We start from the raw sequence: 56,206 nt of genomic DNA, 5'->3' as shown, positions 1-56,206 counted from the left end.
GACCGCGAGGGCGTCCGCCCCGCCCCGGTCCGGCGCATAGCCGATGAGGTAGCTCATTGCGCGCTCCCGCTCTTATTGAGGAGAGAATTGCGGAACGAGTAGCCGAAATAGATCATCAGCGCGATGGCGATCCACACCGCGAACAGGGCGTAGGTGTCCCAGGGCAGCTGCGTGATCAGGTAGATGCAGAAGCACACGCTGGCGATCGGAACGAAGGGGAACAGCGGCACGGTGTAGCCGCGCGGCAGGTCCGGACGGGTGCGGCGCAGGATGATGACGCCCGCCGACACCACGCCGAAGGCGATGAGCGTGCCCATGGAGGTGAGGTTGGCGAGCACGTCCAGCGGGATCAGCGCCGCGAGGAAAGCGATGAAGACGGCGACGATGTAGGTGTTCGTCACCGGCGTCATGGTCTGCGGATCGACCTTCTGGAACATCTTCGGCAGCAGGCCGTCGCGGCTCATGGCGAACAGGATGCGGGTCTGGCCGTACATCACCACCAGCGTCACCGAGAAGATGGAGATGATGGCGCCGATGCAGAGCAGGACCGAAGGCCAGGTGGAGCCGGTGATGTTCTGGAGGATGACGGCAAGGCCCGCATCCTGGCCGGCGAACTCGGTCCACCTCTGGGCGCCCACCGCCGAGAAGGCCACCAGCACATAGGCCAGGGTGACCAGAACCAGCGAGAGGATGATGCCGAGCGGCAGCGTCTTGCGGGGGTTCTTCACCTCTTCACCGGCGGTGGAGACCGCGTCGATGCCGATATAGGAGAAGAAGATGGTGCCCGCCGCGGCGCCCACGCCGAGCCAGCCCTTGGGGGTGAAGGGCTCAAGGTTCTCCACATGGAAGGCGGAGAAGGCGATCACCACGAACAGGGCCAGCACGCCCAGCTTCACCACAACGAGGATGGCGTTGATGGTGGTGGATTCGCGCGCGCCCTTGATGAGGAGCGAGGCGCACATGGCCACCAGCACGATGGCCGGCAGGTTAAAATAGCCGCCCGCGCCGGGAGGCTGGCTGATGGCGTCGGGCATCTGCCAGCCCGTGAGGTTGCCCATGAGCTGGTTCAGATACTGGCCCCAGCCCACCGCGATGGCGGAGGCGGACACCGCATATTCCAGCAACAGGCAGGCGCCCACGATATAGGCGACCAGTTCGCCCATGGTGGCGTAGGCATAGGAATAGGACGAGCCCGACACGGGAATGGTCGAGGCGATCTCGGCGTAGCACAGGGCCGTCAGGCCGGCGGTGATGCCGGCAATGACGAATGAAACGATCACGGCGGGGCCGGCTTCCGGAACCGCCGCCGTGAGGGCGACGAAGATACCGGTGCCGATGGTCGCGCCCACGCCCAGCATGGTGAGCTGAAACAATCCGATCGAACGTGAAAGGTGCCCCTTTCCGCCATGCTCATCGATCATGGCGGAAACCGGCTTACAGCGCAGCAACGCGCGCCCAAGTGAATTCGAACTCATGGAAAGCCCCGTCCTTCCGGTTTCGTAATTTGACCGCGCCCCGAACCATTTCAGGCGCCCGGCCCTGTGCCCACCCTGTCCGGAAATCCGCCGGACCCGATCACTCCAGCAATCAGCGTGCCATAAAAATGTCGCGAAGCGAGAGGGGCTTCCTCATTCGGTTAAAAGGAGGCCCGTTCGCTCCGGCAGCGGCACCGCCCCGGCGATTTTTCCGATGACTTTACCGGCCCAGGCATATTTCTGGCTGTGCCGGGCGAACAACACCCCGTCCGTGGTGGCGAGCACCGGCGTCACGTCGCCCAGCGGGTCGATGATCTCGGCCACCACCTCCCCGCTATGCACCATGTCGCCCAGGCGCGCCCGGTAATTGACCAGCCCGTCCACGGGCGCCCGCATCTGCTGCATGGCATCGAGGGGCGTCGCCTCGCATAGAAGGCGCGGCAGCGTGCCGGCCTCGCCCTTCACCACGCCGCGCCGCTGCAGGAAGCGCAGGAGCGCGGCGGCATCGCCCCGCGCCAGCCCGTCATCCACATCGTCATTGGAGCGCAGCTCCACCGTGGCCGACAGGCAGGCGGGCGGGATGGCCGCGTCGGGGAAGCGCTTGGCCAGCTCCCACCACGGCCCGCCGCAGGCTTCGTCGAACGGATTGCCACCGGACACCTCGGCCAGCAACACCGCCCGCGCATCGACCTCCGCCGCAAGGTCCGCGGCGCCGGGCCAGAGCGGCGTGCCGAGATAGAGATGCAGCAGCGCCTCATTGTCCGCATGCAGGTCCAGCACGATGTCCGCGTCATAGGCGAGGCCCATCAAGGTCTTGCGCAGGGCGGCCAGCTCGTCGGGCGGATCGATCCGCTCCAGGGCCGCGCCCATGGCGGCGCGGATGACGGCGACGTTTGCCTCCGCGTCCGGCCCGAGCTGCCCGTCCAGGGCGCCGGCCGCCTGGGCGGCGAGATCGGGATAGTCGCGATTGAAGTTTCGCCCGCTCGCCGTCTCGAATCGGCCCAGGAGAAAACCGCTCTCATGCTGTGTCAGGCCGATGGGATTGGCCTGCGGCACCACCACCACCTCACCCAGAATGTCGCCGCGCGCGGCCGCTTCGGCCAAATGTGCGGCAAGGTGGCGCAGAACCAGCATGCCCGGAAATTCATCGGCATGAAGACCGGCCTGGAGATAGGCTTTCGGCCGAGCTCCAGGCTGGCCGAAGTGCAAAACCGTGACTCCCCGCGGCGGCGCGCCCGCCGCCTGGGACGGAAGGGCATGAAAAGTCCGCCCCGCGCCCGGTGCCTCAAATTGCGCCATTTATTTTCCCCCGCGCTCTTTCGCAATGCAGCAAAAAGCAGCCGGCACAAGGCTCTCTGCGATCCCCGTCACCGTCTTTCCGACGACATATTGCTTGGGGTGCCGGATTGGGTCTAGGCTCAAATCGGCTCGGGATTTTTTTCGGGGGGTGAGACGTCCCGCCTTCGGTTCTTGATGACGTGCAGCGAACAGAGGCGCTGAACGGGGCAAGGTGGCCGGGGGATTTGGAAGGTGTATTTTGTGCGTTGCAACATAGCGTTTCGCGCTCCTTCCCGGACGATGCTTTCTTCCCGAAAAGGCTCCAGGTCCACATAACAGCCTTCAAGACGCGGGGACCGGCACAGCCGGATCGCTTGGGGAAGACCAGATGGACATCATTTCGACCGCCGCCTATGTCGGCCCGAACGCCTATGCCAAGGTTCCGCTGATCCGGCTCACCATCGATCTGAGAAGCCGATCCACCGCATCCGTTGCGAGCTACGGACCTGAGCTGCTCGAGACGCTGGTGAAGTATCTGCCGACGCTCGCGGGCGAGAAGCGCCCCGACGGCTCCTCCTGGCTGGAGTGGGCGGGCTCTTCCGATGAATGCGGCCTCGGCGAGTTGATCGCCTATGTGGCCCTCAACCTGCAGCGCCTCGCCGGCGCGCCGACCCCGTTCGCCAGCGCCATCCCGGTTCCGGACACGGACGAGGTGGAGGTGCTCTACGGCTATGAATCCGACGAGATCGGCATCGAAGCCGGTGATCTCGCCTGCGACATCCTCATCGAGCTGATCGCGCCGCGCCGCGACGACGACGAGCCCTACGACCTGGAAGACGAGCTGGACCGCTTCATGCGCTTCGCCCAGAAGCGCTCGCTCGGCCCGTCCGCGCTGGCCCTGGTGCATGCCGCCGAAGCCCGCGACATCCCCTGGGTGCGCCTCAACGACCAGAGCCTGATCCAGGTGGGCCAGGGCAAGTTCCAGAAGCGCATCGAAGCCGCGCTCACCTCCATGACCTCGCACATCGCCGTCGAGATCGCCTCCGACAAGGGCGTGTGCAACAAGATCCTCGGCGATCTCGGCCTTCCGGTGCCGCAGCAGCGCCAGGTCTATGACGCGGACGAGGCGGTCTCCGCCGCCCGCCGCATCGGCTATCCCGTGGTCATCAAGCCGCTGGACGGCAACCACGGCCGCGGCGTCACCGTCAACATCATGTCCGACGAAGAGGCCGAGGCCGCCTTCGCCATCGCCGATGCGGAAGGCAGCGCCGTCATCGTCGAGAGCATGATCGTGGGCGACGACCATCGCCTGCTGGTGGTCAACGGCAAGCTGGTGGCGGCCGCCAAGCGCGTGCCCGGCCATGTGGTGGGCGACGGCTCCAGCACCATCACCCAGCTGATGGAGATCGTGAACCAGGATCCGCGCCGCGGCGTGGGCCACGACAACGTCCTCACCAAGCTGGAGATGGACGAGCAGGCGCTGCGCCTGCTGGGCGAGAAGACCTACACGCCCGAGAGCATCCCGCCCGAGGGCGAGGTGGTGTATCTGCGCAAGACCGCGAACATCTCCACCGGCGGCACCGCCGTGGACGTGACCGACGTGATCCACCCCGACAACAAGGCCATGGCGGAGCGCTCCATCCTGGCGGTGGGCCTCGACCTCGGCGCGGTGGACTTCCTCACCTCCGACATCACCCAGTCCTATCGCGACACGGGTGGCGCCATCTGCGAGATCAATGCCGGCCCGGGCCTGCGCATGCATATCGCCCCCTCCGAGGGCAAGTCGCGCGACGTGGGCGGGGCGGTGATGGACATGCTGTTCCCGCCGGGAACGCAGAGCCGCATCCCGGTGGCCGCCCTCACCGGCACCAACGGCAAGACCACCTGCTCGCGCATGCTCTCCCACATCCTCAAGATGGCGGGCCATGTGGTGGGGCAGACCTCCACGGACGCGGTCTATATCGACGGCAACGTGACCGTGAAGGGCGACATGACCGGCCCGGTCTCGGCCAAGATGGTGCTGCGTGATCCCACCGTGGACATGGCGGTGCTGGAAACCGCGCGCGGCGGCATCGTGCGCTCGGGTCTCGGCTACATGTATTGCGACGTGGGCGCGGTTCTGAACGTCACCTCGGACCATCTGGGCCTGGGCGGCGTGGACACGGTGGACGAGCTGGCCCGCGTGAAGCGCGTGGTGGTGGAAGTCGCCCGCGGCACCGCGGTGCTCAACGCCGACAACGAATACACGCTGAAGATGGCCTCCTACACCACGGCCAAGAACCTCTTCTACGTGACCCGCAATCCCCATCACGAGCTGGTGCGCGAGCATATCCGCCTCGGCAAGCAGGCCATCGTGCTGGAAGAGGGCCTGAACGGCGACCAGATCGTCATCTATGACAACGGCACCCAGATCCCGCTGATCTGGAGCCACCTGATCCCCGCCACCATCGAGGGCAAGGCGCTCCACAATGTGGAGAACGCCATGTTCGCGGCGGCCATGGCCTATGCGCTCGGCAAGAGCCTGGACCAGATCCGCAACGGCCTGCGCACCTTCGACAACACCTTCTTCCAGTCCCCCGGCCGCATGAACGTGTTCGACGAGCACGGCTTCCGGGTGATCCTGGATTACGGCCACAACGAAGCCGCCGTGGGCGCCATGGTGGACCTCGTGGAGCGCCTGAAGCCGCGCGGCGACCGCATTGTCTGCGTCACCTGCCCGGGCGACCGGCGCAATGAGGACATCGTCGCCATCGCGGAGAAGGTGGCGGGCAAGTTCGACACCTATATCTGCCACCGCGACAACAATCTGCGCGGTCGCGGCCCCACCGAGATTCCGGACCTGATGCGCGAAGCGCTCCTGTCGTTCGGCGTCTCGGACGACCAGATCAAGATTATCCCCGAGGAAATGGAGGCGCTGGACACGGCCCTCTCCATGGCGCGGCGCGACGATCTGGTGCTCATCTTCTGCGAGGCCATCACGGCGTGCTGGAAGAAGATCATCTATTTCAAGCCCGAAGACGGCGGTGCGGTGACCGAGGCGGCGACGCCCCGTTCCCTGCAGATTGCCTTCGACGTGCCGGAGGGCTTTAAGCTCGTCACCAACGAACGCGGCGTGATGATCGCGCCGGTCGAGTAAGCGGACCATACATGTCCTTCTACGACTGGTTCTCGCTGCGCGACGAGCCTTCGCGGCGCTTGGCCGTGATCGGGGGACGGCTGGAAGACGGGAATGCCGATATCTATGGCGAGATGCATCGTCTCGCCCGGGGTCGGATTCTCGTTTTTCCCACCGCCTCCGGTGAGCCTCAGGAAGTGGGAGTGGAGACCGTCCAGGTCTTCCAGGCCTACGGCTTCGAGGCTGAGCTGTCCCCGGTCTACGGACCGGAGGCGGCAGCGGCGGCGTGCAACCCGGCCAATGCCGAGCAGGTGATGCGCCTCGGCAGCGTCTACTTCACCGGCGGAAACCAGGCGACCATCGTGGACACCCTGGCGCCCGGCGGCGTGGAGACGCCGGTGCTCGCGGCCATCCGCGCGGCCAATGCGGCCGGCGGACTGGTGGCGGGCTCCAGCGCGGGCGCGGCCATGATGTCCAAGGTGATGATCGTCGGCGGCACGTCCCTCGACGCCATCGTCAACGGCGTCACGGAAGACCCCGAAAAGCCCGGCATGCTGCTGAGCGAGGGGTTGGACTTCTTCCCCTTTGGCGTGGTGGACCAGCATTTCATCAAGCGCGGCAGGCTCGGCCGGCTGATCGTCGCCATGGCCAATACCGGCGTCCAGAAGGGCTTCGGCATCGACGAGAACACCGCTTTGTTCGTGGACGGGCGGCGGGGCCGCGTGGTCGGCGAATATGGCGCCTTCATCCTCGATATGGCGGACGCCCAGTTCGACGAGCGCGGGCGGACCTTCCAGGACATCCGCTTTTCCTATCTGGACAATGGCGACGAGATCGATCTCGTGCGCATGAAGGTCACCCCCGGCCCCGGCAAGCGGCGGGTCCGGCTGGCGGAGATCGCTTATCGCGCGCCTGCCCGCTCGCAGCGCAATGTGTTCGGCGCCTATACGCTGTACGACCTGCTCGGCCGCCTCGTGCTGGGCGATCCCCTCGTCTATTCCGTGGATCACGCCAGCACGGTCGAGCTGAAGACATCCATGGCGGTGACCGTGGAGCTGGAACGGGTGCGCGGCCAGTCCCGCAATCTCGTGGCGCTCACCGAGAACGGCTTCCGCATGACGGCGGTGAATTACCGCGCCAGCGTCATGAGCGAGAAGCTGAGCGCGGCGCGGCTTGCCAACCGGGCCACCAAGCTCCAGCGCGACTATGGGGTGAAGCCCGGGCCGGACTCGCGCCTGCTTCTGCTGGGATCGTCCCCGCTCTCGGGCAGCGGCGCCATGCTGAAGGAGATGCTGTCGCACTGCCAGGGCGACGTGGGCATCCTCGCCGCCGCCTCCTCCGAGCCCCGCGAAACGGCGCGCTCCATCATCGATGCGCTGCGCGTCCATGGCCGCACCGGTATCGATCTGGGCGTCACCATCGACAATGTGGAGCATTGCAGCCTCGACAAGGCGCTGGTGGAGCAGATCTCCTCGCTGAAGACCATCTTCCTGCCGGGCGGCAACCAGGTGCGCCTCGTGGAAAGCCTGCTCTATCGCGGCGAAGAGACCCCCATCCTGCTGGCCATCGCCAAGGCCCATGCCAACGGCGCCGCCATCATCGGCGCGTCCGGCTCCGCCTCGGCCCTCTCGCGCTTCATGATCGCGGGCGGCTCGTCCCACGAGGCGTTCCGCTTCGGCGTCTCCACCGATTCCGGCCATCACGGCCTCGTGCTCCAGGAAGGCATCGGCTTCTTCGGCGGCGGTATCGTGGACCAGAACCTGTTCTCGTCCCGCCGGCTCGGCCGCCTCATCGTGGCCTGCGCCGAGGAAGGCGTGCGCTACGGCTTCGGCGTGTGCGAAGAGAGCATCATGAGCGTGCGCGGCGATGGATCGCTCATCGACGTGTTCGGCCGCTATGGCGTGGTGCTGGTGGAGGTGGACCCCAACCAGCTCGTGCTCCAGAGCGATACCTTCGCGGCCCAGGGCGTGAAGCTGTCCTTCGCCTTGCCGGGGGACCAGATCGACGTGGTCAACGGCACCGTGCTGCGCAACTCGCCGCCTGAGCAGGCCACCGCCGCTTTGGTGCGCCTCGTGAACGAACTGGTGACCGAATGCGGCGCCCTTCCGCTGGGCACGCCGCTCACCGAGGTCCTCCATCGCAAGGCCATGGTCATGGGCATCACGGCGCTGGGCGACGGCATGGTGAGCCTCGACATCGACAGCCCGCGCGACGACCGGACCTGATCCCGCCGCGCGGGACTGCGTGAAAAGCCACATCCCTCCCGGCGCCTTGAAAAACAGGCTGCGATTTCACGGCTGCGCTAACGTCACCTTTACCTGATGCGCCCCACACTGCTTCCCGTCGTAAGCGTTGCGTACGGGTTGCGTCTCATGAATGTGGTGCGTAAGGGGGCGCCCGCCCGGGCGCCCCGCCGCTCCGGCCCCGATGCCGGACTTTCCTTCCCCTCCGTGGAACTCGACCGCATTCATGTGGGCGACTGCATCGCGGCGCTGAACGCGCTGCCGCCCGCCTGCGTGGATCTCGTCTTCGCGGACCCGCCCTACAATCTCCAGCTCCAGGGGGAGCTGAAGCGACCCGACGAGAGCAGGGTGGATGCGGTGGACGACGCCTGGGACCAGTTCGAGAGCTTCGCCGCCTATGATGCCTTCACCCGCGACTGGCTGAAGGCGGTGCAGCGGGTGATGAAGCCCAATGCCACGCTCTGGGTGATCGGCTCCTACCACAACATCTTCCGCGTGGGCTCGGCGCTGCAGGATCTCGGCTTCTGGATCCTCAATGACGTGATCTGGCGCAAGTCGAACCCCATGCCCAATTTCCGGGGCCGCCGCTTCACCAATGCCCATGAAACCCTGATCTGGGCCGCCCGTGAGCCGGGCACCAAGGGCTATGTGTTCAATTACGAGGCGATGAAGGGCGGGAACGAGGACGTCCAGGTCCGCTCGGACTGGCTGATCCCGCTCTGCACCGGCCAGGAACGCCTGAAGGACGAGGACGGGCGCAAGACCCATCCCACCCAGAAGCCCGAAGCCCTGCTCGCCCGCGTCCTGCTCTCCGCTTCCCGGCCGGGCGATGTGGTGCTCGATCCCTTCTTCGGATCCGGCACCACCGGCGCCGTGGCCAAGCGGCTGCGCCGCCATTTCATCGGCCTTGAGCGCGATCCCGGCTATGCCCGCGCGGCCCAGGCGCGCATCGATGCGGTGGAGCCCCTGCCGGAATCGGCCCTCGCCGCCCCGCCCAGCGCCCGCGAGGCGCCCCGCGTCGCCTTTTCCGCCCTGGTGGAGCGGGGCCTCGTGACGCCCGGCGCGGAACTCACCGACGCCAAGGGCCATGTGCGGGCCGTGGTGCGGGCCGACGGCACCATCGCCATCGTCAACAACAATGCCCCCGCCGTGGGCTCCATCCACCGCATGGGCGCCCTCGCCCAGGGGGCGGAAGCCTGCAACGGCTGGACCTTCTGGCATGTGGAGCAGGAGGGGCGTCGCCACCCCATCGATATCCTGCGCGCCCGGCTGCGGGCCGAAATGGGCATCCGCTCCGAATAAACACGCTCAGCCCACGTGACCGTGGGCGAGCACCTTGCGCATGACGCTGGGCAGCGCCTCGGCGTCGAAACCGCGCGGGTGCACGAAGCGCATGCCTTCGGGCGCGGACGCATGGGCGGGCAGGTCCGTCCGCCAGACCGCCAGTTCCAGCGTGAAATGGGTGAAGACGTGCACCACCTGGCCGGGCAAGGCCCGCCAGGAGGCCGCGAGCGGCGCATGGCCGGGCGCGGGCACGCTCTCAGTGCTCCAGGGCGTGGACGGAACCTCCGTCATTCCGCCCAGCAGCCCTTTCGGCGGCCGGGTGCGCAGCAGCACGGCCCCGTCCGCCCGCACGGCGAGGAAGGCCGTTCCCTGTCGCACCGGCTTCTCGGCCTTGGGCGCCTTCACCGGATAGCGGGCGGGCTCGCCCTCCGCACGGGCAAGGCAGGGATCGGTGAAGGGGCAGATGGGGCAGGCCGGGCTGCGCGGCGTGCAGATGGTGGCCCCCAGATCCATCATCGCCTGCGCAAAATCGCCGGGGCGCCGCTCCGGCGTCAGAGCGGCGGCGCGGGCCTTGATCTCCACCTTGCCCTTGGGCAAGGGCGTTCCGATGGAATATAGCCGACTTACCACTCGCTCGATATTGCCATCCACGGGGCTCGCCTTGCGGTCGAAGGCGATGGCGGCGATGGCCGCCGCCGTATAGGGGCCGATGCCCGGCAGATCGAGCAGCGCCGCCTCGTCGTCGGGGAACACCCCGCCATGGCGCGCCACCACGGCCTTGGCGCAGGCGTGCAGATTGCGGGCGCGGGCGTAATAGCCGAGCCCTGCCCACGCGGAGAGCACGCTCTCCAGGGGCGCGGCGGCGAGGTCCGCCACCGTGGGCCAACGGCGCAGGAAGTCGGCGAAATAGGGCCCCACGGCCTTCACCGTGGTCTGCTGGAGCATGATTTCCGAGAGGAAGACGTGATAGGGATCGGCCCTGCGCCCCGGCTCCGCGCGCCAGGGCAGGCGGCGACGGTGCCGGTCGTACCAGGCGAGCAGCGCGCCGGCTTCGGGCGCCTCCGGCTTGCGGGTTCGGGTAGGGGAGAGGATCATGCTGTCCATGGTCGCACCCTGCAATTCCCGTCTTCGCCCCGCAAGGGGACATGAGCGGCGCAGAGCGTGGCCCGCATGAGGGAACAGGTCCCGTGAAGAAGCCGTATTTCGCCCAGCCCCTCGCCGATCTGGTCGGCCCCACCATCGCGCAGCTCTGCGGCAAGGCGGGCTTCTCCGTGGTGGAGGTGGTGACCCATTGGGATGAGATCGTCGGGCCGGACCTCGCCCCCCGCTCCCAGCCGCAGCGCCTGCAATGGCCGCGCGAGGAGAACGGGGAGGCCGCCACCCTGTTCGTGCGGGTGGAGGGCGCCTATGCCATCGAGTTCCAATATGCCGCGCCGATCGTGATGGAGCGCATCAACGCCTATTTCGGCTGGCGCTGCGTAGGGCGGATCGCGCTGCGACAGGGGCCGGTGCCCCGGCGTTCCGTGCCCGCCCCCTTCATTCCCCCCGCGCCGGAGACCGTTGCACGGGTGCGCGGGGAGATCGGCGCCTTCGAGGACGAGGCTCTGGCGGCGTCCCTCGCCCGGCTTGGTGCCCTGGTGCGGCAGTCGCGCCGGAAATCTTGATCGCGCCGGGCCTTTCGGCCACATCCCTGCCGTGATAGCCCGCTCCAGTCCGCGCCATCGCACCAGTGGAGAGTTTCATGCCGTTTTCCCGTCGCCGCTTCCTCGTGGGGGCCGGCCAGCTGGCCCTCTTCGCCGCCGTTGCGGGACCCATGCTCAAGCTCGCCGGCCTCGATGGCGCGCTGATCAGCCCCGCCGCCGCCCAGACCGTGGACGCGGCCAAGCTGTTCGCGCCCGCCGCCAGCGCCCTCACCGAGGAATCGCTGGGCGCCAAGGACGCGCCGGTGACCATCGTGGAATACGCCTCCCTCACCTGCTCGCACTGCGCGGCGTTCCACACCCAGACCTTCCCCACCCTGAAGTCCAAATATATCGACACGGGCAAGGTGCGCTTCATCCTGCGGGAATTCCCGTTCGACCCGGTGGCCACCGCCGGCTTCATGCTGGCCCGCTGCCTGCCGGACGATAAGTATTTCCCCATGGTGTCCAGCCTGTTCGAAACCCAGCGCGCCTGGGCGTTCGGCAACGATCCGGCCCAGGGCCTGCTCACCGTCGCCAAGCAGGCGGGCATGAGCGAGGCGGACTTCGAGAAGTGCCTCTCCGACAAGGATCTGGCTGAGAAGGTCCAGGCCAGCGCGCAATATGCCAACAAGGAGCTGGGCGTGGATTCCACCCCCACTTTCTTCATCAACGGCAAGAAGTTCGCGGGCGCCATCTCCGTGGCGGACCTGGACAAGGAACTGGCGCCCCTGCTCCAGGGCAAGTAGGCTTTCGGTTCTTCGGTGCAGCATGCGGGGGTGAGCCGTGCCGTCCTTGATCCGTTATCGCTACAACACCATGGCCGCCGAGACACCGGACGGCGCATGGAACTGGCGCGTCATTCTGGAAACCGGCCAGGGCTTCGAGGAAGTCCTGGTGCGGGATCTGGTGGTGAACGTTCCCTCTTTCAGCCGGGCCGATGAGATGCCGGTGGTGGGGCGCAAGTTCCACATGGCGTGCATCGGCCGGTTCCGCGTGGAGGACGGTATCGGAATCGTGGACGCGGCACCCGCCGCCTAGCGGTTCCGCCGTTGACATCGGCGCCTTCGCCCCATATCAAGCGCGCTCGATCCAACAAACTTGTGTCGATGAGCCGCGCGGTCCGCGCGCCGCGGTCGGCCGAAGGCGAGTGTTATGAAGATCCGCAATTCCCTGAAGTCGCTGCTCGGCCGTCACCGGGACAATCGTCTGGTGCGCCGCAAGGGCCGCGTCTACATCATCAACAAGACCCAGAAGCGCTACAAGGCTCGTCAGGGCTGATCCGGGCCGACCGGCGACGCCGGTCGAGCATTCGTGATCCGCGCGGCCTTTGGTGCCGCTCACCGCGTTTCCAAGCGAAATGTGAAGCGGTTCACGGTCAAACAGCGCATTTAAGCGACAGTGCGAAGCGTTTCAGCAGGTTGGCAAACCGCTGGAGCGCTTCGCTGCGTCTTGACGCAGCGGGCGGGCGGATGGACATTTCCCCCATGCCGGTGCGTACCTCTTTCTCCACTTCGCGGCTTGCCGTCCTGCTTCTCGCGGGCGCGTGCCTTGGCCTGCCGTCCGTCCTGTCCGCTCCCGCAGCGGCTCAAGGGTCGTCCCAGGGGCCAGCCGCGGGCAACACCCCGCCCGCCGCAGCGCCCGCCCGGCCCGGCGAGGCCCCGGTCCGCAAGCCCCCGCGCGATCGTCGCGCCCAGCTCGATGCCCTGTTCGAGGCCCTGCGCCTCGCGCCCGACGAGCAGAGCGCCAAGGCGCTCAATTCACGGCTCGACGCCTTCTTCGCGCAGACCGGCAGCCCCAGCGCGGACCTGCTCATGGCCCGCGCGGAAGTGGCCGCCCAGGCGAAGGAATATGACCTCTCGCTGGAATTGCTGAACGTCGCCATCACCATCGTGCCGGACAATCTCTCCCTGCTGGCGCGCCGCGCCTCGGTGAAATATGCGCAGGACGACTATGACGGCGCGCTGGTGGATCTGGGAGAAGTGCTGACCCGCGAGCCCCGCCACTACACGGCCCTGCTGGGCCTGGCGCTCATTCTGCGCGAGGTGGGCGAGGACGCCCGGGCGCTGGACGCGGCGCGGCGGGCTTTGGCGGTCAATCCGCACCTGGAAGAGGCGCAGGAGATCGTGGACGAATTGAAGGTGGATGTGGAGGGGCGCGAAATCTGACGCGCCCGCTCCGTTTTCGCTCGGTCAGTTCACGGTGTTGATGACCACGCCCTCATAATAGCGGATCTCGCTCAGGTCCCCGATATTGACGTTCTGCAAATCCGCCAGCACCTGCGAGTTGCCCGCCTTCAGCGTGCGCACATAACCGTCCAGGCCCTCGAAGCTGATGGTGCCGGCGGTCTTGTTGATATCCACCAGGATGGAGGTGAGGGTCACCTCGCGGAAGCCGAAATCCTGCGGCCAGCCGGGCAGGCCGCCATCGAGCGCCACTTCGGCGGTGAGCTTGCCGGGCGTGCCCTGGTGGGCCTTGCCCAGATAGGTCACGACGCCCGGCAGCACGCGGACGATGAGGCTGCGGCTGTTAGCCAGATTCATCACATTGCCCATCATGGGCGGCACCAGAACCGACCAGCGCTTGCCCGTGCTGCCTTCCAGCACCACGCGGCGCGTGGCGGGATCGGCCGAGACGAACTGGGCCTTGTAGGTGAGCACCTGCATGGGGCCCACATTGGGAATGTCGATGGTGGTGACCGCATCCGGCACGGGACGCGGCTGGGCGGCGGCCGGCATGGAGCCGGCGAAACAGGCCGCAAGGCCGGCGGCGGCGAACAGGCCGCGCAGGGCGCGCGCACGGAACACGGAACGTACCATCAAATCCCCCTTCGCTGAGCCGGCGCGCGGTGACGGCACCGGAGCTTGAGCCGACTGAATTATGCCCGCCCCGTCCGGCGCGCAGACGCGCGCCGCCAAGACGAGGCAGCACCAACCCATTCGCATATAAGGATGAAGCCCGGCTTAAGCTGCCGCGCTCGGACCTTACGTATGGGATTCGGCCATTGTCACATCAGCGTATGAAACCTATGCTGATGGTATCCGTCACGCGATGAGGCGGGGCAGTGGCTCCGTAAGGCGCGGGTGAGCTCGTCATGGCGGAAAGCGTCGAAAACGCCGCTCCGCCAGCGACGGCCCCAGGAGGAGGGTCGTTGCCATGAAACGCGAAGAAGTGCCGGGTTCGGGCCGTTCTCCGGCGGGGCTGGATTTCCCTGCCCTCTTCGGCCGTGGCATCGACGTCGCGAAAGAGAGCCTCGCGAAGTTTCCGGGCGCGAAATTTTCCAACGGCAAATTCACCGAGGGCGGCGCCTTCCGCATGACCCCCGCCAAGCTCGCGGCCTCGTTCGGCTTCGGCCCGGCCGCCTTGGCCGATGGTGTTCCCCTCAACGGACCCCAGAAGCTGGTCTCGGACCTGCGCGCCTATTCGGGCATCCGCCACCGCGAGGCGGTTCCCTCCGGCGAACCCGTGGTGCTCGGGCGCCTCGGCAGCTTGGAAGTGCGGCTCGCCCGCACCGCGAGCGACGTCCGCAAGGCCCAGCGGCTGCGCTACAAGGTGTTCTACGAGGAAAAGTCGGCTGTCCCCGACGCCGCCGCGCGCCTCGCACGCCGCGACGTGGATGCCTTCGACACCATCTGCGACCACATCCTCGTGCTCGACCATGATGCCGGCAAGATGGTGCTCGGCCGGCGCAAGCCCAAGGTGGTGGGCACCTATCGCCTGCTGCGCCAGGACGTGGCCCGCAAGCATGGCGGCTTCTATACCCAGGCCGAGTTCGACGTGAACCGCATCATCGAGGCCCATCCCGGCCTGCGCTTTCTCGAACTGGGCCGCTCCTGCGTGCTCAAGCCCTATCGCAACAAGCGCACGGTGGAGCTGCTCTGGCACGGGGTGTGGACCTATGTGCTGCGCAACAATATCGACGTGATGTTCGGCTGCGCGAGCCTGGACGGTACCGACCCCGCGTCCCTCGCTCTGCCCCTCTCCTTCCTGCACCACCATGCCCGCGCGCCTGAGGAATGGTGCGCCCGCGCCCTGCCCGCGCGCTGCACCAACATGAACATGCTGCCCAAGGAGCAGGTGGATTTGAAAACCGCCATGCATTCCCTGCCGCCGCTCATCAAGGGCTATCTGCGCGTCGGCGGCTATGTGGGCGAGGGGGCGGTGGTGGACCACCAGTTCGGCACCACGGACGTTCTGGTCATCCTGCCCCGCGCGGCCATCTCGCCCCGTTATGTGGGGCATTTCGGCCCGAGCGCGAACCGCCACGCCATCTGACGGCGACGGGCCGGAGGACAATCGCCTCCGGCCGAGCCGCCCCGGCACGCCGGGGCGTTGCCTCCCCGCGCATCATCCCCGTTGATCCGCTCTCCCGCCTGCGGCATTGAAGGGCCATGGCCTGGATCGAGATCACGCCGCGCCTTGCGATCACGGAGGAGGAATTGTCCTTCTCCTTCGTGCGCGCCTCCGGCCCCGGCGGGCAGAATGTCAACAAGGTGTCGAGCGCGGTGCAGCTGCGCTTCGATGCCTGGGGCTCGCCCAATCTCCCGGACGGCGTGAAGTCGCGGCTCGGCCGGGTCGCGGGCAGCCGCATGACCCAGGACGGCGTCATCGTCATCCATGCCCAGAGCTTCCGCAGCCAGGACCGCAACCGCGAGGATTCCATCGCGCGCCTCGTGGAGATGATTCGCGAGGCCGCCTATGTGGCGCCGCCCCGCCGCAAGACGCGCCCCACCCTCGCCTCCAAGGAGCGCCGCCTCGCGGCCAAGGAGCGGCGCGGCAGCGTGAAGAGCCTGCGGCGCGGCAAGCCCGACGTGGACTGAAATCCCTGAATTGACGGGCACCCCGCCCCAAACATTTCCCGAAAAGAAGGACGAAGGCAGATGAGCGCGCAGAAGGTGGCGGTGGTGACGGCGGGCGGCAGCGGCATGGGCGCGGCGGCGGCCCGGCGCTTGGCGGCTGATGGCTACAAGGTGGCCATCCTCTCCTCCTCCGGAAAGGGCGAGGCCCTGGCGGCGGAACTGGGCGGATGGGGCGTGACCGGCTCCAACCAGTCGCCCGAGGACCTGGAACGCCTCGTGGCGCTGGTGATGGGCGAGGCCGGGCGCATCGACGTGCTGGTGAACAGCGCGGGCCACGGGCCGCGCGCACCGCTGCTGGAGATCACCGACGACCAGTGGCACACCGGGCTCGACGTCTATCTGATGAACGTCATCCGCGCGACCCGCCTCGTGGCGCCGGTGATGGCGGCCCAGAAGGGCGGCGCCATCATCAACATTTCCTCGGCCTGGGCGTTCGAGCCTGCGTCCATGTTCCCCACCTCGGCGGTGTTCCGGGCGGGGCTTGCCGCCTTCACCAAGCTGTTCGCGGACCAATACGGCCCCCAGAATGTGCGCATGAACAATGTGCTGCCCGGCTGGATCGACAGCCTGCCCGCCACCGAGGAACGCCGCGCGGGCGTGCCGCTGGGCCGCTACGGCACGTCCGAGGAAATCGCGGCCACCGTCGCCTTCCTGGCGTCCGAAGGCGGGGCCTATATCACGGGTCAGAACATCAAGGTGGATGGCGGCCTGATGCGCAGCGTGTGAGGGGTCTTATACTGGCAGTCCCGGTCTTCGGCCGGTACTGCGGGGGCTTAGACAAGGGCTCATGAGGCATCTCATGGACCCTTTCTGTTACCCCACCACGCCCAGCAGGCGATCCGCCGCCGCCCGCGCTTCGGCGGTGACGGTGGCGCCCGCCAGCATGCGGGCGATCTCCTCGCGGCGATGGTCGTCGGTGAGCGGCGCGACCCGTGTGGTCACGGGCGCGTCGTTGGCGGCACCGGGGGCGCTGGCCTTGGAGATGAGGAGGTGATGGCGCGCCCGCGCCGCCACCTGGGGCGCGTGGGTGACGGACAGCACCTGAACCCGCTCGGCAAGGCGCGAGAGGCGCGCGCCGATGGCGTCCGCCACCGCGCCGCCCACGCCCGTGTCGATCTCGTCGAAGATGAGGGTGGGCGCGGACCCGCGATCCGCCAGCACCACTTTCAGCGCCAGCAGGAAGCGCGACAGCTCGCCGCCCGAGGCCACCTTCATCATGGGGCCCGCCCGGGTGCCGGGATTGGTCTGCACCCAGAATTCCACCCGGTCCTGCCCCTCCGGCCCGGCGGCGGCGGCATCGCTCTCCAGCGCCACGGAGAAGACCGCCCGCTCCAGCTTCAAGGGCGGCAGCTCGGCATTCACCGCCGCCTCCAGCCGGCCCGCAGCCGCCTTGCGCCCGGCGGAGAGGTGCTTGGCTGCGGCCATATAGGCAAGGCTCGCCTCCCCAGCCGCGCGGTCCAGGGCCGCGAGGCGCGTGGCACCCCGGTCCAGGGCCACGAGATCGGCGGAAAAGCGGGCCGCACGGGCGGGCAGGTCGTCGGTGGCGACACCATATTTGCGGGCAGCGGCGCGCAGGGCGAACAGGCGCTCCTCGATGCGCTCCAGCTCACGCGGGTCGAAATCCGCCTCGCGCAGCGCCGCTTCCAGATGGGCGCGGGCGCTTTCCAGCGCGTCCAAGGCCTGGTCGATGGCCTCCACCGCCGGCTTTACCAGATCCTGCGCCTCGCCCGCCCGGCGCTCCAGGCGGCGCACGGCGGCCGCGAGGGTGGGCACCGGGGAGCCGCCCCCGCCCACCGCGTCCAGCGCCTCGGAAAGGTCGCCGGCAATTTTCTCGGAGCGCATCATGGCGGCGCGGCGCTCGGCGAGCCGCCCTTCCTCGCCCGCCTCGGGAGCGAGGGTGTTCAGTTCCGCCGCCGCATGGCGCAGGAAGTCGGCATCCTTGGCCGCCGCCTCCAGGCGCGCGCGCTCGCCGTCCGCCTCCGTCACCGCCGCGCGCCAGCCGCGCCAGAGGACGCCCAGCGCGATCGCCTCGCCCGCAAGGCCCCCGAAGGCGTCCAGGAGCGCGCGATGGGAGGCCGGGTTCACCAGCGCCCGGTCGTCATGCTGGCCGTGCAGCTCCACGAGGCGCGCGGCGAGCGCGCGCAGGGTCTGGAGGCTCACGGGCTGGTCGTTGATGGTGGCGCGGGTGCGCCCGTCCGCCGTCTGGGTCCGGCGCACGATGAGATCGCCTTCGTCGGCGATGTCGGCTTCGGCAAGAAGCAGGCGGGCGGGATGGGAGAGGGGAAGGTCGAAGACCGCCGTCACCTGCCCCTTGGCCGCGCCGTGGCGCACCAGGGCGCCGTCGCCGCGGCCGCCCAAGGCGAGGGACAAGGCATCCAGCAGGATGGACTTGCCCGCGCCGGTCTCGCCCGTGAGGACCGTGAGGCCCTCATTCAGCGCGAGATCAAGCTTCTCGATCAGAACGATGTCCCGGATCGAGAGGGAGGCGAGCATGGCGCGTCAGCCGAGACCGAGCTTCTTGAACGCCTGGCTGATCCAGGAGCCCTTATTCTCCTTGGGTTCGCCGCCCCCGCCCTGCTGGACGAGGCGATAGGCGTCCTTGTACCAGGAACTTTCCGGGAAATTGTAGCCCAGCACGGCGGCGGCGGTCTGCGCCTCGCTGATGATGCCCAGCGCCATATAGGCTTCCGTGAGGCGGAACAGCGCCTCTTCCACCTGCCGCGTGGTCTGGTACCGCGTCACCACCACCTTGAAGCGGTTGATGGCGCCCGTGTAGTTGCGGTTTTCCAGATAATAGCGGCCGACCATCATTTCCTTGCCGGCCAGCTGGTCACGCGCCACTTCCACCTTCCGCTTGGCGGAGACGGCATATTCGGTGTCGGGATATTTGCGGATCACGTCGTCCAGCGCGTCCAGGGCCTGGCGGGTGGCCTTCTGGTCGCGGGTCACGTCCGGAATATTGTCGAAATAGGCGGAGGCGACGAGATAGTTCGCATAGGCCGCGTCCGAGGAACCCGGATGCAGCGAGAGATAGCGCTTTCCGGCGCTGATGGCCTCGTCATATTCGCCCAGTTGGTAATAGGCGTAGGTGTCCATCAGCAGGGCCTTGCGGGCCCATTCGGAATAGGGATGGGTGCGGTCCAGATCCTCGAAGCGCTTGGCCGCCGCCTTGAGGTCGCCGCGGTTCATGAGGGTCAGGCCCTCATTGTAGATCTTCTCGGCCGGCTCGTCGGGCGCGAGGATGTCGTCCTTGTCGGTGGCGCAGCCCGCAAGGCTGGCCGCCACCAGGAGCGCACCGATCAGCCCGGCCACCCGGGAGCGCGAGGCGCGCGGAGAAGCCGCTTCTTTGAAAAGGCGCATCACGTGTGAATCACTCCGAGCCGTTGCCTCGACCGAACCCCGACCCGTGCCGGGACGCAGAGCCGCCACCAACGCGGCTAACGGCGCTTTCCGACGGCATTGTGGCGCGCGAGTGTGAAGAGACGGCAAATTTCAAGGAAGGGGAATAGGACGCAATTGTGTGCAAGGAAAGTCCTATTCGCACCGAGCCCTCCGCAGCCATGCGGGCGGCCGGCCCTGCGGGAGGAGGCGGGCGCCGCGCGCCCGCGCCTTCAGATCAGCGCTCGGGAGCGAAAGCGAGGACGGGGGCACCCACCACCAGCTCGGCGCCTTCGCGGCGGCCACGGGCCGGGGCTTCCACCACCGTGAAGGCGGAGCGATCCGCCAGCAGGGCGTCCACCACCTGATAGTTCAGCTTGTGGCCGCCACGGAACGAGCGGTAGCGGGCCAGAAGGGGCAGGCCGGCAAGGGCGAGGTCGCCCACCGCGTCCAGCGCCTTGTGGCGCACGAACTCGTCGGTGAAGCGCAGGCCCTCGGCATTCAGAACGCCGTCCGTGTCCAGGCACACGGTGTTGTCGAGCGAGGCGCCGCGGGCATAGCCGGCGGCGCGCAGGCGCTCCACATCCTTCAGGAAGCCGAAAGTGCGGGCCGCGGAGAGTTCGCGGCGGAACACGGCGGGGGTGACGTTGCCGGCGAAACGCTGGCGGCCGATGAAGGCGTGATCGAACTCGATCTCCACTTCGAGGCGGAAGCCCGCATCATAGGGAGACAGCTCGCCGAAGGAGGCGCCGTTCTCGACGCGCACCGGCTTCAGCACCTTCAGATACTTGCGGCGGGCGCCGAGTGCCGTGACGCCGGCGCGGTCCACCGCTTCCACGATGGGAGCGGCGCTGCCGTCGAGGATCGGAACCTCGGGGCCGTCAATCTCCACCTCGGCATTATCGACACCGAGACCGGCGAAGGCCGCGAGGGCATGCTCCACCGTGGAGACCACGGCGCCGGAACGGTCGCCCAGGACGGTGGCGAGATCGGTGGCCTGCACCGACTGGCGGGAAACGGAAATGCGGCGGGGGGCCTGGTCTGCGAAAGTCCGGGAGAAGACGATGCCGCTGTCGGCGGGCGCGGGCTTGAAGGTCAGCGTCGCCTCGACGCCCCCGTGGACGCCAACGCCACGCAGGGAAACCGGGCCCGACAGGGTCGTCTGCATTTCGGACTTCATGCCTGATCGGAAGCTACCCGGCATGCCGCCGTCTCGCTCCCGCCCCTAAAGTTTCACCATCCTTGCCCACTTCCGCCCGGAAGGCAGTTTGTGCTGCCGACTCAACCGGTACTGCGCAAGGTTCGAGCGAGAACCTAGACGGCTTGCCGCAGTGCGCCAAATCACGCTTGCTTACCGCCTGTTACCGGGGACAAATCCTAAAATCACCTTGGTTATCAAAAACTTACGCCCGGGCTTGTGGCCCGGGCGTCAGCACCTGTTACATGCGGATGAGGTTAATCAATTGGCCTGACGCCGCAGGAAAGCCGGAATCTCCAACTGGTCGTCCTCATGGCCCGGATGCTGGGGATGCCGGGTGGGCACCTCGGCGGCCGGACGCGCCTGGGGACGCTTGGCAAATTCCGAAACCGGATCCGGGCGGCCCTGGGGGCGGCCCTGCTGCGGCGCGGGTGCGCGCAGGCTCGGCTGGGGCGCACGGGCCGGTTCCGGCTCGTCCGCATGACGGCCCATGCCCACATTGGCGAGCCGCTGGAGCAGCGTCATCTTCTTCTGCTCCACCGGAGCCTCGCCGCGCTGGGCGCGGATCTGGTTCTGGGCGGGCATGGGAAGCTCGTCCACGCGCGGCATGCGCGGGGCGCGCGGGCGCTGGGCCTGCGGCGGGATATAGGGCGCGAACTCGTCCTCATGGGCCATGGGCGCGGGCGCGGGGGCCTGCTCCGGCTCCTCGAAGAAGGAGGGCTTCGGGGTCGCGGCGCGGATGGTGACGTCGTCGATGGCCACAGCCTGCTGGGGCGCCGGCGGCGGGGGCGGCGCGCGATGCATGACCGGCGCGGGCGCCGGGGCTTCGAGCGACATCAGGTCCTCGGCGGAGATGGCAGCCACCGCGCTGCGGATCTGGGCCTCGCGGGCCTGCTCCACGGCGGCGCGGCCGGCGTTGGAGATCTTGCGGCCCTGAAGCTCGGGGAAGCGGTCGGTGGCGGGGTGGATCTGCTCCGGCACCACGGCCGGGTCGATGCCGGTGGCGACCACCGACACGCGGATGATGCCGTCCAGGGACTGGTCGAAGGTGGCGCCCAGGATGATGTTGGCGTCGGGATCCACTTCCTCGCGGATGCGGGTCGCCGCCTCGTCCACCTCGAACAGCGTCATGTCGTTGCCGCCGGTGATGGAGATGAGCAGGCCGCCGGCGCCGCGCATGGAGGTCTCGTCCAGCAGCGGGTTGGCGATGGCCGCTTCCGCCGCCTGGAGGGCGCGCTTGTCGCCGGAGGCTTCGCCCGTACCCATCATGGCCTTGCCCATGTCGCGCATCACGGCGCGCACGTCGGCGAAGTCGAGGTTGATGAGGCCTTCCTTCACCATCAGGTCGGTGATGCAGGCGACGCCCGAATAGAGCACCTGGTCGGCCATGGAGAAGGCGTCGGCGAAGGTGGTCTTCTCGTTGGCCACCCGGAACAGGTTCTGGTTCGGGATGACGATGAGGGTATCCACCGTCTTCTGCAGCTCGTTGATGCCGTGCTCGGCGACGCGCATGCGGCGCTGGCCCTCGAAGTGGAAGGGCTTGGTCACGACGCCGACGGTCAGGATGCCCAGCTCGCGGGCGGCGCGGGCCACCACGGGCGCGGCGCCCGTTCCGGTGCCGCCGCCCATGCCGGCGGTGATGAACACCATGTGGGAGCCGGAGAGGTGATCGCGGATTTCGTCCAGCACTTCCTCGGCGGCCGCACGGCCGACTTCAGGCTGGGAACCGGCGCCGAGGCCCTCGGTGACGGCGACGCCCATCTGCACGAGCCGCTCGGCCTTGGAGAGGGACAGCGCCTGCGCATCGGTGTTCGCCACCACGAACTCGACGCCCGTCAGGCCCGAATTGATCATGTTGTTCACGGCATTGCCGCCGGCGCCACCGCAACCGAACACAGTGATCCGGGGCCGCAACTCCCGAATGTCGGGCATCTGAAGGTTGATCGACATTTTCCCACTCCGTCGCGCCCGAAGCGCCGTGCCGTCGTTCCGAATCCGAAACTCGGGATCAGTTAAGCCCGAACTCGGTTAACCATCTCTAAAAGCTATCCCTCAGCCAGCGTCCCACGCGGCCGAAATATGTTCCGCTCTCCGCGCCCACCGCCTGGCGACGGCGCGGCTCGAAATGTTCGAGCCCCGCCACCTGGGGATAGACGAGCAGCCCGGCCGCCACCGCGAACGCAGCGCCGCGTGCCGCTTCCGGCAAACGCGACACGCCCAGCGGGCGGCCGATTCGCACCTGCGGCCCGATCACGCGGGCCATCAGGTCCGGCAGGCCCTGGAGTTGGGCCGCGCCCCCGGTCAGAACCAGGCGACGCCCCGCATCGCCCGCATGGCCGGAGGCCTTCAGGCGATCGCGAATCAGTTCCACGATCTCTTCCGCCCGTGGCTTCACAATGGTCACCAGGCGCGATTTCGGCACCATGTTGGGCTGGTCGCGCTCATCCCCCGAAAGCGGGGGAATGGTGAGCATGTCGTGATCGTCGGAGGAGACGGCCACCACCGCGCCATGCAGCGCCTTGAGCCGTTCCGCGTCGGCGAGCCGCGCGGGAAGGCCGCGCGCCACGTCATTGGTGATGTGCTGGCCGCCCAGCGCGATGCCGTCCACATACATGCAGTGGCCGCCGGAAACGACCGAGAAGGTGGTGGTGCCCGCGCCCATGTCCACGAGGGTGACGCCCAGCTCCATCTCGTCGTCCGTGAGCGAGGAGAGCGCCGCCGCATAGGGCGCGCACACCATGGCCTCGATGCCCAGATGGCACCGCTCCACGCACAGGACCAGATTCTTCAGCGAGGTGAGGTCGCCGGTGATGACGTGCATGTCCACGCCCAATTCCCGGCCCAGCATGCCGCACGGCTCGCCGATGCCCCGTCGCCCGTCCAGGGAATAGCCCACGGGCAGAGCGTGCATGACGGCGCGCCCGTCGCCCACCGCATAGGTGGAGGCGGCTTCCAGCACGCGGCGGATGTCGAATTCCTCCACCGCCGGGGCGGTGAGGCGCACCGCCGCCTCGTAATGCTGCGAGGCAAGGCGCGCGCCGGACACGCCCACGATGACCGAGGCGATCTGCACGCCCGCGGCCCGTTCCGCCATGTCCACCGCCTGGCGCACCGCCAGTTCCGCGCGGGCCATGTCCACGATGGCCCCGCCCTTCACGCCATGGGCGCGGGTGTGGCCGATGCCCAGCACGTCGATGGAATGGGTGCGCCGGTGCAGCACGTCGGACGCGCCGCGCGGCTTCAGCCGGGCGATGGCGCACACGATCTTGCTGGTGCCGATGTCGAGGACCGCGACGATCCCGCTCTTCTTCGGCTGGATCGGGCGCATCTTGGGGGCAAACCCCTGAGCGAGCCGGTGCCTCACGCGGCCCCTCCCTTTTTCGCCTTGGCCTTGGCCTTGATGGCCTGCATGCGCGCCTCATAGGCACCGTCGGACAGGCGCACCGCTACCCGGTCGGGCAGGCGCAGGTCCACGATGGTGATATCGCGGGTGAGCAGCTTCTTCTCGCGGTCGAGATCGGCCAGCTCAAGAAGGGCGCCGGAGAAGCCCTCCTCGGGAAGGCGCACGTCGATGCCGTTGCGCAGCTTCAGCGTCCAGCGCCGGTCGGCCACGAGGATGGCGGCGCGCACCTGGTCGCGGATCGGCGGCACGCGGGCGAGCGCCTCGACGATCTCGCCCACCCTTTTGTCGGCGCCCTCGCCCACCACGATGGGCAGGCTCACATAGCGCGGATCATCGGAATAAGGCGCGATGGGCATGCCGTCGCGGGCGATCACCTGGAGCTGGCCATTGAACTGCCAGAGCGCATAGGCCTCCCGCTCCACCACCGAGATGTCGATGCGGTCGGGATAGAATTTGCGCACCGTGGCGCTGGCGATCCAGGGCATGGCCTCAAGCCGCGCGCGGGTGGCGTCAGCGTCCACGAAGGGCAAGGACGTGGTGGGCTTGATGCCCGCCGCCGCCAGGATTTCCGGCGGCGTGACGTGATTCTGGCCGGACAGGTTGACCTGCTTCACCTTGAAGCCCGCCATGCTGCCGGCCACGTCGCCGAGGTCCACCAGGAATTCCTGCGCCTCTTCCACATGGCCGCCCAGCACCACGCCATAGGCCGTGAAGCCGCCGATCACCGCCACCGCCAGCAGGCTCGCCCCGCGCCGCCCGATCCGGGAGGCGCCGAGGCGCACCGTGAGGCGGCGCAGCAGAAGCGCGGTGCGGCTGGCCGGCGCGGGCTCGCGCATGGGCACGGTGCGCCGGGAGACGGACACCGGATTCGGCAGCTTTCCCATTCCCGCCTGCGATCCGCGATCCGCCTGGGGCGGTCTCAGCGGTCCAGCGATGCGTCCTCCACCATCCATGTCACAAGCTCGCTGAACGAAATGCCCGCATAGGCCGCCAGTTCAGGCACGAGTGAGGTCTCGGTCATGCCGGGTTGCGTGTTGACTTCCAGGCAAACGAGGCCCGAGGCATCCCCGGTCCGCGTGTCGTATCGGAAATCAGCACGGGAGACGCCCCGGCATCCGAGCGCCTTATGCGCCTTGGCCGTAAGTATCCGCACCTGTTGGTAAACTTCGGGTAAAATCCGGGCAGGAAGGATGTGGTTCGAGCCACCGGGCGCATATTTGGAGTCGTAATCGTAAAAGGCGTGGGTCGCCTCGATCTCGGTCACCTCCGACGGCTCCCCGCGAATCATCGCGCAGGTCAGCTCCAGGCCGGGGATGAAGCGTTCCGCCAGCAGGGTTTCGCCGTGCTTCCAGTCCGGGCGCGTCAGTTCCTGGGGCGGATGGGCCTGGTCCTCGCGCACGATATAGACGCCGACGCTGGAGCCTTCCGCCACCGGCTTCAGCACATAGGGCGTCTCCATCACATGGCCTCGCGCGGCCTCCGCGCGCGACACCACGCGGCCCTCGGCCACCGGCACGCCCGCATCCGCCAGCACCACCTTGGCCTGCGCCTTGTCCATGGCGAGCGCCGAGGCGAGCACGCCGGAATGGGAATAGGGAATGCGCAGGATCTCCAGGATGCCCTGGATGGTGCCGTCCTCGCCGGGGCAGCCATGGAGCGCGTTGAACGCCACCTCGGGCTTCAGGCGGGCCAGCACTTCGGCGATGTCGCGGCCCACATCCACGCGGGTCACGCGGTAGCCGGCCTCTTCGAGGGCGCTGGCGCACCCCGCACCGGAGCGCAACGAAACCTCCCGCTCGGCGGACCAGCCGCCCATGAGCACCGCGACGTGTTTGGACATGAATGAATCCCGAAAAGCGCCCAGGACCGGGCAGGCAATTAAAGCGCGAACAGGGTTTGCAATTCCTTAGGAGCCCGAAAGAACACGGCAGGGCTGCGAATCGTGCGCGCCGCCGTCTTGTCGGGCGCAAGCTGGGCCGCTTTGGGGCGCGATCAGACGGTGAGCGGCAGGCCGATGCGCTTGATCTCCCACTGAAGCTCGACGCCGGAGGTCTCGCGCACCCGCCGGCGCACCTCCTCGCCCAGCCCCTCAATCTCGGCTGCGGTGGCACCGCCCAGATTGATGAGGAAATTGGTGTGCAGTTCCGACACCTGGGCACGGCCCATGACGAGCCCCCGGCACCCCGCCGCATCCACCAGTTGCCAGGCTTTGCCGCCTTCGGGATTCTTGAAGGTGGAGCCGCCCGTGCGGCTCTTCACCGGCTGGGTGGCTTCGCGGGCGGCGGTGATGCGCGCCATCTCCGCCGCGATGTCCACGGGATCGCCCGGCGTGCCCTCGAACAGGGCCTCGGTGAAGATCAACTCGTCCGGTACGGCGCAATGGCGATAGGTGAAGCCCATCCCGTCCGTGGTGATCTCATGGATGCGCCCGTCTCGACCCACCGCGCGGCAGGAGACGAGCGCGTCCTTCACCTCGCCGCCATAGGCCCCGCCATTCATGCGCAGGGCCCCGCCCACGGCGCCGGGAATGCCGCGCAGGAAGGACAGGCCCCTCAGGCCCGCATCGGCGGCGACCCGCGCCACCTTCACATCCGCCGCCCCGGCCCCGGCGCGGATGCGCGGGCCCTCCACGGCGATCTGCGCGAAGCCTTTCCCCAGCCGAACCACCACGCCCGGCACGCCGCCATCGCGCACGATGAGGTTCGAGCCGAGGCCGATCACGCAGAGCGGCAAATCGGGGGGCAGAAGGGGGAGCGCATAGGCAAGGTCGTCGGCATCCGCCGGCTCCAGCAGCACCTGCGCCGGGCCGCCCGCGCGGAACCAGATGAGCGGCGCCAGCGGCGCGTTGGCCGTGAGGCGACCGCGCAAATCGGGCAGGCGCGCGCGAAGATCCGGGACGAGGTCGGGAAAGGCGGCAGCGGAATCCATCATGTTTCCGCTTTAGCTCCGGAGGGTGGTCGTTGCCAGTGCGATAGAGCGCGATCAGCCGCGACGCGGGGCGGGCGCGCCTCGCAGCAGCCCTTCGGTGCTCAGGTCTTCATCGATATCCGGCCAGTGGATGCCGTAGCCGCCACCTGCGATTTCCCAGTGCCGGAGCTGATCTGGCGTGGCCGCGACGAGACGGGGATACCATCCGAGCGGCACGCTGATGGTCCGCCCGTCCATCAGGAAAACGGACAGTTCGTTTTCTCCCACGCGAACATCCTTGACCCGCGTGTCAGCGGCCGGTGCCGAAAAAGCCATCCCAAGCCTCCATGAACTGGGTCCGATGGGCATGAACGATTTTCAACAGAACGCCAATTTCCGACGCCGAGAACCCCGCATTGCTCGCGAGCGCCACGGGCTCCAGCCAGAGCTTCGCCGAACAGCCGGCCCTGTCCACATGCACATGCCGCGGTTCATTGGGCTCGTGACTGTAAAAATAGAACCTGAACCCATCCAATCTCAAGATTGTCGGCATATCGCCTCCCGAGACCGAGCTTACAACACCACCACCCCCCGGTGCTTCGCCTCGCCTTCGGGCTCCACATGGATGGTGATGACCATGTCTTCCATGTCGGTCTCGAACGCCTGCTCGATGCGGTCGCAGATGGTGTGGGCGGCGGCCACCGTCATGTCGCCGGGCACAACCAGATGGAATTCCACGAACGTCATGCGTCCGGCATGGCGGGTGCGCAGGTCATGGGCCTCGATGGCGCCGTCCGCATGGAGCGAGACCAGTTCCTTGATGCGCGCCACCACGTCGGGGCGGGGCGCCTCGTCCATGAGGCCGCCCACCGATTCGCGCATGAGGCCCCAGCCGGTCCACAGGATGTTGACGGCGACGATGCCCGCGAGGATCGGATCGAGCTGCGGCCAGCCGGTGATGGGCACGAGGACAAAGCCCGCCAGCACGCCGATGGAGGTGACCACGTCCGCCTTCAAGTGGCGCCCGTCCGCCACCAGAGCGGGCGAGCGCCATTTCCGGCCGACCCGCAGCAGCACCGTGCACCAGGCCGCATTGATGAGCGTGGCAAGCCCGTTCAGGATCAGGCCCTGCATGGGTTGCTCGGGCAGGCGGGGATCCAGGAAGCCGAAATAGGCCTCCCGCATGATGGAGCCCGCGGCCAGGACGATCAGCACGCCCTCAAGCACGGCGGAGAAATATTCCGCCTTGTGGTGGCCGTAGGGATGGTTGTCGTCGGCGGGCCGCGCGCTGATCTGCAGCGCCACCAGAGCGGCCAGGGACGCCGCGACGTTGATGATGCTTTCCAGCGCGTCGGACAGCAGCGCGACCGAGCCGGTGACCCACCAGGCAGCACCTTTCAGGCCGAGCACCACGATGCCGATGCCGACGCTGGCGGCGGCGACCCAGAGCGCGCGCTTCATTCCGACCAGACCCCGGTGCGTTGCGGTCGGCTTTGCCTATCGAGTCTTCCGCTGCAGCGCAACCACCCCGCTCAGCGCGCCTCGGTATCCTCCGGCGGTCCCCCGAAACGGGCGAGCATGGCGTCTACCGCACGCTCGAGCCCGTCCAGTTCCAGCACATAGATATTCCACAGGATCTCGGTATCGACCCGGTGATAAGCGTGGCGGATATGGTTGCCGAGATCCGCGACCCGCCGCCACGGAACATCCGGCGCAACGGAGAGCTTCCAGTCCTCCGGTATGCCGCGCGAAGCTTCGCTGACGATTTCGAGGAAACGCTCGAAAGCCGCCCGCGTGGGGCGATGGGCGTCAAGCCGCTCGGGCAATGCATCCTCAAGCAAAGCCCGAATATCGCCGATGGCCTGCTTCATGTCGTGAAGCCGCAAGACGGCTCGAGCAGTCATCCGAAAATCCGGATGGCGTCCCGCTCGACGGTGCGGGCGAAAGCCGGATCGAGGCTGCGGCGCAGAACAATGCTGGCGGGGAGCCCGATATCGTCCTCGATTTCATGGGCGACACCCACCAGATCGAGGAGTGAGAAGGGCGTGCCCCGCGCCACGTCGATAACCACATCGACATCGCTATCTTCGCGATGATCGCCCCTCGCCCGCGACCCGAACAGCGCGAGGCCCGTCACGCCTTCGGCGCGCAGACGGGGCTCAAGAGCGGCGAGGGAGCGGACGAGCTGTTCACGCGACAGGGTCATGTCGCGATCCTAGCACATCCCCCCGCTCAGCGCGCCTCGGCGGTGCCGGAGGCGAGTTCGCCCGGCAGGGCGTAGGCCCATTGGGTGATGCTGCCCGCGCCCAGGCAGATCACATAGTCGCCGGGCTTCGCGAGGCCCGCCACGAGGCCCGCCAGATGCTCCGGGCCGTCCAGCGGGGTCACGGAGCGGTGGCCGCGGGCGCGCAGGCCCTGCACCAGGTGATCGCGGTCGGCGCCGGGCACCGGCGCCTCGCCCGCCGCATAGACGGGGGCGACGATCACATGGTCCGCATCGTTGAAGCAGGTGGAGAAATCATCGAACAGCGAGGCGAGGCGGCTATAGCGGTGCGGCTGCACCACGGCGATCACCTGCCCCTCGCTGGCCGCACGGGCGGCGCGCAGCACGGCGGCGATCTCAACGGGATGGTGGCCGTAATCATCGAAGATGGCGGCCCCGTTCCACTCGCCGGTGCGGGTGAAGCGGCGCTTCACGCCGCCGAACTGGGCAATGGCCTCCACGATCTTTTCGTCCGCGATGCCCAGTTCATGGGCCACCGCGATGGCGGCGGTGGTGTTCAGCGCATTGTGCCGCCCGGGCATGGGCAGGCGCAGCCCGTCGATGCGATGCGCCGTCGCCCCCGCGCGGTCGCGGAACACCACGTTGAACTTGGTCACCCCGCCGCGCAGGTCCACGTCCGTCAGGCGCACGTCCGCCTGCGGGTTCTCGCCATAGGTGATGATGCGGCGGTCCTCGACATGGCCCACCAAAGACTGCACCACGGGATGGTCGATGCACATCACCGCGAAGCCGTAGAAAGGCAGGTTCTCGACGAAGCTTTTGAACGCCTCCTGCACGCGCTCGAACGTCTTGAAATGGTCGAGGTGCTCGGGGTCGATATTGGTGACGATGGCCACTTCCGCGGGCAGCTTCAGGAAGGTGCCGTCGCTCTCGTCGGCCTCCACCACCATCCAGTCGCCGCCGCCCAGGCGCGCATTGGTGCCGTAGGCGTTGATGATGCCGCCATTGATGACGGTGGGGTCCATGCCCCCGGCATCCAGCAAGGTGGCCACCAGCGAGGTGGTGGTGGTCTTGCCGTGGGTGCCGGCGATGGCGACGCAGCTCTTCAGGCGCATCAGCTCGGCCAGCATCTCGGCGCGGCGCACCACGGGCAGGCGGCGGGCGCGGGCGGCCTGCAGTTCGGGATTGTCGCGCTTGATGGCGGAGGAGACCACCACCACGTCGGCCGCATCCACATTGGCGGCCACATGGCCGATCATCACCGGGATGCCCTTGTCGCGCAGGCGCTTCACGTTGGCGCTCTCGGCCACGTCCGAGCCCTGCACCTGATAGCCGAGATTGTGCAGCACCTCGGCGATGCCGCTCATGCCGATGCCGCCGATGCCGACGAAATGGATGGAACCCAGGGCCTGGGGGAGCTTCATGGTCACGACTTTCCTTCGAGCACCGGCGCCCCCCGCGCCAGCCGCGCGACGAGGTCGGCCAGCCGGCCGGCGGCGTCGAGCGTTCCGGCGCTTCTGGCGGCTTGCGCCATTTCCGTCAATGCCCCGGCATTGGCGCACAGCCGCGCCAGCTCGCCGGACAGGCGCTCGGGCGTGAATTCCGCCTGGGGAATGAGAACCGCGCCGCCGATGCGCTCCAGCGAGCGGGCATTGGCCGCCTGGTCCTGGTCCAGCGCATTGGGCAGCGGCACCAGGATGGAGGGGCGCCCGATGGCGGCAAGCTCCGCCACGGTCAGCGCGCCCGAGCGGGAAATCACCAGGTGGGCCGCCGCCATGCGCGCGGGCAGGTCCCGGAAGAAAGGCGCGATCTCGGCGGCGATGCCCGCCTGAGCATAGGCGGCGCGCACCCGCTCCATGTCCTCCTCGCGGGCCTGCTGCACAATCGTGAGCCGCCCCCGCAATGCCCCGTCCAGGGCGCAGACGGCGGACGGCACGATGTCGGACATGACGCGCGCGCCCTGGCTGCCGCCGAACACCAGAAGCGTCAGCGGGCCCGCAGGGTCGGGATAGGTGCCCTGCGCGACATCCAGCACGGCGGGACGCAGGGGATTTCCGGTCCAGACCGTCTTGGCGGCAAGGTCCGGCTCTTTGGCGAACAGGTCCGGGAAGCCGGTGGCGATGGCGTTCACGCGAGGCGCCAGCAGCCGGTTCGCGCGGCCCATGACGCCGTTCGCCTCATGGATGACCGTGGGAATGCCCAGGAGCCGTGCCGCCACAAGCGGGGGCAGGGTCGGATAGCCGCCGAACCCCACCACCACGGCGGGCTTCAGACGCCGCAGCAGGAGAAGGGCGGAGATGAGCCCGGACCCCAGCGTGAAAAATGTGCGCGCCAGGGCGATGGGTGAGCGGCCGCGCACGGTCTCGGCGGGCAGCACATGCATCTCGCCCGCCGGGAAGGCCCCGGCATAGCGGCGGGCGCGGGCATCGGTGGCAAGGTCCACCCGGAAGCCGTGCGCCACCAGGGCGCCGGCCAGCGCCTCGGCGGGAAACAGGTGACCGCCCGTACCGCCCGCAGCCAGCAGGATGAGCGGTGCGCCCTTGGTGCTCATGCGGGCCTCGCGGCGGCGTCAGGCACGGCCGGGGGCTCGCTCAGGGAAGCGAGCGCGGCGGCGCCCGGCCGGCGGCGCGAGAAGGCCAGCAGCATGCCCATGCCGAAGGCGAGCGAGATGAGCGAGGAGCCGCCATAGGAGATGAAGGGCAGCGTCATGCCCTTGGCGGGCATGAGATGCACGTTCACCATCATATTGATGGAGGCCTGGAGGCCGAACAGCAGCGCGAGGCCGGTGGCGGCGAAACGGGCGAAGGGGTCCTGCTCGTCCAGCGCGCGGGTGAGGCTGCGGATGATGATGAAGGCGAACAAGGAGAGGAGGATCAGGCACAGGATGACGCCGAACTCCTCCGCCGCCACGGCGAAGATGAAGTCCGTATGCCCGTCCGGCAGGATGCGCTTCACCGTGCCCTCGCCCGGCCCCTGGCCGAACCAGCCGCCATGCTCGAAGCTCTGGAGCGCGGTGTCGATCTGGTAGGTGTCGCCGGTGGCCGGGTCCAGGAAGCGGTCGATGCGCTTCCTCACATGGGGCACCACATTATAGGCGAGCACCGCACCGCCCAGGCCGAAGCCGATGAGGCCCACCATCCAGATCCAGCGCAGGCCGGCCAGGAAGAACAGCGCGCCCCATACGAGGCAGACCAGCATGGTCTGGCCGAAGTCGGGCTGAAGCACCAGCGGCAGCACCACCGCCCCCAGCAACCCCATGGCGAGGAGCTGGGCGGGCATTTCCGGCCGCTTGCTGCTCTCCGAGAACAGCCATGCGGCCAGCACCACGAAGGCGGGCTTGAGGAATTCGGACGGCTGGAGGGTGATGCCGGCGATCATCAGCCAGCGCCGCGCGCCCTTCACCTCCGGGCCGACCGCCAGGGTCGCGAACAGCAGAACCCAGAACAGCAGGAATATGACCATGCACACGCGCCGGATGGTGCGTGGCGACAGGAAGGAGGTGAGCAGGAGCACGCCCGTCGCCGGAACGAGGAAGAGCACCTGGCGCTGCACGAAGTGGAACGGGTCGGGGATGCCCAGGCGCGCCGCGATGGGCGGGCTCGCGGCGAGGCAGAGCACGATGCCGATCATCATCAGCACGAACAGGCTGCCCAGCAGCAGGCGATCCACCGTCCACCACCATTCGCTCAGCACGGTGCGGTCGGCGCGCGACATCATGGGCCAGGACTCCGGGGACGAGAATTCAGGCGGGCAGAATGACGGAGCTTGGTTGACGCCCGATTAAGACCGGAAGCCCCCATCGCCGGGCATCGCGCAAACGCCGCCCGCGCACTACCTTAAGAGCGTGCCGCACCCCCATCCCGAGGCCGAAACCGGCCTGCCCCAACGCTTCACGGACTGGTTCGCCGCGCGCGGATGGGCGCCGCGGCCGCACCAGCTCGATTTGTTGGCGCAGGCGCGCGCGGGGCGCTCCACCTTGCTCATCGCCCCCACCGGCGCGGGCAAGACCCTGGCGGGCTTCCTGCCCTCCTTGGTGGAATTGTCCGAAAAGCGGCGCCCCCGTCGCAAGGCGGAACCCGCCGGGCGCGCGCCGCCCGAGCCCGTCTCGCCGCTCCATACGCTCTATATCTCGCCCTTGAAGGCGCTGGCGGTGGATATCGCCCGCAACCTGGAAACACCCATCGCCGAGATGGGGTTGAAGATCCGCGTGGAGACCCGCACCGGCGACACGCCCACCTCCCGGCGCCAGCGCCAGCGGCGCGACCCGCCCGACATCCTCCTCACCACGCCGGAGCAGCTCTCTTTGCTGCTGGCCTCCAAGGATGGCGAGTATCTCTTCTCGGGCCTGCGCCGGGTGGTGCTGGACGAGTTGCACGCCCTCGTCACCTCCAAGCGGGGCGACCTGCTGTCGCTCACCCTCGCCCGCCTGCGCACCATCGCGCCGGACCTCCAGGCGGTGGGCCTCTCCGCCACCGTCGCGGAGCCGAACGACCTGCGCCGCTATCTGGTGGCCCAGCGGGAGGGCGAGGACAATCTGGCGGGCCTCGTGGTGGCGCAGGGCGGCGCCCCGCCCGACCTCTCCATCCTCGACAGCCGGGCGAAGATGCCCTGGGCCACCCACACCGCGCTCCATGCTTTGCCGGACGTGTACGGGCTCATTAAGGCGCGGCGCATGAGCCTCGTCTTCGTCAATACGCGCTGGCAGGCGGAATTCCTGTTCCAGGAACTCTGGCGCATCAATGACGACAATCTGCCCATCGCCCTTCATCACGGCTCGCTGGACGTGGAGCAGCGTCGGCGGGTGGAAAGCGCCATGGCGGCGGGGCGGCTGAAGGCGGTGGTGTGCACCTCCTCCCTCGATCTCGGCATCGACTGGGGCGATGTGGACCAGGTGATCAATGTGGGCGCCCCCAAGGGCTCCTCGCGCCTCATGCAGCGCATCGGGCGGGCCAACCACCGGCTGGACGAAAGCTCCCATGCGGTGCTGGTGCCCGCCAACCGCTTCGAGGTGCTGGAATGCCGGGCGGCCCTGGAGGCGGTGCGCGTGGGCGCACAGGACACGCCCCCCGAACGCACCGGCGCGCTCGACGTTCTGGCCCAGCATGTGCTCGGCATGGCCTGCGCCGCCCCCTTCGCGCAGGAGGCGCTGCTGGACGAGGTGCGCTCCGCCGCGCCCTATCGCCACCTGAGCGAGGAGGATTTCGCGCAGGTGGTGGATTTCGTCGCCACCGGCGGCTACGCGCTGCGCGCCTATGAACGCTTCGCCAAGATCCGCCGTACCAAGGACGGCCTGTGGCGGGTGAGCAATCCCGCCATCGCCCAGTCCTACCGCATGAATGTGGGCACCATCGTCGAGGCCACCATGATCAAGGTGCGCCTCGTCTCCGCGCGGGGCGCCGCGCGCACCGGGATGGCGGGCCGGCCGCGCTATGGCGGCAAGATCCTGGGCGAGGTGGAGGATTATTTCGCCGAGACCCTGGTGCCCGGCGACACGTTCGTCTTCGCGGGCGAGATCCTGCGCTACGACGCCATGGTGGAGGATGAGATCTACGTGTCGCGCACCACCGCGACCGAGCCGAAAGTGCCCTCCTATGACGGGGGCAAGTTCCCGCTGTCCACCTTCCTCGCCGCGGGCGTGCGGGGGCTCTTGTCCCAGCCGGAGCGCTGGAGCGGCCTGCCCGGCCAGGTGCGCGAGTGGCTGGAGCTTCAGCGCGCCCGCTCGCGCCTGCCGGGACGCTCGGACCTGCTGGTGGAGACCTTCGCGCGCGGGGGACGCTTCTATCTGGTCTGCTATCCCTTCGAGGGCCGCCTCGCCCACCAGACGCTCGGCATGCTCCTGACCCGGCGGCTGGACCGCGCCCGGCTGAAGCCACTCGGCTTCGTGGCCAATGATTATGCCATCGCCATCTATGGAGCCGGCGACATGGGCGCGGCGGCCAAGGACGGCCGCCTCAGCCTGGACGCCCTGTTCGACGCGGACATGCTGGGCGACGACCTGGAGGCATGGCTGGACGAAAGCGCGCTCATGAAGCGCACCTTCCGCACCTGCGCGGTCATTGCCGGGCTGATCGAGCGGCGGTTTCCGGGCAAGGAGAAGACCAAGCGGCAGGTCACCATCTCCACCGACCTCGTCTATGACGTGCTGCGCCGCCATCAACCTGACCACCTGCTGCTGAAAGCGGCACGGGCTGATGCCGCCACGGGCCTTCTGGACGTGCGGCGCCTCTCCGACATGCTGGCGCGCATTCGCGGGCACATCGTCCATGCCCCGCTTCCGCGCGTTTCGCCGCTTTCCGTTCCCGTGCTGCTGGAGATCGGCCGCGAGAGCGTCGCCAGCGCGGAAACCAATGACTCGCTGCTGGCCGAGGCAGAGGCGCAATTGGTGGCGGAGGCCATGGAATAATTTATTGCGGTATTTGATTGCCGCCGCAAACGGTATCCATTAGCCGCTCAACAAATGACTTGGCGCAATCCTTGCCTGAACGCATGCTCAGCATGCTGGGTATTGCCGCACAGAGGGTCCGCATAAGGCCCATTGATAGTTTCGCGGCGGTCGGCGCGTTTGCGAGGGGGGCGTATTTTCCATGAGCGTAGCGGATCAGGGCGACATGTCGCCGGACGACAATATCGACGCGACCGCCTTCGACAAGAAGGCATGGCTGGCCTCCCACGATGACGGCCTGCACCAGGGCCTGGGACGCCGCCAAGTCCAGATGATCGCCATCGGCGGTGCCATCGGCACCGGCCTGTTCCTGGGTGCCGGCAGCCGGCTGGAACAGGCAGGCCCCTCCCTCGCGCTCGTCTATCTGGTGTGCGGCGCCTTCGCCTTCCTGATCCTGCGCGCCCTGGGCGAGCTGGTGATGCACCGGCCGAGCAGCGGCAGCTTCGTATCCTATGCCCGCGAGTTCCTGGGCGAGCGCGCTTCCTATGTGGCGGGCTGGCTCTACTTCCTGAACTGGGCCATGACCGGCATCGTGGATTGCACCGCGGTCGCCCTCTACATGCAGTATTGGAACGTCTTCACCGACGTGCCCCAATGGATCTTCGCGCTCGGCGCCATGTGTATCGTCACGGCCCTGAACCTCATCAACGTCAAGTATTTCGGCGAGATGGAGTTCTGGTTCGCGCTCATCAAGGTGGCGGCGCTCACGGCCTTCCTCATCATCGGCGCGCTCATCCTGGGCACCGGCCATGGCGTGGGCGGCCACCCCACCGGCTTCCATCTCATCACCGACAATGGCGGCTTCTTCCCCCATGGCATCCTGCCGGCCCTGGTCCTGGTCCAGGGCGTGGTGTTCGCCTATGCGGGCATTGAGCTGATCGGCATCGCCTCCGGCGAATGCCAGGACGCCAAGACCGTCCTGCCGCGCGCCATCAACGGCGTGATCTGGCGTATCGCGCTCTTCTATGTGGGCTCCGTGGTGCTGCTGGTCTGCCTGCTGCCCTGGACCGCCTACAGCGCCAAGGAGAGCCCGTTCGTCACCTTCTTCTCCACGCTGGGCGTGCCCGGCATGGGCAGCATCATGAACGTGGTGGTGCTCACCGCCGCCATGTCGAGCCTGAATTCCGGCCTCTATTCCACCGGCCGCGTTCTGCGCTCGCTCGCCATGGGCGGCTCCGCCCCGCCGCTCCTGGCCAAGCTCAACGCCCATTCGGTGCCGTTCGCCGGCATCATGGTCACCGTCTCCATCTATGCGGTGGGCGTGGTGCTGAACTATCTCGTGCCGTCGCGGGTGTTCGAGATCGTGCTGAACATCGCCTCGCTGGGCATCATCTCCACCTGGGCCTTCATCCTGGTGTGCCAGATCAAGCTGCGGGAAGCCGTTCAGCGCGGCGAGGCGGCCCCGGTCACCTTCCGCATGCCGTTCGCCCCCTTCACCTCCTACCTCACCCTGCTCTTCCTGCTGGGCGTGCTGGTGATGATGGCGTTCGACTACCCCAACGGCACCTTCACCATCGCCGCCATCCCGGTGCTGGCGCTGCTGCTGTGGGGCGGCTGGCACCTGCTGAAGAAGGTCCACCCCACCACGCCGGTCCTGCCCTCCGTGGTGCTCACCCAGCGCATCCTGGAAGGCAAGAAGGGCCCCGAGGCCTGATGTCCACGGCGGGGCCCGCGCCCCGCCGCCCCCCCTCCCGGGTCATGCAGGTTCCGATGGGCAGCCGTGCCGATCGCGTGACTTGCCAGATGCCAAGGCTGACTTATTGTCCCTCCTCTCATTCGGGGGAAGCTTCATGTCCGCCTTGTTCACGCCCTGGTCGTTGCGCGGTCTCACGCTGGACAACCGCATCGTGATCGCGCCCATGTGCCAGTATTCGGCGCGCGACGGGATCGCATCCGACTGGCACCTGATCCATCTCGGCACCCTCTCCCAGTCGGGTGCCGGCCTCCTCATCCTGGAGGCCACGGCGGTGGAGCCGGAAGGGCGCATCTCTCCGTGGGATCTCGGCCTGTGGTCCGACGAGACGGAAAGCGCGCTTGCCGACGTGGTGCGGCGGGTGCGCGCCTGGTCACCCATGCCCATCGGCGTGCAGATCGCCCATGCGGGGCGCAAGGCGTCGGTGAATTATCCCTGGAAGGGCGGCAAGCAGATCCCCGCCTCGGCGGGCGGCTGGGTGCCCTTCGCCCCCTCCCCCGTCCCCCTCACCGTGGACGAGGCGATCCCCACCGCCCTCGACGCGGACGGCCTGGAGCGGGTGAAGACGGCGTTCGCCGACACCGCGCGGCGCGCGGCCCGCATCGGCTTCGACATGGTGGAGGTGCATGCCGCCCACGGCTACCTGCTGCACCAGTTCCTCTCCCCCCTCTCCAACACCCGCACCGATTCCTATGGCGGCGTGCTGGAGAACCGCATGCGCTTCCCGCTGGAAGTGTTCGAGGCAGTGCGCGCGGCGGTGCCGGACACAATGCCGGTCTTCGTGCGCATCTCCGCCACCGACTGGGTGGAAGGCGGCTGGGACGTGGAGGAGAGCATCGTCTTCGCGAGCGAGCTGCAGAAGCGGGGCCTGGACGTGATCCACGTCTCCTCCGGCGGCCTCTCCCCGGCCCAGCAGATCACCATCGCGCCGGGTTATCAGGTGCCCTTCGCGGAGCGCATCCGCGCCGCCACCGGGCTCACCACCCTGGCGGTGGGGCTCATCTCCGATCCCAACCATGCGGAGGAGATCCTCACCTCCGGCAAGGCGGACGGCATCGCGCTGGCGCGCGGCATCCTCTACGACCCGCGCTGGCCCTGGCACGCGGCGGCCGCCCTCGGGGCGAGCGTCCATGCCTCGAACCAGTATCTGCGCTGCCAGCCGTCCGGGCTTCGCCAGCTCTTCAAGTGACCCCCCGCCCGCGCCGCACGGCAACCTGACCGAAGCAACCTGACTTGCCGTGCGGCGCGGGATGGGCAATATCGGCCCATGCTCGCGCGTTCCGATTCCGTTCCCGGCCCGCTCCTGGCGCTCAACGGCGCCGAAGTGACGCTCGATCCCTTCGGCGGGCTGGTCTGGCCGGCCGAGCACCTGCTGGTGGTCTCCGACCTGCATTTGGAAAAGGGCTCCGCTTATGCCAAGCGGGGGCGCATGCTGCCGCCCTATGACACGGCCGACACCCTGACCCAGCTGGAAGCCATGGTGGCCCGCTGGCTCCCGCGCACCATCATCGCCCTAGGCGACAGCTTCCATGACCGGGACGGCGCGGGGCGCCTCAGCAGCGCCGCGCTCGGGCGCCTGCGCCACCTGCAGGCGGGCCGCAGCTTCATCTGGATCGCCGGAAACCACGATCCCGAGCCCTCCCCGCTCCTTGCCGGCGAATGGGCCGTGGAGGCCAGGATCGGCTCTCTCATCTTCCGGCACGAGCCCGCCGCCCATGCGGAGCCGGGCGAAGTGGCCGGGCATCTTCATCCGGCGGCGCGCATCGCGGTGCGCGGGCGCACCATCCGCCGCCGCTGCTTCGCCACGGACGGGCGCCGCATTGTCCTGCCCGCCATCGGCGCCTTCGCGGGCGGCCTCAATGTGCGGCACCCCGCTCTGGCGGGCCTGTTCGCCGGCCCGTTCGATGCCCACATGCTGGGACGTGAGCGCACCTATCGCATGGCGGTGCGCACCTGCATGGCGGACTGACGCCCGTCGCCGGACACCCCATTCGCGCAAAAGAAAAGGGCGCTTCAGGATATCCCTGAAACGCCCCGGATAGCCGTCCGGCCCCGGCCGAAGCCGAGGCTGTCTGCGTAAGGACCGATCAGGTCCAGCTGGAATCGTCGCCGCCGCCGCCGGAATCCCAGCCGCCATCGTCGAAGCTGGCATCCTGGGCGGAGGTGTCCTGCGAGCCGTCATCGACGAAGCCCGCATCCTGCGCCGAGGCGTCCTGGCCGCCCGCGCCCCAGGGATTGCCGCCCAGCGCGTCCCCACCAAGGGCATTCTGGGCCTGCTGGCCGAGATCGCCGGCCGCAGCGGCCGGGTCCAGCGCCGCCGCCTGCTCGGCGATGGGGCCGGTGCCGCTGGACATCACGTTGCGGATGCCGTCAACAAGCAGAGCACCGCCCGCGACGCCCGCCGCCGTGGCCAAGGCGCCCTGGAGGAAGCCGCCACCGCCGAAACCGCCGCGCTGCCCGCCCCAAGGCCCCGGAGCGGCCTGCTGGGGATAGCCGCCCTGAGGCATGCCGCCCTGGGCATACTGGCCCTGCGGATAGCCGGGCGCCGTGTAGCCGCCACCCTGCTGGAAGCCCGGCGCGGTATAGCCGCTGCCCTGCGGGGGAAGGGACTGCTGGGGAAGCGGCATGGCCCGGTTGCCGGTGGACGGCACGGACGTGCCGCGCCCGCCCAGCAGGCTGCCGAGGAAGCTGCCGGCCCCGGCGGGGGCCGCCGGCTGCGCCTGGGTGCGCGCCTGCTCTTCCAGCTCCTGGATGCGGGCATAGGCCTGCTGGAGCGCGTGGTCCTGCACCAGAACGGTCTGGGCGAGGGCATAGGGGGCGTAGGGCGCGTCCTGCACCCGGCGCGCGATCAGGGCTTCCGCCTCGCCGTCGCGCGGCTGGCCCGCCGTGCCTTTCAGGCGATCGAACAGGCCGTCGATGAGGGAACGCTCGTCGGGGGTCATGGTCAGACTCCGGTCCAATAACGCAGCGCATATGAGCACGCACATGCGACAGGGAAAGGGCAGGGCCGGATGAAATTTCGTTAAACTTTACGCAAGGGAAATCCCACGGCGGATGAGGCCACCGGCTCCCTCCCTCCCAGGCGCTGCGGGGTGCTCAAGCGCGGGCCGCGGCGATCTCGTCGCGCAGGGCGCGGGCGGCGGCGGCGACATCCGGCGCGGCACAGAGGGCCGAGACTACGGCAACGCCGTCCGCACCCGCGCGGATGACATCCCCGGTGATCGCCCGGTCGATGCCGCCGATGCCCACCAAAGGCAGGGACACCTGCCGGCGCACAATGGCGAGCCCGTCCAGGCCGATGGCGGCGCCCGCATCGGTCTTGGTGCCCGTGGCCTTGACCGGCCCCGTGCCCACATAATCCACCAGAGAGAGGTCGGAAGCGGCCAGTTCCTCGAGCGTGCCCACGGAGAGGCCGAGGATGCGCTCCCGCCCCAGCAGCGCGCGGGCATCGGCGGGCGCCATGTCGCTCTGGCCGAGATGGACGCCGTCCGCATCCACCGCCACCGCCACGTCCACGCGGTCATTGATGATGAGCGGCACGCCCAGCGGCCGCAGCAGGGCCAGCAGCGCGCGGGCCTGTTCCGCCAGCGCCCGCCCCTTGGCATCGGGATCGCGCAACTGCACCAGGGTCACGCCCCCGGCCACCGCCGCGCGCACCGTTTCCAGAAGGCCGCGCTGCGCGGTCTGGCGCGGGTCGGTGACGAGATAGAGCGAGAGATCGAACGCGCGTGCCATGGAGATACCGGCCGTTCTCGTTATGGAGGCCCCGGAGATGCCTGACGGCCGGGCACGAACCCGCCCGGCCGGCCGGCGCTTATAGCACCGCCCTCACGCCGCCGCGCGGTGCGCCAAGGCGGCCGGCGGCGGGCCGCCCGTGGCCCAGTCCAGCAATTCCACCGTATGGACCGTGGGAATGGCCGTGCCGCTGCCGATCTGAGTGAGGCAGCCGATATTGCCGGAGGCGATCACGTCCGGCACCAGGGCTTCCAGATGGCCCACCTTGCGGTCCCGCAGGCGCACCGCGATCTCGCTCTGGAGCATGTTGTAGGTGCCTGCCGAGCCGCAGCACAGATGGCTCTCGAAGGGCTCCGCCACGGTGAAGCCCGCCCCCTTCAGCAGCGCCACCGGCGGCCCCTTGATCTTCTGCCCGTGCTGGAGCGAGCAGGCGGCGTGATAGCCCACCCGCACATCCATGGGCCGCCCCTCCGGCAGGCCGGCCTTGGCGAGGAACTCGGTGACGTCCATGGCGATGGCCGAGACCCGCGCGGCCTTTTCCGCATAAGCGGGATCGAGCCGGAAGACGTGGCCGTAATCCTTGATGGACGTGCCGCAGCCGGAGACCGTGACGAGGATGGCGTCCAGCCCCTCCCCGTCCATCTCACGGGTCCAGGCGTCGATATTGGCGTGCGCCAGCCCATGGGCCTGCTTGGCCTTGCCCATATGGTGGACCAGCGAGCCGCAACATCCTTCCCCGGCCACCCGCACCACTTCCACGCCCATGCGGGCGAGCAGGCGCATGGCTGCCGCGTCGATCTCGGGCCGGAGCGCGGGCTGGGCGCATCCCGCCAGCAGCGCCACGCGCGCCTTGCGGGGGCCGGACACCGGGCGGACGCCGGGCTCCTCCCCTTCGCTGCGCCCCTTGGGAAGCTGGGCGAGGCGCAGCATGGCGGCGGCGGGCTTGAAAGCGGGCACGCGATCCAGCAACGGCGCCAGCGGCTTTGCCGCCACCGCGCCCAGCATGGCGAGCCGGAACCGGCTCCGATAGGGCAGGATACGGGCGAGCAGGCCGCGATAGAGCCGGTCCATGAACGGTCGCCGATACGTTTCCTCCACATGCACGCGGGCCTGATCCACCAGGTGCATGTAATGGACGCCGGACGGACAGGTGCTCATGCAGGACAGGCAGGACAGGCAGCGGTCGATATGCTTTGCCACCTCAGCATCCGCCGGGCGGTCATTTTCCAGCATGTCCTTGATGAGGTAGATGCGCCCGCGCGGGCTGTCCAACTCATCGCCCAGCAGCGCATAGGTGGGGCAGGTGGCGGTGCAGAAGCCGCAATGCACGCAGGCCCGCAGGATCTGGTCCGCCTCCGCGATGCGCGGATCGGCGAGCTGGGCGAGGGAGAATTCGGTCTTCATGCGTCTGTCCTCCGGACGCGGCGCGCGTGCTCACGGTTCGGCATACATGCGCCCCGGATTGAGGATGCCCTTGGGATCGAAGCTCGCCTTCACGCGGCGCGTGAGGGCGGCAAGGGTCGGCTCCAGCGGCTGGAACACGTCGCCGCTGCGCTCGGCGGCCGTGGCGCGCACCAAAGTGGCATGGCCGCCCTGGGGCTGAAGCGCCGCCCGCACCGCGCCGGCCTGCGCCTGCGCATCGGGCATCAGCACCCAGACGAGCCCGCCCGCCCAGTCGCAGAAGGTCTCGGCGCCCAGCGTGTCGGCGAGGAGCCGCGCCAGCACCGGCCCGGCCATGGGCGCGGTGGAGATGCGCCACACCGCCCGCTCCCCCGTGCCCGAAAAGGGCAGTGCGTCCCGCACCATGGCCCAGAGGCCGCGCGAGGCGGTCTCCTCCAGAACCTCCACGCCCCCGAACGGCGTCATGACGGAAATGAGCATGGCCCGGCGGGCCCGCACGGAGGGCGCGAAGCCTTCCAGGCGGAACGCCACCACCGCCACCTCGCCCGGCACCTCGCCGCGCCGCCGCGCGATCTCCGCCGGCAGATAGGCCGCGCCGGACACTTCGCAGGAGGAGCCCATGGCCGCGCTCATGGCGCGGGCGGCGGCGGCGGGATCGAGCCCGAACACCAGCAGCGTCTCCTGCGTCTGCGGGCGCGGCAGCACCTTCAGCGTGATCTCGCTCATGATCGCCAGCGTGCCGAACGAGCCCGCCAGCATGCGCGGCAGGTCATAGCCGGTGACATTCTTCATCACCCGCCCGCCCGACTTGAACGCCTCGCCCCGCCCCGACACGGCGCGGATGCCAAGCGCATGGTCACGCACCGCGCCATGGCTGAGGCGACGGGGGCCGGAGAGATTGCAGGAGAACAGCCCGCCCATGGTCCCCGCCCCGGCGGGCGTTCCCAGCAGCGCGCCGCTATCCATGGGCTCGAACGCCAGCATCTGGTCCTGCGCCGCCAGCATGGCCTCGATCTCCCGCACCGGCGTTCCGGCGCGGGCGGTGAAGACCAGTTCGTCGGGTTCATAGAGGGTGACGCCCGACAGCCTGGACAGGTCCAGCCTGCGGCCGGCCGGCACGGCGCGGCCGATGCCGCTCTTGGTGCCGTGGCCGGCAATGTCCAGGCCCGTCCCCTCGGTGGCAGCCGCCGCCACGGCGGCCACAAGGCCCGCCTCGTCGGAAATATGCACGGTCTCAATCATGGGAAATGTCCGGCGGGCTCAGAAGCGGGGAAGGTCGGGGAAGGGCACCTGCCCCCCGCTCACGTGCATGCGACCAAGCTCCGCGCAGCGGTGCAAGGTGGGGAACACCTTGCCCGGATTGAGCAGGCCCTGGTCGTCGAACGCGCATTTCAGGCGCTGCTGGTGCGCGAGGTCCACCGCGTCGAACATTTCGGGCATGAGGTCGCGCTTCTCCACGCCCACGCCGTGCTCGCCCGTGAGCACGCCGCCCACCTCCACGCACAGGCGCAAGATGTCGGCGCCGAAGGCTTCCGCCGCATCCATCTCGCCGGGCTTGTTGGCGTCATAGAGAATGAGCGGGTGCAGGTTTCCGTCGCCCGCATGGAAGACATTGGCGACGCGCAGCCCGTGGCGGGCCGACATCTGCCGCATGCGGGACAGCACCAGGGGCAATTGCTTGCGCGGAATGGTGCCGTCCATGCACAGATAGTCCGGCGACAGGCGCCCCACCGCCGGGAAGGCGGCCTTGCGCCCGGCCCAGAAGCCGAGCCGCTCCTCCTCGCTTTGCGAGACCCGCAGCGTGGAGGACTTGCAGGCGGCCGCGATGCGGCTCACCTCCTCCAGCAGATGCGCGCACTCCGCCTCCGGCCCGTCCAGCTCCACGATGAGCAGGGCCTCCACATCCAGCGGGTAGCCCACATTCACGAAGGCCTCGGCGGCGGCGATGGCGTCGCGGTCCATCATCTCGATGCCCGCCGGGATGATGCCGGCGGCGATGATCTTCGCCACGCAGTCGCCCGCATCCTCGGAGGTGGGGAAGCCCACCAGCACCGCGCGGGCCACGTCCGGCTTCTTCAGGAGGCGCACGGTCACTTCCGTCACCACGCCCAGCAGGCCCTCGGACCCGACGATGGCGGCCAGCAAATCGAGCCCGCCCGCATCCAGGTGCTTGCCGCCGAGCCGCACCACCTCGCCGGTGATGAGCACCATTTCCAGGCCCAGCACGTTATTGGTGGTGAGCCCGTATTTCAGCGTGTGCACGCCGCCGGAATTCTCCCCCACATTGCCGCCGATGGTGCAGGCGATCTGCGAGGAGGGGTCGGGCGCGTAATAGAAGCCCTCATGCTCCACGGCGCGGGTGATGCCGAGATTGGTGACGCCCGGCTGCACCACGGCGCAGCGATTGGCATAGTCGATCTCCAGCACCTTGTTGAACTTGCCGAGCCCCAGCAGAACGCCATCCTGCAGCGGCAGGGCGCCGCCCGACAGCGAGGTGCCCGCCCCGCGCGGCACCACGCGCACGCCGGACGCATGGCAATAGGCCAGCACGCGGCTCACCTGCTGCGTGGTCTCGGGCAGCACCACCACCAGCGGAAGCTGCTTGTAGGCGGTCACCCCGTCGGATTCGTAGGGCTTCATCTCCCGCTCGCGGAAGATCACGCCCTCGCCGGGCACGATGGCGGAGAGGTCGGCGATGATCTGCGCGCGGCGTGCGAGCACGCCTTCGTCCGGTGCCGGCAGCCTGAGGCTCATTTCGGCGGTATTCCTTGGATTCGTTGTCCTCCATGGACACTATAATCGTTCCAGACGGAAAAAGCCGTCGCGGATTATGTTCCTTTCGGTTAAAAATCCCGACGCCCATGGAAAAAATCCGCCGCCCCTCTCCTACCCCGCCGGCCCGCCGCTCCGCGCCGGAAAGCCGGCCCATGCTGGGCAATCTGGGGGACCTGGAAATCTTCGCCCGCATCGTCACCGCAGGCAGCCTTTCGGCGGCGGGGCGGGAGCTGGGCCTCTCCCCGCCCGTCGTCTCCAAGCGCGTGCAGCGGCTGGAGGAGCGGCTCGGCGCGCGCCTGTTCCAGCGCACCACCCGCAAGGTGACGCTGACCGAGGCGGGACAAGGCTTCTATGAGCGGGTGGTGGCCATCCTCTCCAATATCGAGGAGGCGGAGAGCCAATTGTCCCGCCGCTCGGCGGAGGCGCGGGGCCTGTTGCGGGTGGCCGCGCCCACCTCGTTCGGGCGCCTGCACATCGCGCCCCATCTCGGCCCGCTGCTGGAGGCCAATCCCGGCCTCACCGTGGACCTCGAACTCTCCGACGGCTTCGTGGACATCGTGGGCGAAGGCTTCGACCTCGCCGTGCGCATCGCGGACCTGTCGGATTCCAGCCTCGTGGCGCGCCGCCTCGCGCCGGTCCATCGCGTGCTGTGCGCCACCCCCGCTTATCTCGCGCAGGCGGGCGAGCCGCGCACTTTCGCCGACCTTGCGGACCACCGCCTGCTCGCCACCCACAGCCAGGATCCCTGGCGCCTGGAAGGCCCGGACGGCCCCGTGGTGCAGCGCGCCCAGTCCACCCTGCGCACCAATTCCAACGAGGTGGTGCGCGCCGCCGTTCTGGCGGGCATGGGCATCGCGCTGCGCTCCACCTGGGACGTGGGGCCGGAGCTGCGCGCCGGCAGCCTGAAGGTGGTGCTGCCCGCCTTCCATGCGTCGAGCCGGGTGGGCGTGTTCGCCGTCTATCCCTCGCGCCGCTTCCTGCCCCAGAAGGTGCGCGTCTTCATTGATCACCTCGCCGCCCTCTACGGCTCGGTACCACCCTGGGACGAGGGGCTGGAGCAGATCCTCTCCCCCGCACTGGCGGCGTAGCTGGCCGCGCGGCCATGCGCAAATCGGGTTGGTCGGCGCCGGGGGCCTATGGCATGAGCGGGTGCCTCGATTCCGCGGAGCCCCATGGACGCGCCCTCCCCTACCGCCGTGCGCTTTACCCGCGAGGCTTTCCTGGCCGGCGCGCGGGTCATGGTGCCCCTGATGCCGGGCATGCTTTTGTTCGGCCTCGCCTTCGGGGCGGCCTCCGCGCAGAAGGGCTTCTCCTGGCTTGAGACCGCGCTCTCCAGCGGCCTCGTCTTCGCCGGGCTCGCCCAGATGGTGGCGCTGGAAGGCTGGCAGGCCCAGTGGACGGTGCCGAGCCTCCTGGCGCTCGCCGTCCTCACCTTCACGGTGAATATGCGCCATCTGCTGATGGCCGCCTCCATGCGCCCCTGGCTCAGCGAGCTTCCGGCCTGGAAGTCCTATCCCTCCCTGTTCCTGCTGGCCGACAACAATTGGGCGGCCACCATGCGCTATTATTCGCAAGGCGGGCGCGACGCGGCCTTCTTCGTGGGCTCGGGTTCCTTCACCTGGCTCATGTGGGTGCTCTCCACCGTGGCGGGGCAGGTGCTCGGCGGCGGGCTGCCGGACCCCAAGGCCGTGGCCATCGACGTGGTGGTGCCCGCCTTCTTCATCGCCATGCTGGTGCCCAACTGGAAGGGCCGCCGCGAAGTGGTGGGCTGGGGCGTGGCGGCGGCGGTCTCGGTGGCCGCCTCCTATCTGGTGCCCGGCTGGTGGTTCATCTTCATCGGCGCGGTCTCCGGCGCCATCGCGGGAGGCTTCACCGATGACTAGCCTCCTCGACGCCTCCACCCTCGCCGCCATCTGCGTCATGGCGGTCACCACTTTGTTCAACCGCACCGCCGGCTTCATGGTGATGCGCTTCATCCCGCTCACCCCCCGCGTGCGGCGCATCCTGGAATGCCTGCCCGGCGCGGTCATCGTCGCCATCGTCGCCCCCACCGCCGCCCATGGCGACCTCGCCATGGCGGCAGGGCTGGTGGCCGCGCTGGCGGCGGCGAAGTTCCTGAAGAGCGACTTCTTCGCGGTGATCGGCGCCGTGGTGGTGACGGCGGGCCTGCGCTACGTGGGGTTTTGAGGGGCGGGCGGCGGGGGGTTGGGACGGATCGATTTTGAGATCGATGGGTGGGTTTTGGCCCTTTGCCAACCTTCGACGGCACTTTCCGCGACGTCCGCTTAGCGCCCCCATTCACGCCATTGGGTTCCTCTTTGCGCTATCTCGGAAGCAGTCATTGGCGATGACAACGCTCGCAGCTAAGCGACCGTCATTGCTCCCGGCCCCATCGCCCAATTGATGCAGCCTTGGCGCAGTTCGTTATCCGTCGCTTCGGTGCTGAAACTCGAGTGCCTATCTGACGATAAAGTAGTCGGCGATCTGGCAAACGTGCTTCGACGGCATTATGCCGGCAGCCGCAGGAGGTTCGCCCGCGTCGTTGTCACCTGCAAACTCGAACAAAGTCAGAGCAACGGCTTTGACAAATCTTAGAATCGGTGGCTGATTCCCAGCTATCTTACAGCGTCATTAACTCTCGTTTGGATGCTGCGAGCCCAGAAACGGGTCGACAGCCGTTTAGGCTTTACCAGTTTCCCCATTCAACAGTCGATAGGATGAAGCTCATGGCCAAAGACTCTGCGCTTCTGTCGGAGCTGCATAAACTTATCGGGCAGCGGATGGAGGCTGGCCAGATTGCGCAACCGAGCGAAATCGTTGAAGAGATCTTCCAAAGCAAACCTCTGACAGGCCCGCATGCCGACTTCTATAGAGCGTTCGCTAAGAAGGAACTTGTGGGTGTCGTTACACGCATGTTGAAGCGCGTGGGGATGAGCGACGATCCCGCGTCTCCTCAAATGGTCCTTCCCGGCCATACGCGCTTGGTCAAATCGTATCCTGTGCTTCGGAACGGTGAACGGTCCCTGGTTCCAATAGGCCTCTGCACAACGCAAGAACTTTCTGACCACGTCTCGCTTCTTCGCAAGCAGGCAAAAGGCTGCGAAAAACACGCTGCAGAATTGGAGAAGTACCTGATCACCAAGACTGCTCGGGAAGAAAACCACGCGCAAATCGAGAGGTCTGAAAGAACCGAAGCCGAACCGGCATGATAGCCGATGTGGCTCATTCCACCATTTTCTTCACACCCACATACGTCAGAATACGCCGGTGTAGTGTCGGACTAGATTCGCGGAATTAAGCCATTTGAGATATCATGGTTTCTGTGTTGGGGGCACTTCCGGTATGTATGTTTTGGTCGAGGGGGACGGGCCAGCGGGTGAAACTGTGACGCGGTTCCGAGCATCGCGCGAGCCGAGCTATAGACATCGCGACGCGCTCCGGCTGCTTTTCATCTTGGTTGCGGGCAGCGAAGACGCCGACAAGCCCACAGAGGAGTGCGTGAAGGTCTTTCGAGCCGAGAAACGCTTGATGGCCATAGACTTCCTCGTCCGTTATCCTGACTATTTGGGTGACGCCCTGCTGGATCTCTACGAGGAGACCCGCGAGCCCGAGCTGCTGGAGGCGGTTCAGCGCATCTTCCTCGACGACGAGCCTTGCGTCAGACTGGTGCGGATGGTCCGCTGGCGGCACGGCGCCTACCAGAACGTCGAGGATGCCCTTGCAATGCTGAGCTACTACGGCTTGGCGAGACCGATGCAACTCGCCGGTGATGACGGCAAGATTCGTCGGTACGAGTACCTCATATCACCAAAGGCGATCTCGTTCCTGGAAAAGTGTGTTCAGGATCACCCGGAGTTGGCGTGGTATCGTGACCGATTAGCCTTGGTCATGCGGGTCGCCTGCGGCAAGAGCGGATCTGCCCTGAAGGAATGGCAGTACGAGCACCCAGAGTACGGAAACACCATCCAAGGCGACGTGATACCGACCATCCGGGAGCAAGTCGAACAACGCTTGGCCAAGATCGTCGGATTGGAACCATGAGAACGGAACGGACCATCAAGGCGACCGAGATCGCCTGGATCAAGGCCATCGCCGAGGACAGCACCAGTCCGGGGTCAGATGTTCAAAGCGTCCTGCTCAAGTACGGTATTCGCGCGCAGACCACACCGCCGCGTGCCAAGAGCCTTCGCTTCGACAGCATCAAGTTAACGGGCGTTCGAGCCGAGTCCGAGCGCGACGGACCGTTCGAGCTGTCCTGGTCGGACCTGGGGACCGGCATCTGGGCGGTGATGTCCGAGCGCAATTTGCGAGGAAAGTCGTCCATCCTGAACCTGCTCCAAGCCGCAATCCGCGGCGACTTTCCCGGCCGGGTGAAGCCCGACGTCTGGAAGTGGCTAGAGACCATCGAAATCCGGTATCGCATCGACGACGTCCTGCATCGCTTGGAATTGAGCAAGGCGGCCGGCGAGGAGAAGGCGGCAGAAGGTAGGGCCACGCTGAGCCGAAGCGATGGCGACGACCAATGGATCACGCTCTACGAAGGCGACGCTGGGGACGGGCTGAAGTCGCAAACCGAGCACCTGATGATGGAGGAGCTCGATTTCCCTGTGATCTACGCTCACAACAAGAGTACGGGCGGTCATCCCCACGGGTGGCCCCTGATAGCTTCGACGTTCTTTCTGTCGAGTTCTATTGAGCCGAAGGCGCTGTTCGGCGACCTTCCCATCGACGGGCTCCCGCTTCGCCTCCTCCAACTGTTCATTGGGTTGCCGTGGGTCTCCACTTATAGCGCTGCGTTAACTGCGCAGAAGCAGGTCGAGCAGGCACTGGCCGATCGACCGAACCAACCAGGCGTGAACGCGGTGCTCAATACCAGGCTTCTCGAAGTCGAGCGTCAGCTTACCGATGCGAAGAAGGCTCGTGGCACCGACGACCGCGCTGCAATAAGACTGGAACTGGCGCGGCTTGACAAGGAGACTGCGACCGATAGGAAGGCGGCCGAGACCGCTCGGGTCGCCTTCGAGGCGGACACGGCGACCGTCGCGTCCGTCACAGCCAGCTACGACGCCGCACGGCGAAGGCTCAAGCAGCTAGAGGATGAGCGGTCGGCAGGATACTCGTTCCGTCAGCTCAGCCCGACTTGCTGTCCCGCCTGCGAGGCGGCGTTCGAGAACGCTGCGCCAGCGGTTCGGCACGCGGACGGCAATACCTGCGCCTTGTGCAAGAACGACCTGCCGGTCCACGAAGACGATCTGGACAGTGATCGCATCCAGGACGCCCAGACCTTGGTGGAGGAATTGGCTACGTCACTCCAGATCGCCAAGGCCAAGCTCAAAGCCAGCGAGAAGACAGCAAAGGACGCGACCGAACGGCTCAGCGCCGGAATGAGCAGGGTACGAAACCTCCAAGAAGCCATCTCCACGTTGCCGACCAATCCCGAACTCGTCGTGGTGCAGTTGGAGGCCCAGGCCCAACAGCTTCGGGAATTGGTGACCTCGCTGCAATCGCCTGCCAACGAGGACACAGAGATACAGGGTGAACTCAAGATTCTCCGCGCCGCTACCGAAGTCAGCAAAACGCTGATGACCTCTATGCAGTCGGATGTCCTGACGGAGATCGCCGATTCGGTAATGTCCCTCGCCAAGAAGTTCGGTGTATCCCACGTCACCAGCATGCACCTAGATGGCGGCGGGAAGCTGAAGGTCCACCAAGGCGGCGCCGACATCTATTTCAGCAATCTGACGATGGGCGAGAAATTGCGCATCAAGATCGCCATCTCGCTAGCGGCGGTGGAGGTGGCCAAGCGTCGCGGGTATGGCCGGCATCCAGGCCTGCTGATCATCGACTCGCCGGCGTCGGAAGAGGTCGTGAACGAGGACTTTGAGCAGATGCTCGACAGCGTTGCATCTGCTGCAAAGGACATCGGAGGCGTTCAGATCATTATAGGCACGATCGCACGCAAGGCCGTGGAGGCGGTTGTGCCTATCGATCACCGGCTGCACGCCAAGGGGGATGAATACCTCTTCTGACCGGTGGGACGATGGAAGACACATTCGAGCTCCTGACGACGGAAGGCAAGTCCATTCCAGATCCGGGAACGGCTGAAGAGAACGAAGTGCTGGCCGCGATTGAGGCCCTGCCTTCCGAAACCGAACGTGCCAACGCGTTCTGCTGGCTGACTAGTTGGGTGACCACGGCCACCGTTCAGCGCGCTCTGCTGCGGATACTCGAGCGCGAGGATGACGCCACCTCTATTGCGGAAATGGTCGACTGCCTCGGCGAACTGTCAGCGATTCCGAAGGCTTTCGGCCGCAGTGCGTGGGAGATCTTCCGCAGCCGTTTCGAGCCCCGGTCTGAGCATGGCTGGATGCGATCGCAGGCGTTGCGCGGTGCGCTCGTCGTGGCGCAGGGCGATCCCAGCTTAGTTAGGCGCCTGCAGTCGTACCTTCTGGATGTAAAGGCGGACGACGACGACGCCTATCTGCGTCACATCGCCAAGGTTACGGGCGCCATCCTGCGTCGATACCCTGAAGACGATTTCCGAGACCTTCTCTCCAGGCTAGTGGATGTCGACGAGGTAGCGGACGAAGCTGCCCTTGAGCTTGGGCTTGATCGCCTGCAGGAGGGGTTGCTGGCCAAGACGCAGGACGCGCTCACGTCAGCCTTGACGGCGGCGCAGGGGTGGTTTCGCCGTTCGCTTGCCGCGAGCGAAGGGCGTTCGGATGCTGCGCTGTATGAGATCTGCACATCTGTTCTGATCGATGTGCAGAGCAGGGGACTGCACTCTGATCTTGCGCTGGATCTGCCAAAACTTCGTGGGGCAGCCATCGAGTATTCGGCCTATGCCGTGGACCGTCACTCTGCGCATTCATGGCTCGGGGCGTCGTCCCGCGAGCGTTTCCACTGGCTGTCGATGGCCACCAAGTTAGCCATGGTCGCTCACACGTTCACGAAGGACATTTGGCTGCAAGCGGCCATCGTGATCGAGGAAGAGTTGCTATCGATATTCTTCGCGAGCGAGAACATGTTCTCGCGATCCGATGGCCATGGCGCCGATATTCTCGGACGGGAGGCGCTCGTCCAATCGCTGCGGAAACGGCGATATTATCTGCAGACCTTAGATCAGTGGCTCGCCGAGAACGCTGACAGCGATCTGGCGCTGAATGTCGGACAACTACGCGACACGGTGCAGCAGTCACTGGCCGGAGCCGTCCATCGCAGCCCTTTTGACGAATCTACTGAAGGCTGGCTGGTCGATGGCCTCAAGAAAGCCGGCCTCGACGCAGCTACAGCCGCGATGACCGCGGCGCAGTTCGATGTGGCGATAGATCGCAATCGGCAAGTGGCCGAGCTATGGGCCGCCGTCATGGAGAAGCTCTCAGACAGTCCCGACTACCAGCGCGACCATCCTCGAGCGCTGCTGGAACACATGTGTACGCTCATCGTCCGTTTTCTCGATTTTCGCGCCAACGCTGGCAAGAGTACCGATCCGTCTGCTGAGTACGTATTTCGGCGCGGCGCCGATCTGCCGGTCGAACACGACCTTCAACTGGATTTCCTGAAGTTCCTCACGACGTCGGACGCGCCATCGTTCCGAGCCGAAGCCCGCGACTCCGGTGGCGGTCGCGCCGACATCGCTATCGAGTATCGTGGCGTGAAGTCGATCGTCGAGGTGAAAAAGGACGACAACGTGCCCGACAACGCCGAACTTGCGAAGCGATATGCCGGTCAGGCAACGGGCTACCTGACGACCGGTGTCTGTTTCGGTTTCCTACTGGTGCTCGACCTTACGGATCGGAATGGCCATCAGCCGCACATTTCCGAACAGATCAGCGTGGAGCGAAAGGTGCCGGATGGGTCTGAATTAAAATATCACATTGTGGTGGCCAGAATTCAGGCCAAGCGCAAAACGCCGCATGAATTGCGCTAGTCAAATGATAGAGTTACCGAACACCAGAAACGTCGCGGTTCGTATGCGCAGCATAATGGGCCGCTCTCAATTCCAGAGATCGATGCCCTCGCCGGCGCGTTTTGCATGGCAGCATCGAACTGAACGACCTCCTGCATGGGCTGCTGAAATAATGGGACAGGCCAAACAAAAGAAGAGCCGCTACCAGCAAATGCTGGGGGACAACCCGCTGTGCTGTCTGTGTGGAGGCGTGGCCAAGTCGTCCACGGTCGACCACATCCCGCCACAGGCGTGCTTCCCGCGTGGGTTCTTCCCGGAGGGTTTTGAGTTCCCCGCGTGTGAGGCCTGCAACGGCTCGACCAAGAAAGAGGACCAGATATTCGGCTACTACATGCAGATGGGAAACCCCGACCTGTTCACCAAGGACTTGTGGTCGATGTGGCGGCTGCAGGACGGCATTAAGAACAACTATCCGGCCGCGCTTCTGAACACCAAGCTCGGCAATCAGGCCAAGGCGGCGGCGCTGGCTGAAATGGGGATTCGGGTGCCAGCGGACGCCGATCTGTCGAACATGCCGTTGGCTAGTGTGCCTGCGGAGTTTCCTGCGGCGGCCACGACGATCGGGCGGAAGATGGCGTGTGCGATCTACTACAAGGAAACGGGCGGCAAGTTCCTTACGAAGAAGCACTACATCTGGACGGCAACGGTTCACAGCCGCCATCCGCGCGCGTCGCAGCTAACCGACTACATAAATATGATGTTGCCAAAAAAAGAGGTCGGCGGCCGGAGTAACATCAAGGACTACGGTAGGCGGTTCGGGTACCGTTACGGGTACAAGGAGAAGGAGGACTGCATGATCTCCATCTCTCAGTTCGGTGTCGGGTTCATCACGATCTGTACCAGTGGTATCCTTGAGAAAGGCAAAGAGCGGATACCGCCCGAGGAGCTTCAGACCATTTTCCCGACATTCGAAGAGCGGGCAACTGCCGCTGATGCAAAGGAAGCGGAGAAGTCAGCAGCAGTCCTGTCCTAAGGCTTGATTGAACCTAGTCCTCTACGCTGACGCTCACTGTGCCCGGTCCGTTGTCGATACGTCGGCGTATGACCTGCCCGATGTCCGACCTGCCCTGCATCTCAAATGACAACGCAAGCTGTGGCAACTGGTGAGCGTTGCCGTTGTCTTTCATGAACTGCACGAAGGCCTCGACCAGGTTATCAATTTGGTCGAACGAGCTGCCAGACCGGGCGTGCGTAATCACCCTTCTGGTGAAGTCTTCGATTTGGGCCTGCGGAACGGCAGCAGTTAGCCGCCGCACCGTCTCCGGGCCGGTAAGCAACTGTTGCCGGGCCTTCTCCCGACTCTTCGCTTCCAGCGCCTCCGCGGGCGTCACCTTGAAGGCAATTTTCTGGGTGCCCGCCTTGGCATCCGCCTCATAGCTGAAATCGAACTCGATACGGTTCTTGATGGCCGTGTCGGCGAGTCGCAGGCCTGCCTTCGCAACCTTCGACATATCCGGCAACTCGATCAGCGGACTTGGAGGCATCGCCTGCGTGCCTTTGAAGAATCCCTTCATCCACGTCACGAACTTGGCCATGTGGCCGGTCGCGACCGCGATGGCGGTGAGAGCCGATGCGCCGCCACCGGCCAGGATGAGATAATCGTAGAGCAGGAAGCCCGACGAGCCGGTTTCGAAACGCGCCAGGACAAGCCGACTTCCCGTCACGCGCTTGTAGTCGGCGCTAAGATCGCGCAGGAGGTTCGCAACCTCAGCTGCATCCAGCGGGCGCTCATTGTGTATGATGAGCACGAGCGCATTCTGGCGCTCTCGTTCAGAAAACTCAATTTCCGCCATGCCCCCCGATTCTCCTCTTTGCCGACCTCTATAAGGAAAGTTCAACGTGTTCGGGCGAGTATCCAGCAGCGATTCAGGCAGCGCTACGGCAAGCGCGAACTGGGTCCGCTCTGGTACCCAGCCGTGTCGGCCCAGTATGGACTGGGCCGACACAGGTCCTCGACCGTCACGTCCCGCAAGAATGGTGGAACGTCTGGGAGTTGCCTCGCGAACTCAGTATGTCCTTTGGATATAAAGGGGCGATTAGTCAAGTGACAACACTATTATCCTGGATTTCAGTCGATTCTAGAGGTCCAAGCAGAATTTACATTGTGGGAGATAGCCGGATTACATGGGGCTCAGAATCTTACCGGTGGGACAGCGGCCGCAAGGTATTTGCGTCCCGGACGGCGGACATCTTCGGATATTGTGGCGACGTTCTGTACCCAACCTTAGTCCTCGGTCAACTCGGCGATTTAGCCGGCCAAAGCCTGCTTTGGGATCAACAGGCAAACGCTGAAATGCGGCACGACAAGATTGTTGAGTATCTGAAGCGGTCATTTGAACGGCGGCATAATGCTCCGGATTACGACTTCACCATCTTGCATGGTGCACGAGATGGTGAGGGGCTAAGAGGGTCGTTTTACCTTTGGAAGACCAGTTATCGAGTTGGGCGTCGGACCTGGACGGACCAGAAGATCGACGTTGGCGTTCCGTTGAAAAGTGCGGTGCTGGTGAAACTTGGAAGCGGCGACCACGCGCTGGATCGCGAAATCGACGCTTGGGACGCGAACCCTCAGGGTGGCACCGCCCGGTCGATTTTTTCAGCGTTTTGTGACGCGTTGGAGAAGAAAAGCGATCCACTTTCTGGCGGTGTGCCGCAGATCGTGTCGCTTGATCGGCGTGGCGGCGGCAAGGTGATTGGGTTCATAGCCGACGGCGCACACTACATCTATGGCCTTCCAATTCAACCGCTTCCGGAATTGAGCAAGATAGAGTGGGTAGACTCTCTCTTTCAAAGGATGTCTCCTGAAACAATGACACTGCTGCCAAACGCTCAACGACATGCCCGTGTTGAGAAGGGAAAGAAAGGCGGTCTAGCTGCATTTATCGGCAAATCGTTTGGCAAGGCGGACTCGTAGCTGCTCCAATATTGCCCTCAGCGGCCCGGTTATCGTTCGTGACCGCTCCGCGGTTGGCCGGTTAGGCTTTTCGCCAGCGCCCCGGCTCAGCTTGCCGATAGTCCAGTCTAGGTGACCGACTCATAACTTCGCAGCCAGATGCGGATTGATGCGAGTTGGATCGAAGCGAGGAAATTGTCGTCTCGCTTGTCGTAGCGGGTGGCGACGGCTCTGAAGTGTTTGAGCTTGTTGAAG

51 protein-coding genes and 1 pseudogene (1 of these 52 cut by a window edge) are annotated in these 56,206 nt (G+C 67.0%); 24 read left to right on the top strand and 28 right to left on the bottom strand.

Features of this window, described 5'->3' with window-relative positions; genetic code table 11:
- From EJJ38_RS02050 to EJJ38_RS02040, 3 genes are all read right to left on the bottom strand, one after another.
- Positions 1 to 57 carry the 5' end (the start) of a universal stress protein gene (locus EJJ38_RS02050; protein ID WP_127088456.1) on the bottom strand. The gene continues 813 nt to the left of window position 1, outside the view, so only the first 57 of its 870 coding nucleotides appear in the window; it begins with the start codon at positions 55 to 57; its stop codon lies beyond the left edge, outside the window.
- The gene (locus tag EJJ38_RS02045) at positions 54 to 1,373 is read right to left on the bottom strand and encodes an amino acid permease (protein WP_245454068.1); all 1,320 of its coding nucleotides are present in this window, start codon (positions 1,371 to 1,373) and stop codon (positions 54 to 56) included. Before EJJ38_RS02045 ends, EJJ38_RS02050 begins: the two co-directional genes overlap by 4 nt.
- A 255-nt stretch (positions 1,374 to 1,628) precedes the next feature.
- Positions 1,629 to 2,774, bottom strand: coding sequence for a succinylglutamate desuccinylase/aspartoacylase family protein (locus EJJ38_RS02040; RefSeq protein WP_127088454.1), 1,146 nt, complete (start codon positions 2,772 to 2,774; stop codon positions 1,629 to 1,631).
- Positions 2,775 to 3,141: 367 nt separating this feature from the next.
- On the opposite strand from EJJ38_RS02040, the gene cphA reads away from it, so the two are divergent.
- From cphA to EJJ38_RS02025, 3 genes are all read left to right on the top strand, one after another.
- Complete coding sequence (gene cphA, locus EJJ38_RS02035; protein WP_127088453.1) at positions 3,142 to 5,889, top strand: cyanophycin synthetase; 2,748 nt, start codon at positions 3,142 to 3,144, stop codon at positions 5,887 to 5,889.
- Between the two features lie 11 nt (positions 5,890 to 5,900).
- On the top strand, positions 5,901 to 8,093 hold the full coding sequence (locus EJJ38_RS02030; protein WP_127088452.1) for a cyanophycinase: 2,193 nt from the start codon (positions 5,901 to 5,903) through the stop codon (positions 8,091 to 8,093).
- A gap of 147 nt (positions 8,094 to 8,240) precedes the next feature.
- Entirely contained in the window at positions 8,241 to 9,413 is a 1,173-nt protein-coding gene (locus EJJ38_RS02025; protein ID WP_127088451.1) for a site-specific DNA-methyltransferase, read from the top strand.
- Between the two features lie 6 nt (positions 9,414 to 9,419).
- On the opposite strand, the gene mutY is transcribed toward EJJ38_RS02025, so the two are convergent.
- A complete protein-coding gene (gene mutY, locus EJJ38_RS02020) occupies positions 9,420 to 10,499 on the bottom strand; it encodes an A/G-specific adenine glycosylase (protein WP_127088450.1) in 1,080 nt (359 codons plus the stop codon).
- Positions 10,500 to 10,582: 83 nt separating this feature from the next.
- Between mutY and EJJ38_RS02015 the strand changes: the two genes are divergently transcribed.
- The 5 genes from EJJ38_RS02015 (at position 10,583) to EJJ38_RS01995 (ending at position 13,242) form a co-directional block, all read left to right on the top strand.
- Positions 10,583 to 11,059, top strand: coding sequence for a DUF721 domain-containing protein (locus EJJ38_RS02015; RefSeq protein ID WP_245454067.1), 477 nt, complete (start codon positions 10,583 to 10,585; stop codon positions 11,057 to 11,059).
- 77 nt (positions 11,060 to 11,136) lie between these two features.
- Positions 11,137 to 11,823, top strand: a complete 687-nt coding sequence (locus EJJ38_RS02010; protein WP_127088448.1) for a DsbA family protein — start codon at positions 11,137 to 11,139, stop codon at positions 11,821 to 11,823.
- A 37-nt stretch (positions 11,824 to 11,860) separates the two neighbouring features.
- On the top strand, positions 11,861 to 12,115 hold the full coding sequence (locus EJJ38_RS02005; RefSeq protein ID WP_127088447.1) for a hypothetical protein: 255 nt from the start codon (positions 11,861 to 11,863) through the stop codon (positions 12,113 to 12,115).
- Between the two features lie 114 nt (positions 12,116 to 12,229).
- The gene (gene ykgO, locus EJJ38_RS02000) at positions 12,230 to 12,355 is read left to right on the top strand and encodes a type B 50S ribosomal protein L36 (RefSeq protein ID WP_012114086.1); all 126 of its coding nucleotides are present in this window, start codon (positions 12,230 to 12,232) and stop codon (positions 12,353 to 12,355) included.
- Between the two features lie 206 nt (positions 12,356 to 12,561).
- Positions 12,562 to 13,242: a tetratricopeptide repeat protein gene (locus tag EJJ38_RS01995; protein WP_205666083.1), complete on the top strand. Its 681-nt coding sequence runs from the start codon at positions 12,562 to 12,564 to the stop codon at positions 13,240 to 13,242.
- 24 nt (positions 13,243 to 13,266) lie between these two features.
- Here EJJ38_RS01995 and EJJ38_RS01990 read toward each other — a convergent pair whose 3' ends face one another.
- Entirely contained in the window at positions 13,267 to 13,893 is a 627-nt protein-coding gene (locus EJJ38_RS01990) for a hypothetical protein (protein WP_127088445.1), read from the bottom strand.
- A 496-nt stretch (positions 13,894 to 14,389) separates the two neighbouring features.
- Here EJJ38_RS01990 and olsB point away from each other — a divergent pair, with 496 nt between their 5' ends.
- The 3 genes from olsB (at position 14,390) to EJJ38_RS01975 (ending at position 16,659) form a co-directional block, all read left to right on the top strand.
- Positions 14,390 to 15,349: a l-ornithine N(alpha)-acyltransferase gene (gene olsB / locus EJJ38_RS01985; RefSeq protein WP_127088668.1), complete on the top strand. Its 960-nt coding sequence runs from the start codon at positions 14,390 to 14,392 to the stop codon at positions 15,347 to 15,349.
- Between the two features lie 116 nt (positions 15,350 to 15,465).
- The gene (gene arfB / locus EJJ38_RS01980; RefSeq protein ID WP_127088444.1) at positions 15,466 to 15,894 is read left to right on the top strand and encodes an alternative ribosome rescue aminoacyl-tRNA hydrolase ArfB; all 429 of its coding nucleotides are present in this window, start codon (positions 15,466 to 15,468) and stop codon (positions 15,892 to 15,894) included.
- Between the two features lie 60 nt (positions 15,895 to 15,954).
- On the top strand, positions 15,955 to 16,659 hold the full coding sequence (locus EJJ38_RS01975; protein WP_127088443.1) for an SDR family oxidoreductase: 705 nt from the start codon (positions 15,955 to 15,957) through the stop codon (positions 16,657 to 16,659).
- Between the two features lie 87 nt (positions 16,660 to 16,746).
- Here the strand turns inward: EJJ38_RS01975 and recN are convergent, their stop codons facing one another.
- The 16 genes from recN to ftsW all read right to left on the bottom strand — a co-directional run bounded on the left by recN (position 16,747) and on the right by ftsW (position 32,760).
- Entirely contained in the window at positions 16,747 to 18,426 is a 1,680-nt protein-coding gene (gene recN / locus EJJ38_RS01970) for a DNA repair protein RecN (RefSeq protein ID WP_127088442.1), read from the bottom strand.
- 6 nt (positions 18,427 to 18,432) lie between these two features.
- Positions 18,433 to 19,293 carry an outer membrane protein assembly factor BamD gene (locus EJJ38_RS01965; protein WP_127088441.1) on the bottom strand — a complete coding sequence of 287 codons (861 nt, stop codon included), beginning with the start codon at positions 19,291 to 19,293 and terminating at the stop codon, positions 18,433 to 18,435.
- A gap of 256 nt (positions 19,294 to 19,549) precedes the next feature.
- Complete coding sequence (lpxC, locus tag EJJ38_RS01960) at positions 19,550 to 20,491, bottom strand: UDP-3-O-acyl-N-acetylglucosamine deacetylase (RefSeq protein ID WP_127088440.1); 942 nt, start codon at positions 20,489 to 20,491, stop codon at positions 19,550 to 19,552.
- 279 nt (positions 20,492 to 20,770) lie between these two features.
- Positions 20,771 to 22,459 carry a cell division protein FtsZ gene (ftsZ, locus tag EJJ38_RS01955; protein ID WP_127088439.1) on the bottom strand — a complete coding sequence of 563 codons (1,689 nt, stop codon included), beginning with the start codon at positions 22,457 to 22,459 and terminating at the stop codon, positions 20,771 to 20,773.
- Between the two features lie 88 nt (positions 22,460 to 22,547).
- Positions 22,548 to 23,837, bottom strand: a complete 1,290-nt coding sequence (ftsA, locus tag EJJ38_RS01950; RefSeq protein ID WP_127088667.1) for a cell division protein FtsA — start codon at positions 23,835 to 23,837, stop codon at positions 22,548 to 22,550.
- Between the two features lie 32 nt (positions 23,838 to 23,869).
- Positions 23,870 to 24,796 (bottom strand): cell division protein FtsQ/DivIB, encoded by a 927-nt coding sequence (locus EJJ38_RS01945; protein ID WP_245454065.1) that lies wholly within the window; start codon positions 24,794 to 24,796, stop codon positions 23,870 to 23,872.
- Positions 24,797 to 24,831: 35 nt separating this feature from the next.
- Positions 24,832 to 25,752, bottom strand: a complete 921-nt coding sequence (locus EJJ38_RS01940) for a D-alanine--D-alanine ligase (protein ID WP_127088438.1) — start codon at positions 25,750 to 25,752, stop codon at positions 24,832 to 24,834.
- 152 nt (positions 25,753 to 25,904) lie between these two features.
- Complete coding sequence (gene murB, locus EJJ38_RS01935) at positions 25,905 to 26,843, bottom strand: UDP-N-acetylmuramate dehydrogenase (RefSeq protein WP_245454064.1); 939 nt, start codon at positions 26,841 to 26,843, stop codon at positions 25,905 to 25,907.
- 51 nt (positions 26,844 to 26,894) lie between these two features.
- Positions 26,895 to 27,155 carry a DUF2442 domain-containing protein gene (locus EJJ38_RS01930; protein ID WP_127088437.1) on the bottom strand — a complete coding sequence of 87 codons (261 nt, stop codon included), beginning with the start codon at positions 27,153 to 27,155 and terminating at the stop codon, positions 26,895 to 26,897.
- Positions 27,130 to 27,372: a DUF4160 domain-containing protein gene (locus tag EJJ38_RS01925; protein WP_127088436.1), complete on the bottom strand. Its 243-nt coding sequence runs from the start codon at positions 27,370 to 27,372 to the stop codon at positions 27,130 to 27,132. The genes EJJ38_RS01930 and EJJ38_RS01925 overlap by 26 nt, the downstream gene beginning before the upstream one ends.
- Positions 27,373 to 27,392: 20 nt before the next feature.
- The gene (locus tag EJJ38_RS01920; protein ID WP_127088435.1) at positions 27,393 to 28,280 is read right to left on the bottom strand and encodes a cation diffusion facilitator family transporter; all 888 of its coding nucleotides are present in this window, start codon (positions 28,278 to 28,280) and stop codon (positions 27,393 to 27,395) included.
- Between the two features lie 71 nt (positions 28,281 to 28,351).
- Positions 28,352 to 28,690: a HepT-like ribonuclease domain-containing protein gene (locus tag EJJ38_RS01915; RefSeq protein ID WP_164738376.1), complete on the bottom strand. Its 339-nt coding sequence runs from the start codon at positions 28,688 to 28,690 to the stop codon at positions 28,352 to 28,354.
- A gap of 29 nt (positions 28,691 to 28,719) precedes the next feature.
- Positions 28,720 to 29,025, bottom strand: a complete 306-nt coding sequence (locus tag EJJ38_RS01910) for a nucleotidyltransferase family protein (protein ID WP_127088433.1) — start codon at positions 29,023 to 29,025, stop codon at positions 28,720 to 28,722.
- A gap of 26 nt (positions 29,026 to 29,051) precedes the next feature.
- Complete coding sequence (gene murC, locus EJJ38_RS01905) at positions 29,052 to 30,467, bottom strand: UDP-N-acetylmuramate--L-alanine ligase (protein ID WP_127088432.1); 1,416 nt, start codon at positions 30,465 to 30,467, stop codon at positions 29,052 to 29,054.
- Positions 30,468 to 30,469: 2 nt separating this feature from the next.
- Positions 30,470 to 31,594, bottom strand: coding sequence for an undecaprenyldiphospho-muramoylpentapeptide beta-N-acetylglucosaminyltransferase (gene murG / locus EJJ38_RS01900; protein ID WP_205666082.1), 1,125 nt, complete (start codon positions 31,592 to 31,594; stop codon positions 30,470 to 30,472).
- The gene (ftsW, locus tag EJJ38_RS01895; protein ID WP_127088431.1) at positions 31,591 to 32,760 is read right to left on the bottom strand and encodes a putative lipid II flippase FtsW; all 1,170 of its coding nucleotides are present in this window, start codon (positions 32,758 to 32,760) and stop codon (positions 31,591 to 31,593) included. Before ftsW ends, murG begins: the two co-directional genes overlap by 4 nt.
- A 127-nt stretch (positions 32,761 to 32,887) precedes the next feature.
- Here ftsW and EJJ38_RS01890 point away from each other — a divergent pair, with 127 nt between their 5' ends.
- From EJJ38_RS01890 to pdeM, 4 genes are all read left to right on the top strand, one after another.
- On the top strand, positions 32,888 to 35,446 hold the full coding sequence (locus tag EJJ38_RS01890; protein WP_127088430.1) for a ligase-associated DNA damage response DEXH box helicase: 2,559 nt from the start codon (positions 32,888 to 32,890) through the stop codon (positions 35,444 to 35,446).
- A gap of 181 nt (positions 35,447 to 35,627) precedes the next feature.
- Positions 35,628 to 37,139, top strand: coding sequence for an L-asparagine permease (ansP, locus tag EJJ38_RS01885; RefSeq protein WP_164738375.1), 1,512 nt, complete (start codon positions 35,628 to 35,630; stop codon positions 37,137 to 37,139).
- Between the two features lie 136 nt (positions 37,140 to 37,275).
- Complete coding sequence (locus tag EJJ38_RS01880; RefSeq protein ID WP_127088429.1) at positions 37,276 to 38,367, top strand: NADH:flavin oxidoreductase/NADH oxidase; 1,092 nt, start codon at positions 37,276 to 37,278, stop codon at positions 38,365 to 38,367.
- 78 nt (positions 38,368 to 38,445) lie between these two features.
- Positions 38,446 to 39,147 carry a ligase-associated DNA damage response endonuclease PdeM gene (pdeM, locus tag EJJ38_RS01875; protein WP_127088428.1) on the top strand — a complete coding sequence of 234 codons (702 nt, stop codon included), beginning with the start codon at positions 38,446 to 38,448 and terminating at the stop codon, positions 39,145 to 39,147.
- 118 nt (positions 39,148 to 39,265) lie between these two features.
- Here pdeM and EJJ38_RS01870 read toward each other — a convergent pair whose 3' ends face one another.
- The 5 genes from EJJ38_RS01870 to EJJ38_RS01850 form a co-directional block, all read right to left on the bottom strand.
- A complete protein-coding gene (locus EJJ38_RS01870; RefSeq protein WP_127088427.1) occupies positions 39,266 to 40,120 on the bottom strand; it encodes a DUF2076 domain-containing protein in 855 nt (284 codons plus the stop codon).
- Between the two features lie 154 nt (positions 40,121 to 40,274).
- Complete coding sequence (gene thiE, locus EJJ38_RS01865) at positions 40,275 to 40,913, bottom strand: thiamine phosphate synthase (protein WP_127088426.1); 639 nt, start codon at positions 40,911 to 40,913, stop codon at positions 40,275 to 40,277.
- 93 nt (positions 40,914 to 41,006) lie between these two features.
- Positions 41,007 to 42,317, bottom strand: a complete 1,311-nt coding sequence (gene glcF, locus EJJ38_RS01860) for a glycolate oxidase subunit GlcF (protein WP_127088425.1) — start codon at positions 42,315 to 42,317, stop codon at positions 41,007 to 41,009.
- A 30-nt stretch (positions 42,318 to 42,347) separates the two neighbouring features.
- Positions 42,348 to 43,556, bottom strand: a complete 1,209-nt coding sequence (glcE, locus tag EJJ38_RS01855; protein ID WP_127088424.1) for a glycolate oxidase subunit GlcE — start codon at positions 43,554 to 43,556, stop codon at positions 42,348 to 42,350.
- 18 nt (positions 43,557 to 43,574) lie between these two features.
- Entirely contained in the window at positions 43,575 to 45,068 is a 1,494-nt protein-coding gene (locus EJJ38_RS01850; RefSeq protein WP_127088423.1) for an FAD-linked oxidase C-terminal domain-containing protein, read from the bottom strand.
- A 173-nt stretch (positions 45,069 to 45,241) separates the two neighbouring features.
- Between EJJ38_RS01850 and EJJ38_RS01845 the strand changes: the two genes are divergently transcribed.
- The 8 genes from EJJ38_RS01845 to EJJ38_RS01810 all read left to right on the top strand — a co-directional run bounded on the left by EJJ38_RS01845 (position 45,242) and on the right by EJJ38_RS01810 (position 54,031).
- Positions 45,242 to 46,177, top strand: coding sequence for a LysR family transcriptional regulator (locus EJJ38_RS01845; RefSeq protein WP_127088422.1), 936 nt, complete (start codon positions 45,242 to 45,244; stop codon positions 46,175 to 46,177).
- Positions 46,178 to 46,261: 84 nt separating this feature from the next.
- Positions 46,262 to 46,972 carry an AzlC family ABC transporter permease gene (locus EJJ38_RS01840; protein ID WP_127088421.1) on the top strand — a complete coding sequence of 237 codons (711 nt, stop codon included), beginning with the start codon at positions 46,262 to 46,264 and terminating at the stop codon, positions 46,970 to 46,972.
- Positions 46,965 to 47,276, top strand: coding sequence for an AzlD family protein (locus EJJ38_RS01835; protein WP_127088420.1), 312 nt, complete (start codon positions 46,965 to 46,967; stop codon positions 47,274 to 47,276). The genes EJJ38_RS01840 and EJJ38_RS01835 overlap by 8 nt, the downstream gene beginning before the upstream one ends.
- A 539-nt stretch (positions 47,277 to 47,815) precedes the next feature.
- Positions 47,816 to 48,298: a hypothetical protein gene (locus tag EJJ38_RS01830; protein WP_127088419.1), complete on the top strand. Its 483-nt coding sequence runs from the start codon at positions 47,816 to 47,818 to the stop codon at positions 48,296 to 48,298.
- A 133-nt stretch (positions 48,299 to 48,431) separates the two neighbouring features.
- On the top strand, positions 48,432 to 49,130 hold the full coding sequence (locus EJJ38_RS01825; protein WP_127088418.1) for a hypothetical protein: 699 nt from the start codon (positions 48,432 to 48,434) through the stop codon (positions 49,128 to 49,130).
- On the top strand, positions 49,127 to 51,118 hold the full coding sequence (locus tag EJJ38_RS01820) for an ATP-binding protein (RefSeq protein ID WP_127088417.1): 1,992 nt from the start codon (positions 49,127 to 49,129) through the stop codon (positions 51,116 to 51,118). Before EJJ38_RS01825 ends, EJJ38_RS01820 begins: the two co-directional genes overlap by 4 nt.
- Positions 51,119 to 51,129: 11 nt before the next feature.
- A complete protein-coding gene (locus tag EJJ38_RS01815; protein ID WP_127088416.1) occupies positions 51,130 to 53,019 on the top strand; it encodes a hypothetical protein in 1,890 nt (629 codons plus the stop codon).
- Between the two features lie 151 nt (positions 53,020 to 53,170).
- Positions 53,171 to 54,031 carry a hypothetical protein gene (locus EJJ38_RS01810; RefSeq protein WP_127088415.1) on the top strand — a complete coding sequence of 287 codons (861 nt, stop codon included), beginning with the start codon at positions 53,171 to 53,173 and terminating at the stop codon, positions 54,029 to 54,031.
- A gap of 13 nt (positions 54,032 to 54,044) precedes the next feature.
- Here the strand turns inward: EJJ38_RS01810 and EJJ38_RS01805 are convergent, their stop codons facing one another.
- Positions 54,045 to 54,851, bottom strand: coding sequence for a hypothetical protein (locus EJJ38_RS01805; protein ID WP_127088414.1), 807 nt, complete (start codon positions 54,849 to 54,851; stop codon positions 54,045 to 54,047).
- Between the two features lie 218 nt (positions 54,852 to 55,069).
- On the opposite strand from EJJ38_RS01805, the gene EJJ38_RS01800 reads away from it, so the two are divergent.
- The gene (locus EJJ38_RS01800) at positions 55,070 to 55,972 is read left to right on the top strand and encodes a hypothetical protein (protein ID WP_127088413.1); all 903 of its coding nucleotides are present in this window, start codon (positions 55,070 to 55,072) and stop codon (positions 55,970 to 55,972) included.
- A gap of 107 nt (positions 55,973 to 56,079) precedes the next feature.
- On the opposite strand, the pseudogene EJJ38_RS01795 reads toward EJJ38_RS01800, so the two are convergent.
- A pseudogene (locus EJJ38_RS01795) lies at positions 56,080 to 56,206 on the bottom strand (IS5/IS1182 family transposase); the annotation flags it as partial.

The organism is Aquabacter cavernae (assembly GCF_003993795.1).
GTDB lineage: Bacteria > Pseudomonadota > Alphaproteobacteria > Rhizobiales > Xanthobacteraceae > Aquabacter > Aquabacter cavernae.
The sequence above is the reverse complement of the archived record's forward strand: the minus strand, read 5'-3'. Positions and strand labels throughout refer to the sequence as shown.

Coding starts and splice junctions, on each gene's coding strand:
- EJJ38_RS02040 (WP_127088454.1), bottom strand. CDS start 2,774: ATGGCGCAATTTGAGGCACCGGGCGCGGGGCGGACTTTTCATGCCCTT.
- cphA (WP_127088453.1), top strand. CDS start 3,142: ATGGACATCATTTCGACCGCCGCCTATGTCGGCCCGAACGCCTATGCC.
- EJJ38_RS02030 (WP_127088452.1), top strand. CDS start 5,901: ATGTCCTTCTACGACTGGTTCTCGCTGCGCGACGAGCCTTCGCGGCGC.
- EJJ38_RS02025 (WP_127088451.1), top strand. CDS start 8,241: ATGAATGTGGTGCGTAAGGGGGCGCCCGCCCGGGCGCCCCGCCGCTCC.
- mutY (WP_127088450.1), bottom strand. CDS start 10,499: ATGGACAGCATGATCCTCTCCCCTACCCGAACCCGCAAGCCGGAGGCG.
- EJJ38_RS02010 (WP_127088448.1), top strand. CDS start 11,137: ATGCCGTTTTCCCGTCGCCGCTTCCTCGTGGGGGCCGGCCAGCTGGCC.
- ykgO (WP_012114086.1), top strand. CDS start 12,230: ATGAAGATCCGCAATTCCCTGAAGTCGCTGCTCGGCCGTCACCGGGAC.
- EJJ38_RS01995 (WP_205666083.1), top strand. CDS start 12,562: ATGCCGGTGCGTACCTCTTTCTCCACTTCGCGGCTTGCCGTCCTGCTT.
- EJJ38_RS01990 (WP_127088445.1), bottom strand. CDS start 13,893: ATGGTACGTTCCGTGTTCCGTGCGCGCGCCCTGCGCGGCCTGTTCGCC.
- olsB (WP_127088668.1), top strand. CDS start 14,390: ATGACCCCCGCCAAGCTCGCGGCCTCGTTCGGCTTCGGCCCGGCCGCC.
- arfB (WP_127088444.1), top strand. CDS start 15,466: ATGGCCTGGATCGAGATCACGCCGCGCCTTGCGATCACGGAGGAGGAA.
- EJJ38_RS01975 (WP_127088443.1), top strand. CDS start 15,955: ATGAGCGCGCAGAAGGTGGCGGTGGTGACGGCGGGCGGCAGCGGCATG.
- recN (WP_127088442.1), bottom strand. CDS start 18,426: ATGCTCGCCTCCCTCTCGATCCGGGACATCGTTCTGATCGAGAAGCTT.
- EJJ38_RS01965 (WP_127088441.1), bottom strand. CDS start 19,293: ATGCGCCTTTTCAAAGAAGCGGCTTCTCCGCGCGCCTCGCGCTCCCGG.
- lpxC (WP_127088440.1), bottom strand. CDS start 20,491: ATGAAGTCCGAAATGCAGACGACCCTGTCGGGCCCGGTTTCCCTGCGT.
- ftsZ (WP_127088439.1), bottom strand. CDS start 22,459: ATGTCGATCAACCTTCAGATGCCCGACATTCGGGAGTTGCGGCCCCGG.
- ftsA (WP_127088667.1), bottom strand. CDS start 23,837: ATGCGCCCGATCCAGCCGAAGAAGAGCGGGATCGTCGCGGTCCTCGAC.
- EJJ38_RS01945 (WP_245454065.1), bottom strand. CDS start 24,796: ATGGGAAAGCTGCCGAATCCGGTGTCCGTCTCCCGGCGCACCGTGCCC.
- EJJ38_RS01940 (WP_127088438.1), bottom strand. CDS start 25,752: ATGTCCAAACACGTCGCGGTGCTCATGGGCGGCTGGTCCGCCGAGCGG.
- murB (WP_245454064.1), bottom strand. CDS start 26,843: ATGATGGATTCCGCTGCCGCCTTTCCCGACCTCGTCCCGGATCTTCGC.
- EJJ38_RS01930 (WP_127088437.1), bottom strand. CDS start 27,155: ATGGCTTTTTCGGCACCGGCCGCTGACACGCGGGTCAAGGATGTTCGC.
- EJJ38_RS01925 (WP_127088436.1), bottom strand. CDS start 27,372: ATGCCGACAATCTTGAGATTGGATGGGTTCAGGTTCTATTTTTACAGT.
- EJJ38_RS01920 (WP_127088435.1), bottom strand. CDS start 28,280: ATGAAGCGCGCGCTCTGGGTCGCCGCCGCCAGCGTCGGCATCGGCATC.
- EJJ38_RS01915 (WP_164738376.1), bottom strand. CDS start 28,690: ATGAAGCAGGCCATCGGCGATATTCGGGCTTTGCTTGAGGATGCATTG.
- EJJ38_RS01910 (WP_127088433.1), bottom strand. CDS start 29,025: ATGACCCTGTCGCGTGAACAGCTCGTCCGCTCCCTCGCCGCTCTTGAG.
- murC (WP_127088432.1), bottom strand. CDS start 30,467: ATGAAGCTCCCCCAGGCCCTGGGTTCCATCCATTTCGTCGGCATCGGC.
- murG (WP_205666082.1), bottom strand. CDS start 31,594: ATGAGCACCAAGGGCGCACCGCTCATCCTGCTGGCTGCGGGCGGTACG.
- ftsW (WP_127088431.1), bottom strand. CDS start 32,760: ATGATGTCGCGCGCCGACCGCACCGTGCTGAGCGAATGGTGGTGGACG.
- ansP (WP_164738375.1), top strand. CDS start 35,628: ATGAGCGTAGCGGATCAGGGCGACATGTCGCCGGACGACAATATCGAC.
- EJJ38_RS01880 (WP_127088429.1), top strand. CDS start 37,276: ATGTCCGCCTTGTTCACGCCCTGGTCGTTGCGCGGTCTCACGCTGGAC.
- pdeM (WP_127088428.1), top strand. CDS start 38,446: ATGCTCGCGCGTTCCGATTCCGTTCCCGGCCCGCTCCTGGCGCTCAAC.
- EJJ38_RS01870 (WP_127088427.1), bottom strand. CDS start 40,120: ATGACCCCCGACGAGCGTTCCCTCATCGACGGCCTGTTCGATCGCCTG.
- thiE (WP_127088426.1), bottom strand. CDS start 40,913: ATGGCACGCGCGTTCGATCTCTCGCTCTATCTCGTCACCGACCCGCGC.
- glcF (WP_127088425.1), bottom strand. CDS start 42,317: ATGAAGACCGAATTCTCCCTCGCCCAGCTCGCCGATCCGCGCATCGCG.
- glcE (WP_127088424.1), bottom strand. CDS start 43,556: ATGATTGAGACCGTGCATATTTCCGACGAGGCGGGCCTTGTGGCCGCC.
- EJJ38_RS01850 (WP_127088423.1), bottom strand. CDS start 45,068: ATGAGCCTCAGGCTGCCGGCACCGGACGAAGGCGTGCTCGCACGCCGC.
- EJJ38_RS01845 (WP_127088422.1), top strand. CDS start 45,242: ATGCTGGGCAATCTGGGGGACCTGGAAATCTTCGCCCGCATCGTCACC.
- EJJ38_RS01840 (WP_127088421.1), top strand. CDS start 46,262: ATGGACGCGCCCTCCCCTACCGCCGTGCGCTTTACCCGCGAGGCTTTC.
- EJJ38_RS01835 (WP_127088420.1), top strand. CDS start 46,965: ATGACTAGCCTCCTCGACGCCTCCACCCTCGCCGCCATCTGCGTCATG.
- EJJ38_RS01830 (WP_127088419.1), top strand. CDS start 47,816: ATGGCCAAAGACTCTGCGCTTCTGTCGGAGCTGCATAAACTTATCGGG.
- EJJ38_RS01825 (WP_127088418.1), top strand. CDS start 48,432: ATGTATGTTTTGGTCGAGGGGGACGGGCCAGCGGGTGAAACTGTGACG.
- EJJ38_RS01820 (WP_127088417.1), top strand. CDS start 49,127: ATGAGAACGGAACGGACCATCAAGGCGACCGAGATCGCCTGGATCAAG.
- EJJ38_RS01815 (WP_127088416.1), top strand. CDS start 51,130: ATGGAAGACACATTCGAGCTCCTGACGACGGAAGGCAAGTCCATTCCA.
- EJJ38_RS01810 (WP_127088415.1), top strand. CDS start 53,171: ATGGGACAGGCCAAACAAAAGAAGAGCCGCTACCAGCAAATGCTGGGG.
- EJJ38_RS01805 (WP_127088414.1), bottom strand. CDS start 54,851: ATGGCGGAAATTGAGTTTTCTGAACGAGAGCGCCAGAATGCGCTCGTG.
- EJJ38_RS01800 (WP_127088413.1), top strand. CDS start 55,070: ATGTCCTTTGGATATAAAGGGGCGATTAGTCAAGTGACAACACTATTA.